Source organism: Hyphomicrobiales bacterium, from assembly GCA_039989895.1.
In the GTDB taxonomy this organism is placed as follows: domain Bacteria; phylum Pseudomonadota; class Alphaproteobacteria; order Rhizobiales; family JACESI01; genus JACESI01.
The window spans coordinates 230,685-288,355 of record JBDXGY010000004.1 but is presented as its reverse complement, the minus strand read 5'-3'; the positions used below and the strand labels follow the sequence as shown (position 1 = coordinate 288,355).

At 47.1% G+C, this 57,671-nt stretch carries 55 protein-coding genes and 1 other RNA gene (2 of these 56 cut by a window edge); 27 read left to right on the top strand and 29 right to left on the bottom strand.

All coding sequences use genetic code 11. From position 1 onward, the window contains the following. Window positions 1-517, top strand: partial view of a diguanylate cyclase gene (locus tag ABJ081_04700; protein MEP6355962.1) — the 3' end only. Its footprint begins 1,049 nt before the window's first position; the window shows 517 of its 1,566 coding nt (coding positions 1,050-1,566); the start codon falls outside the window, past its left edge; its stop codon occupies window positions 515-517. A gap of 30 nt (window positions 518-547) precedes the next feature. Here the strand turns inward: ABJ081_04700 and ABJ081_04695 are convergent, their stop codons facing one another. The 4 genes from ABJ081_04695 to ABJ081_04680 all read right to left on the bottom strand — a co-directional run bounded on the left by ABJ081_04695 (window position 548) and on the right by ABJ081_04680 (window position 3,500). After that, window positions 548-2,008, bottom strand: a complete 1,461-nt coding sequence (locus tag ABJ081_04695; GenBank protein MEP6355961.1) for a radical SAM protein — start codon at window positions 2,006-2,008, stop codon at window positions 548-550. Between the two features lies 1 nt (window position 2,009). Continuing rightward, window positions 2,010-2,639 (bottom strand): cytochrome b/b6 domain-containing protein, encoded by a 630-nt coding sequence (locus ABJ081_04690; GenBank protein MEP6355960.1) that lies wholly within the window; start codon window positions 2,637-2,639, stop codon window positions 2,010-2,012. Window positions 2,640-2,644: 5 nt separating this feature from the next. Next, window positions 2,645-3,115: a cytochrome c gene (locus ABJ081_04685; GenBank protein MEP6355959.1), complete on the bottom strand. Its 471-nt coding sequence runs from the start codon at window positions 3,113-3,115 to the stop codon at window positions 2,645-2,647. Between the two features lie 178 nt (window positions 3,116-3,293). After that, window positions 3,294-3,500, bottom strand: coding sequence for a cold-shock protein (locus tag ABJ081_04680; GenBank protein MEP6355958.1), 207 nt, complete (start codon window positions 3,498-3,500; stop codon window positions 3,294-3,296). A 264-nt stretch (window positions 3,501-3,764) separates the two neighbouring features. On the opposite strand from ABJ081_04680, the gene ABJ081_04675 reads away from it, so the two are divergent. After that, the gene (locus tag ABJ081_04675; GenBank protein MEP6355957.1) at window positions 3,765-4,877 is read left to right on the top strand and encodes an AAA family ATPase; all 1,113 of its coding nucleotides are present in this window, start codon (window positions 3,765-3,767) and stop codon (window positions 4,875-4,877) included. 52 nt (window positions 4,878-4,929) lie between these two features. On the opposite strand, the gene ABJ081_04670 is transcribed toward ABJ081_04675, so the two are convergent. Genes ABJ081_04670 through ABJ081_04660 form a run of 3 tightly spaced genes read right to left on the bottom strand, consistent with a single transcriptional unit; the run spans window position 4,930 to window position 6,345 of the window. Continuing rightward, window positions 4,930-5,625, bottom strand: coding sequence for a hypothetical protein (locus ABJ081_04670; protein ID MEP6355956.1), 696 nt, complete (start codon window positions 5,623-5,625; stop codon window positions 4,930-4,932). Window positions 5,626-5,658: 33 nt separating this feature from the next. After that, window positions 5,659-6,021 (bottom strand): hypothetical protein, encoded by a 363-nt coding sequence (locus ABJ081_04665; protein ID MEP6355955.1) that lies wholly within the window; start codon window positions 6,019-6,021, stop codon window positions 5,659-5,661. 33 nt (window positions 6,022-6,054) lie between these two features. After that, entirely contained in the window at window positions 6,055-6,345 is a 291-nt protein-coding gene (locus tag ABJ081_04660; GenBank protein ID MEP6355954.1) for an STAS domain-containing protein, read from the bottom strand. Window positions 6,346-6,823: 478 nt separating this feature from the next. On the opposite strand from ABJ081_04660, the gene ABJ081_04655 reads away from it, so the two are divergent. From ABJ081_04655 to ABJ081_04640, 4 genes are all read left to right on the top strand, one after another. Next, window positions 6,824-7,897, top strand: coding sequence for a glycosyltransferase (locus ABJ081_04655; protein ID MEP6355953.1), 1,074 nt, complete (start codon window positions 6,824-6,826; stop codon window positions 7,895-7,897). Between the two features lie 5 nt (window positions 7,898-7,902). Continuing rightward, the gene (locus tag ABJ081_04650; GenBank protein MEP6355952.1) at window positions 7,903-9,732 is read left to right on the top strand and encodes a sugar transferase; all 1,830 of its coding nucleotides are present in this window, start codon (window positions 7,903-7,905) and stop codon (window positions 9,730-9,732) included. A gap of 244 nt (window positions 9,733-9,976) precedes the next feature. Then, complete coding sequence (locus ABJ081_04645; protein MEP6355951.1) at window positions 9,977-12,355, top strand: response regulator; 2,379 nt, start codon at window positions 9,977-9,979, stop codon at window positions 12,353-12,355. A gap of 61 nt (window positions 12,356-12,416) precedes the next feature. After that, window positions 12,417-14,174 (top strand): sigma-54 dependent transcriptional regulator, encoded by a 1,758-nt coding sequence (locus ABJ081_04640; protein ID MEP6355950.1) that lies wholly within the window; start codon window positions 12,417-12,419, stop codon window positions 14,172-14,174. Window positions 14,175-14,263: 89 nt separating this feature from the next. On the opposite strand, the gene ABJ081_04635 is transcribed toward ABJ081_04640, so the two are convergent. Genes ABJ081_04635 through ABJ081_04620 form a run of 4 tightly spaced genes read right to left on the bottom strand, consistent with a single transcriptional unit; the run spans window position 14,264 to window position 18,850 of the window. Continuing rightward, window positions 14,264-15,400, bottom strand: a complete 1,137-nt coding sequence (locus ABJ081_04635) for a glycosyltransferase (GenBank protein MEP6355949.1) — start codon at window positions 15,398-15,400, stop codon at window positions 14,264-14,266. Further along, window positions 15,397-16,152 (bottom strand): hypothetical protein, encoded by a 756-nt coding sequence (locus ABJ081_04630; GenBank protein ID MEP6355948.1) that lies wholly within the window; start codon window positions 16,150-16,152, stop codon window positions 15,397-15,399. The genes ABJ081_04635 and ABJ081_04630 overlap by 4 nt, the downstream gene beginning before the upstream one ends. Next, window positions 16,149-17,603 (bottom strand): lipopolysaccharide biosynthesis protein, encoded by a 1,455-nt coding sequence (locus tag ABJ081_04625; protein ID MEP6355947.1) that lies wholly within the window; start codon window positions 17,601-17,603, stop codon window positions 16,149-16,151. Before ABJ081_04625 ends, ABJ081_04630 begins: the two co-directional genes overlap by 4 nt. 41 nt (window positions 17,604-17,644) lie before the next feature. Continuing rightward, complete coding sequence (locus ABJ081_04620; protein MEP6355946.1) at window positions 17,645-18,850, bottom strand: glycosyltransferase family 4 protein; 1,206 nt, start codon at window positions 18,848-18,850, stop codon at window positions 17,645-17,647. Window positions 18,851-19,009: 159 nt separating this feature from the next. Between ABJ081_04620 and ABJ081_04615 the strand changes: the two genes are divergently transcribed. Beyond that, the gene (locus tag ABJ081_04615) at window positions 19,010-19,957 is read left to right on the top strand and encodes a glycosyltransferase family A protein (protein MEP6355945.1); all 948 of its coding nucleotides are present in this window, start codon (window positions 19,010-19,012) and stop codon (window positions 19,955-19,957) included. Window positions 19,958-19,966: 9 nt separating this feature from the next. Continuing rightward, window positions 19,967-21,493, top strand: a complete 1,527-nt coding sequence (locus tag ABJ081_04610) for a SpoIIE family protein phosphatase (GenBank protein ID MEP6355944.1) — start codon at window positions 19,967-19,969, stop codon at window positions 21,491-21,493. Here the strand turns inward: ABJ081_04610 and ABJ081_04605 are convergent. Further along, on the bottom strand, window positions 21,490-22,545 hold the full coding sequence (locus ABJ081_04605; GenBank protein MEP6355943.1) for a glycosyltransferase family 4 protein: 1,056 nt from the start codon (window positions 22,543-22,545) through the stop codon (window positions 21,490-21,492). The two genes, ABJ081_04610 and ABJ081_04605, sit on opposite strands and share 4 nt — an antisense overlap. Window positions 22,546-22,804: 259 nt before the next feature. On the opposite strand from ABJ081_04605, the gene ABJ081_04600 reads away from it, so the two are divergent. The 7 genes from ABJ081_04600 (at window position 22,805) to ABJ081_04570 (ending at window position 29,491) form a co-directional block, all read left to right on the top strand. Next, window positions 22,805-24,049, top strand: coding sequence for a glycosyltransferase (locus tag ABJ081_04600; protein ID MEP6355942.1), 1,245 nt, complete (start codon window positions 22,805-22,807; stop codon window positions 24,047-24,049). Window positions 24,050-24,092: 43 nt separating this feature from the next. Next, the gene (locus tag ABJ081_04595; protein ID MEP6355941.1) at window positions 24,093-24,881 is read left to right on the top strand and encodes a FadR/GntR family transcriptional regulator; all 789 of its coding nucleotides are present in this window, start codon (window positions 24,093-24,095) and stop codon (window positions 24,879-24,881) included. A gap of 239 nt (window positions 24,882-25,120) precedes the next feature. Continuing rightward, the gene (locus ABJ081_04590) at window positions 25,121-26,023 is read left to right on the top strand and encodes a zinc ABC transporter substrate-binding protein (GenBank protein MEP6355940.1); all 903 of its coding nucleotides are present in this window, start codon (window positions 25,121-25,123) and stop codon (window positions 26,021-26,023) included. Window positions 26,024-26,044: 21 nt separating this feature from the next. Next, a complete protein-coding gene (locus ABJ081_04585) occupies window positions 26,045-26,857 on the top strand; it encodes a metal ABC transporter ATP-binding protein (GenBank protein ID MEP6355939.1) in 813 nt (270 codons plus the stop codon). A gap of 18 nt (window positions 26,858-26,875) precedes the next feature. After that, window positions 26,876-28,105 carry a metal ABC transporter permease gene (locus tag ABJ081_04580; protein ID MEP6355938.1) on the top strand — a complete coding sequence of 410 codons (1,230 nt, stop codon included), beginning with the start codon at window positions 26,876-26,878 and terminating at the stop codon, window positions 28,103-28,105. Continuing rightward, window positions 28,102-29,043, top strand: coding sequence for a metal ABC transporter permease (locus ABJ081_04575; GenBank protein MEP6355937.1), 942 nt, complete (start codon window positions 28,102-28,104; stop codon window positions 29,041-29,043). The genes ABJ081_04580 and ABJ081_04575 overlap by 4 nt, the downstream gene beginning before the upstream one ends. Window positions 29,044-29,089: 46 nt before the next feature. Continuing rightward, complete coding sequence (locus ABJ081_04570) at window positions 29,090-29,491, top strand: WYL domain-containing protein (protein MEP6355936.1); 402 nt, start codon at window positions 29,090-29,092, stop codon at window positions 29,489-29,491. A gap of 231 nt (window positions 29,492-29,722) precedes the next feature. Here ABJ081_04570 and ABJ081_04565 read toward each other — a convergent pair whose 3' ends face one another. The 11 genes from ABJ081_04565 to tkt all read right to left on the bottom strand — a co-directional run bounded on the left by ABJ081_04565 (window position 29,723) and on the right by tkt (window position 42,121). Beyond that, window positions 29,723-30,466, bottom strand: a complete 744-nt coding sequence (locus ABJ081_04565; GenBank protein MEP6355935.1) for a hypothetical protein — start codon at window positions 30,464-30,466, stop codon at window positions 29,723-29,725. A 485-nt stretch (window positions 30,467-30,951) separates the two neighbouring features. Then, window positions 30,952-31,983 carry a peptidoglycan -binding protein gene (locus tag ABJ081_04560; protein ID MEP6355934.1) on the bottom strand — a complete coding sequence of 344 codons (1,032 nt, stop codon included), beginning with the start codon at window positions 31,981-31,983 and terminating at the stop codon, window positions 30,952-30,954. A 12-nt stretch (window positions 31,984-31,995) separates the two neighbouring features. Next, window positions 31,996-32,985, bottom strand: a complete 990-nt coding sequence (locus ABJ081_04555) for a flagellar motor protein MotA (protein MEP6355933.1) — start codon at window positions 32,983-32,985, stop codon at window positions 31,996-31,998. Window positions 32,986-33,159: 174 nt separating this feature from the next. Beyond that, window positions 33,160-33,960 carry an inositol monophosphatase family protein gene (locus ABJ081_04550; protein ID MEP6355932.1) on the bottom strand — a complete coding sequence of 267 codons (801 nt, stop codon included), beginning with the start codon at window positions 33,958-33,960 and terminating at the stop codon, window positions 33,160-33,162. Between the two features lie 45 nt (window positions 33,961-34,005). Continuing rightward, window positions 34,006-34,569 carry an elongation factor P gene (gene efp, locus ABJ081_04545; protein MEP6355931.1) on the bottom strand — a complete coding sequence of 188 codons (564 nt, stop codon included), beginning with the start codon at window positions 34,567-34,569 and terminating at the stop codon, window positions 34,006-34,008. Window positions 34,570-34,659: 90 nt separating this feature from the next. Next, on the bottom strand, window positions 34,660-35,691 hold the full coding sequence (locus tag ABJ081_04540; GenBank protein ID MEP6355930.1) for an SEL1-like repeat protein: 1,032 nt from the start codon (window positions 35,689-35,691) through the stop codon (window positions 34,660-34,662). After that, on the bottom strand, window positions 35,681-36,352 hold the full coding sequence (locus tag ABJ081_04535; protein ID MEP6355929.1) for a thiamine phosphate synthase: 672 nt from the start codon (window positions 36,350-36,352) through the stop codon (window positions 35,681-35,683). The genes ABJ081_04540 and ABJ081_04535 overlap by 11 nt, the downstream gene beginning before the upstream one ends. 70 nt (window positions 36,353-36,422) lie before the next feature. Further along, complete coding sequence (gene fbaA / locus ABJ081_04530; protein ID MEP6355928.1) at window positions 36,423-37,490, bottom strand: class II fructose-bisphosphate aldolase; 1,068 nt, start codon at window positions 37,488-37,490, stop codon at window positions 36,423-36,425. 143 nt (window positions 37,491-37,633) lie between these two features. Continuing rightward, window positions 37,634-38,827: a phosphoglycerate kinase gene (locus tag ABJ081_04525; protein MEP6355927.1), complete on the bottom strand. Its 1,194-nt coding sequence runs from the start codon at window positions 38,825-38,827 to the stop codon at window positions 37,634-37,636. 283 nt (window positions 38,828-39,110) lie between these two features. Continuing rightward, the gene (gap, locus tag ABJ081_04520; GenBank protein ID MEP6355926.1) at window positions 39,111-40,112 is read right to left on the bottom strand and encodes a type I glyceraldehyde-3-phosphate dehydrogenase; all 1,002 of its coding nucleotides are present in this window, start codon (window positions 40,110-40,112) and stop codon (window positions 39,111-39,113) included. Between the two features lie 23 nt (window positions 40,113-40,135). Beyond that, window positions 40,136-42,121, bottom strand: a complete 1,986-nt coding sequence (tkt, locus tag ABJ081_04515; protein ID MEP6355925.1) for a transketolase — start codon at window positions 42,119-42,121, stop codon at window positions 40,136-40,138. 514 nt (window positions 42,122-42,635) lie between these two features. On the opposite strand from tkt, the gene ABJ081_04510 reads away from it, so the two are divergent. From ABJ081_04510 to ABJ081_04470, 9 genes are all read left to right on the top strand, one after another. Further along, window positions 42,636-42,935, top strand: a complete 300-nt coding sequence (locus ABJ081_04510; protein ID MEP6355924.1) for a DUF4164 domain-containing protein — start codon at window positions 42,636-42,638, stop codon at window positions 42,933-42,935. 20 nt (window positions 42,936-42,955) lie between these two features. Further along, window positions 42,956-43,351 carry a cell division protein ZapA gene (locus ABJ081_04505; protein ID MEP6355923.1) on the top strand — a complete coding sequence of 132 codons (396 nt, stop codon included), beginning with the start codon at window positions 42,956-42,958 and terminating at the stop codon, window positions 43,349-43,351. A gap of 47 nt (window positions 43,352-43,398) precedes the next feature. Next, a non-coding RNA gene (ssrS, locus tag ABJ081_04500) (6S RNA) lies at window positions 43,399-43,559 on the top strand. A gap of 81 nt (window positions 43,560-43,640) precedes the next feature. Then, window positions 43,641-44,255, top strand: coding sequence for a 5-formyltetrahydrofolate cyclo-ligase (locus ABJ081_04495; protein MEP6355922.1), 615 nt, complete (start codon window positions 43,641-43,643; stop codon window positions 44,253-44,255). A 3-nt stretch (window positions 44,256-44,258) separates the two neighbouring features. Continuing rightward, on the top strand, window positions 44,259-45,080 hold the full coding sequence (locus tag ABJ081_04490; GenBank protein ID MEP6355921.1) for a TIGR00282 family metallophosphoesterase: 822 nt from the start codon (window positions 44,259-44,261) through the stop codon (window positions 45,078-45,080). Window positions 45,081-45,134: 54 nt separating this feature from the next. Further along, window positions 45,135-46,751, top strand: a complete 1,617-nt coding sequence (locus tag ABJ081_04485; protein MEP6355920.1) for a GMC family oxidoreductase N-terminal domain-containing protein — start codon at window positions 45,135-45,137, stop codon at window positions 46,749-46,751. Window positions 46,752-46,936: 185 nt separating this feature from the next. Continuing rightward, a complete protein-coding gene (locus tag ABJ081_04480; GenBank protein ID MEP6355919.1) occupies window positions 46,937-47,452 on the top strand; it encodes a hypothetical protein in 516 nt (171 codons plus the stop codon). A 34-nt stretch (window positions 47,453-47,486) separates the two neighbouring features. Continuing rightward, a complete protein-coding gene (locus ABJ081_04475) occupies window positions 47,487-48,458 on the top strand; it encodes a leucine-rich repeat domain-containing protein (protein MEP6355918.1) in 972 nt (323 codons plus the stop codon). Between the two features lie 153 nt (window positions 48,459-48,611). Beyond that, window positions 48,612-48,962 (top strand): hypothetical protein, encoded by a 351-nt coding sequence (locus tag ABJ081_04470; protein MEP6355917.1) that lies wholly within the window; start codon window positions 48,612-48,614, stop codon window positions 48,960-48,962. A gap of 242 nt (window positions 48,963-49,204) precedes the next feature. On the opposite strand, the gene ABJ081_04465 is transcribed toward ABJ081_04470, so the two are convergent. Then, window positions 49,205-50,257 carry a GTP-binding protein gene (locus ABJ081_04465; protein MEP6355916.1) on the bottom strand — a complete coding sequence of 351 codons (1,053 nt, stop codon included), beginning with the start codon at window positions 50,255-50,257 and terminating at the stop codon, window positions 49,205-49,207. Between the two features lie 288 nt (window positions 50,258-50,545). On the opposite strand from ABJ081_04465, the gene ABJ081_04460 reads away from it, so the two are divergent. Then, window positions 50,546-51,259 carry a hypothetical protein gene (locus ABJ081_04460; protein ID MEP6355915.1) on the top strand — a complete coding sequence of 238 codons (714 nt, stop codon included), beginning with the start codon at window positions 50,546-50,548 and terminating at the stop codon, window positions 51,257-51,259. Window positions 51,260-51,268: 9 nt separating this feature from the next. Here the strand turns inward: ABJ081_04460 and ABJ081_04455 are convergent, their stop codons facing one another. Then, complete coding sequence (locus ABJ081_04455) at window positions 51,269-52,153, bottom strand: metallophosphoesterase (protein ID MEP6355914.1); 885 nt, start codon at window positions 52,151-52,153, stop codon at window positions 51,269-51,271. 71 nt (window positions 52,154-52,224) lie between these two features. Here ABJ081_04455 and ABJ081_04450 point away from each other — a divergent pair, with 71 nt between their 5' ends. Continuing rightward, entirely contained in the window at window positions 52,225-52,683 is a 459-nt protein-coding gene (locus tag ABJ081_04450) for an NUDIX domain-containing protein (protein ID MEP6355913.1), read from the top strand. A gap of 1 nt (window position 52,684) precedes the next feature. Here the strand turns inward: ABJ081_04450 and ABJ081_04445 are convergent, their stop codons facing one another. From ABJ081_04445 to ABJ081_04435, 3 genes are all read right to left on the bottom strand, one after another. Further along, the gene (locus ABJ081_04445) at window positions 52,685-53,368 is read right to left on the bottom strand and encodes a tetratricopeptide repeat protein (protein ID MEP6355912.1); all 684 of its coding nucleotides are present in this window, start codon (window positions 53,366-53,368) and stop codon (window positions 52,685-52,687) included. Between the two features lie 63 nt (window positions 53,369-53,431). Then, window positions 53,432-54,418, bottom strand: a complete 987-nt coding sequence (locus tag ABJ081_04440) for a glutathione S-transferase family protein (GenBank protein MEP6355911.1) — start codon at window positions 54,416-54,418, stop codon at window positions 53,432-53,434. Window positions 54,419-54,483: 65 nt separating this feature from the next. After that, window positions 54,484-55,227 (bottom strand): sulfite exporter TauE/SafE family protein, encoded by a 744-nt coding sequence (locus ABJ081_04435; GenBank protein MEP6355910.1) that lies wholly within the window; start codon window positions 55,225-55,227, stop codon window positions 54,484-54,486. A gap of 296 nt (window positions 55,228-55,523) precedes the next feature. Between ABJ081_04435 and ABJ081_04430 the strand changes: the two genes are divergently transcribed. Continuing rightward, window positions 55,524-56,078 (top strand): N-acetyltransferase, encoded by a 555-nt coding sequence (locus ABJ081_04430; protein MEP6355909.1) that lies wholly within the window; start codon window positions 55,524-55,526, stop codon window positions 56,076-56,078. Here the strand turns inward: ABJ081_04430 and ABJ081_04425 are convergent. After that, window positions 56,025-57,671, bottom strand: the 3' portion of a protein-coding gene (locus ABJ081_04425) for a hypothetical protein (GenBank protein ID MEP6355908.1). Its footprint extends 438 nt past the window's final position; only the last 1,647 of its 2,085 coding nucleotides appear in the window; the start codon falls outside the window, past its right edge — the gene reads right to left on this strand; it ends in the stop codon at window positions 56,025-56,027. The genes ABJ081_04430 and ABJ081_04425 overlap by 54 nt on opposite strands.

Here is a 57,671-nt window from a genome sequence, read left to right as displayed (position 1 = left end):
TGTGATTAATCTGGAAACTGGCCTTGCAAATCAGAAGGCCTTTGAACGAAAAATTTATAAACTTCTCGCGGCTAATTTGAAAAAGCGGGTTCATTTTTCCTGTATGGTCGTTGAATTTGTGAACTTCAATAAGATGCTGGATGAGATTGGTGTTGACAGAACGAGTGAGCTGTTAAAAGCCATCGGCGAACGGCTCAATAAAGGCGTGGCTGGGCGTGGGTTTTTAGCGCATTTTGGTGAAACTGGATTTGGTGTTTTATGTCCGATAAAAAACGACCCTGAAAAAGTTTTACAAAGCTTGTCATTGCTGTTGAGGCAAGAGCTAGTGATTGATTCCAAACGGCTGATGCCTGAAGTGCGCTTTGGCTGTTCGTTGGTTCCCCATCATGGCAAAACAGTCCCGGCACTTATCGGGAATGCACAAAAGGCCAGCAATATGGTGAATGCTAAGGATTCTAAAAATTGGTGTATTTTACCAAAGCCTGGGATCGACAAACAAACGCAGCTAAGAGCTTAATTGCCACTATAAAGCTGGCCCATAAGGGTTTTATTCAGCGGGTGTGAGTTTCGCTTTTTGCCGTCTTTTTGTTTCTATTTCACCAATACGGCCCTTGATGTTAGCAGGGGTATTCCGTGCTTTTTTATGATCCTGTTTTATCGCTCTTGCGCGCCCTTTTAGTTTTTTCAATGGTAAATCTTGAGCTTCATCAATGGATACGTTCAACGGTTGCCAATGGGTGCCGTCGGAGCGGGTGACATCTTGTAAAATATAACTGTCGCGTTTTGCGTTATGAACACACATGGAAACAGGACCATCACGTGTCATGGTCATGAAAACGCAGGCTTCGCAGCGGTCATGATCCAGCGCATGGGCATGCATGAAGTTGTGAATATAAAAGGTGATCAGGTCTGGGCGCCGTTTTGTTTTCCAAAGCCCATGGCGAAGCGCATAAGCTTTGCGCACAGCATAAGAAAATCCAGAGCTGAGTATGCTTAAATGGCCGTTTAAAAGTTTGACCGCGAGCTTGAAGACGGAGCTCACAGGTTTGTGGCGGTTTAAAAAAAGTCGCCTTGTGAAAGGAAACAGCTTTTCATAAAAGGCACGGTCACGTTCTTCAAAAGCGCACACACGTTGATCGCCTGCCACAAGACATTTGGTATAGCGATTACACTCTAGATGCCCGATTTGAGGAAACTCAAAATTTAAGGGCGTGCCGGCACCTTTGCTAATCAAAGCCATGACACGCTCTTGTGTTATGGGTTGGGTGCGTTCGCGTATCGTGCCGCGCCCTGTGTCGGCGATCATTTGAAAAGAAGCCAGATGGACGTCCCTCGCATGTTTTGTGAAAAATCGGCTTAGCATGTCTATATCGTTGATATTGCCGTCAAAAACGGTGGTATTAAAGAGGATTTGTAGTCCAAGGCCACGCGCACGGTCGATATAGTCTTCACGCAGTGTATTGAGAGCCTCTTCGCTGTCATAGCCTTTGCGTTCTTGGGTCATGTCAACGTGAAAAGCCACATCTTTCAGGCCTGCTGCTTTAAGGTCACGCAGCAAGGGGCGGGTGGCTTTTATGCCATTTGTGAACAAGGCTCCTCTGAGGCCACGCTTTGCCAGATATGCAACAATGGCAATCAGTTCGTCACGCTTTCGCAAGGTCGGATCACCGCCCGTGATCTGCACATTTGTATTGGCGCCATAATGCTCTGCTATTTGATCGATGCGCCGAAATACTTCATCCAAAGGCAAGTCATGCACTGCTTCGGATAGATCAGATAAATAGCATGCTGTGCAGTCGAGATTGCAGCGCTGTGTTATTTCAAGCGCGACACAGCCAATAGCAAAATGGTGACCAGCCACCTGCATCGGATTATCTAGATTGGTCGACGTTATGGCTTCGCGTAGCGGTCTTTTAAGGTCGGCGTGAGGCGCAGGTTTTGGGCTAACGGGCCAAGATTTGATTTGTTCAGGTGTGAGCGTTGGTCGGTCTTCAGTATTGTTATTCAACTCATTTTCTCCGCACCCATTTCCATCCGGTTATCATTGGCCAGAATAGATTTTCCCGTTTCCATAGATGATAAAAGGTAATGGCGGCAAAATGCAAAACAATCAGTATCAATATAATGCGAGATGATTGGTAATGAATTTTATTGGCAAAGAGAACCCAACTGCTATCGATGTATTTTGACATGGGGCCTGAGGCGAACAGGCCGTCATCTTCAGCAAAAAATCCGGTTGTGACTTGAATGGACAAGACAATAAGAAGGGCAACAACCGACAACCCACCAATCGGGTTATGGCCTTGGATGCCGCTTGGGGTGCGGCGTTTTATGCGCTTGATATAAGCAACTAATTCTGTGCGATGTGGGACTATATTCTTGAATTGTGCCGATGGCGGACCATAAAACCCCCAATAGAGCCGAAAAGCCAAGAGCCAGCCGGTCGCTTGTCCAAGATACATATGCCAATCAATATTACTGAACGTGCGATATTCACCCAAATACCAACCGATCATGACTGATACGGCCAATAGCCAGTGAAACAGGCGACTTGGAAGATCCCAAATTTTAGCAAGCTTAAGCTTGCCATCAAGGCTGGTTGGCGCGGGTGTTTGTTGTCGTTGCTTGTTGGGCGCCATAGGTCTTAGAAGTCTTTGGCGCGGTATTTCTCATGACAGGCTTTACATTGTGCACCAAGGGCGCCAACGGCCGGTGCGAGAGCGTCTTTGCCATTGCTTGCAACAGTTTGTAGGTCGCCTATCGCTGTGCGCCATTTCCCGCCTATTTCACTTACACCGGCAAAATCACTCCAAATATTTGGTTGCGCGCGGGTTTTTCCCTTTTTTGCAACATTGTCAGAGCCTTTTGGGTAAAGCGGACCAATGTGAAGGGTTGAAATTGCTTTGAGATTATCGGCTGCATTTTGCGCGGCCTCAGCATTATACTCAACCTCTCCTTTGACTATGGCAACAAGCTGGCCGAAGTTGAATTTGATCAATTGATAATAGGATTGGCGGGCTTTGATTGTGTCATCAATGGCATCGGCAAAAACGGGTGTTACTATACTTGCCGAGAGAACAGCTAAGGTTAGCATTTTTACTAAATAATGTTTCATTGTTCTAAATCCCTTTGAAAATTCGGATCATAAAATATGAGGCATAGTAATTATGGGCCAGCGTCAATATTTGGTCTGGCAAAGAGTGTTTATGGCGCAACCAAGAAGACGTGATGGGCTAAATAAGGCAAAAAAAAGGCACCTTGAAGATGCCTCATTTAAAAATATTTTGGGAAGTTTAGTCTACCGATTTAAGGTCGCTTGCGTTTGTTTTGCCGTTACGCTCTTCCAGTTCATATTCTACTTTTTGGCCTTCATTGAGCGTGGACATACCTGCTCGTTCAACTGCTGAAATATGTACAAATATATCAGATCCGCCGTCATCTGGTTGTATGAAACCATAGCCTTTTGTGGCGTTAAACCACTTTACTGTGCCGCTAGCCATTATAATCTCCTTCAATCATGGCGCGTCCCTCTAGCAAATGAGAGACATTTAAACCGTGTCTTGGGAGTGAGTATTCAAGTCAGGCGATGCGAAGTTTAGTCTTAGTCGTCAGTCTTGTTGTCAGTCATTCAAAACAGGTCTTATGATCAATTATAAGGTAATTTCAGCTAATTGGCGAGTGGGTAATTAAAAAACATTAATAACTTACATAAGTACTTGTTATTCTGTGTTGCTGGAATCACTTGAAATAGGCACAAGGGACTAATGAAATGGTCTTCTCAACAAGATGATGCTTTGCGCGATGTTGCGCGCTGGTTATCCAATCGTGATTCCCAGGTTTTCCGGCTTTTTGGCTTTGCGGGAACAGGAAAAACCACGCTTGCGCGTCATTTGGCTGAAGGCGTGGATGGCGAAGTTGTTTTTGGTGCTTTTACCGGAAAAGCGGCCCATGTGCTGCGCCAAAAGGGTTGCGCGGGGGCATCGACGCTGCATTCGCTGATTTATCGGCCTGCGGGCACCAGCGAGGATGAAGAGGACGAGGGGGCTGAACAGCCGCTTTTTGCTATTCGTCGAGATGCGCCGGCGTCAGAGGCCGATCTTATCATCATTGATGAATGCTCTATGGTTGATGAGGAGCTGGGGCGCGATCTGTTGTCTTTTGGGGTGCCGGTATTGGTACTCGGTGATCCGGCGCAATTGCCACCAGTTAAAGGTGGTGGGTTTTTTACCGAACATGAGCCAGACATCATGCTGACAGAGGTGCACCGTCAGGCGGCTGATAATCCGATTATTCGCATGTCTATGGATGTGCGCGAGGGGCGTGATCTGGATTATGGCACCTATGGCGATAGCCGGATGATCAGGCGAGGGGATATTACTTCCGAGGTTATCTTAGAGGCAGATCAGGTTCTTGTTGGCATGAACCGCACAAGGCGACTTTATAATAATCGCATCAGAGAACTCTTGGGTTATCGTGACTGGCGGCCGGCGGCGGGTGAAAAACTGGTTTGCTTGCGTAATGACAAGAAAAAAGGCCTCTTGAATGGTGGCACGTGGAGTGTTGCTGCATCCCGTTCACCGCGCAAAGGTATGTTGCGACTTGATGTCGAGCCGGATGACGAGGTGCTTGCTAAAAAGGTGGCGGTTTCAGTGGCGCCCGAGTTTTTTCAAGGCACTTATGAAAAACTGCCCTATCCCAAACGTCGCCGTTCCGATGAATTTGACTATGGCTACGCTTTGACAGTGCATAAAAGCCAAGGCTCTCAATGGGATCATCTGGTGTTGTTTGATGAGAGCGGAGCATTCCGCGAACATCGCGATCGCTGGCTTTATACAGGCATCACAAGGGCTGCGGAAACGCTCACTCTTGTGCGATAAAGCTGATTAATTTCAATATTTTATGAGTTTCACTCTGTGAAGTGAAATTTTATCAATGGTGCGATCGATGAGGTGAGGACTTCTTCTCAAGATAGCGCCTTATGCTCTTGGGTAAAAACCATTTTTTGCGGCTGAATTCTTTGAGCATTTCTTGTTGCAAAGTAGGCGCATTTTGATCGTTCATGACGAGACCGGCAATTTTGGCGTCGTTTTTAGTCAGGTTTTTTACCGCTGTTTCAATGGCTGCACGGGTTACAGCATAGGTGCGACAAACCAAGACCACAGCATCACAAGCAGCCGCATCAACACCACCGGCAACGTTTCCAGAAACTGGTGCTTTATCTGTATTTTCTACTTGGGGTAAATCAACAACAATCTGCTGATAACCTTCAAGCTCGCTTTTCAGCATTTCTTGCAATTCACGCGCATCGCGAAAGCCGTGTTGATCGCCTTTGGCAGGGTTGAGAGCAAGGATGTCGTAGCCTTCGGATGTCCGCCAGATTTCCTGTCCGTTGCTTGTTTTACCGATAAGATCGGCCTCATTTGGCATAAAGGGATCATCCGCTTCGCGCGAGATATCCATCAGCAGGGCTTTTTGGCCTGAGGAAGCGCAACGTTTGGCCAATGATTTGGCAAGTGTGCTGACACCGCTTTGGGTTTGTGGACTGGTCACACCAATGGTTCGCGCACCTTGGCCAAAAGTGCGCGTATGAATGTCTTCTACTTCCTTCAATAAATTGGCATTCATTTTCCCAACCTCTTTTTTACTCGATACATTTTTTCAACTCTCTCTCAAGGCGACAATCGGTGATGTGCCTGATATGGGGCCTTGTACTTTGCCCCATGCGAATTGTGATCTGTCTGTCATATAAACCGTGCCGTCTGGTCGAACGACGGGCATTAATGTGGCTAATTTCTGCTGATTTTGAATTGTTGTCGCAATTGGCTTATTGAGGGCATTAACAAAGCTTATTTCTTTGTTTTTTAACGTTTTATCGTCTGTTCTGACTGGAGAAATGGTTGCTAAATTATCCGTAGCCAACGCTTGTCCCTGTGATAAGACATCAAGCATCATCACCAAGCTTGTCATAAAGACAGCCAGCGCTAGTAAAGCAGGTGAGGTGATGGTGTGGCGTGGTTTCATATCAAATAGAGCGTAGGCGCACCGGAAGGAGGCTTAGGCCGCAACACCTTCTTGATTTGATGCAATCAATCCTTGCATCCGCAGATGCGTTAGAAGCCGTAAAGGCTGTCCGCTGATATTATGAATTGTCAATTTGAAGCCTGAAGAAAGTAGACGTTTATAAAGAAAGACAAGGCCGCCTACCCCGGAGCTATCAATAAACTCGACGCCTTTCATATCTAATTCTACGTTTTCTTGCGTATCGGCTAGTTTATCAAATATCTCACGCATGTCGGCCATTGTTGCCGCATCCATATCATCTTCAATTTTTAAAACTCTGGACATTTCCATTTCCCCAAACATTTTTCGATCAGATGGTTTTTCCCATCAAGTTCTTTATCAGCAAGGGCCGTGCCTAATTTTACGGAGGTATTTGGGCTGGAAATGCGCATTTTCGAATGATTGATGGCGGTAAAATGATGAAAATGCGAATTTTTTTGCAATTTGCGAATAGAAAAGAGTCTTTTGCAAATCGTGCTTTGCAAATTGCAAAAAATCTTATCTGTGAATTCTAATTAGCATTTGCATTTAGCAATTATAAAAACAGATTGGCGTGAAACATTTTCATTTGAACGGCCGAATAGTGCGGTTTTAGGTTATTTATTTTTGAAATAAAATTGTTCCAAGTTCCAAAGTTGGCACGAGCATTGCTCATATGTTAGCGCGGGCATTACTCCATGTATCGGAAAATACCTGCACCAAAGGAGCCGCTTCAATTCAGATGAAGAGGTATCTGAAATGAGCTATTTGGAGTTTGAAGGATATGAGTATTAGAAAAGGCACGATCCATGTTGTGCAGCGCATGACGCCAGGCGGGATCGAATTGATGGTACGTGATCTGGCCAGTCAGTTGCCAGGCGATAATCGGATATTCAGTCTGGAAGGCACACGCAAACAGATTTTGCACACATGGCCGGAAATGGAACCCTATGCGAAACAAATTCGCGGATTTTCCAAAGGCGCAGGCATTAATCCATCCTTATTGCTAAGTTTGCGCAGTACTTTCAAACAACTTAAGCCACATGCGGTCGTCACCCATCATGTTGGTCCTCTTATATATGGTGGCCTGGCGGCACGATTGGCCCAAGTTCCTGTTATAGCTCATGTCGAGCATGATGTATGGCATTATGCTCATCCACGTAGACGGATGTTGACGCAGGCTGTGTGTTCTCTGGTGCGTCCACGCATTGTTGGTGTGTCTATGACTGCGGCTGATACGATATCTGCCATCACCGGCTCTAAAGATGTTCGCGTGATTAACAATGGTGTTGATACAAAAAAATTTACGCCAGAAGATAAAGCCGAAGTGCGCCAGCGCTGGAATATTCCGGTGAATGCGCCGGTTATTGGTGCGGTTGGCCGTTTGGAATTGGTGAAAGGCCATGATGTTCTTTTAGATGCCATGATAGGCCTGCCGGAGGGTGTTGTTTGTGTGATTGTCGGCGCAGGCACCCAGTTGAATAAACTTAAAGAGAAGGCCAAAGCGCTTGGCATTGAACATCAAGTGATATTTGTTGGAAATGTTGCTGAAACATCAGAAATTTACTCTGCCTTTGACGTTTTATGTTTGCCATCCCGTGCGGAAGGCTTGCCTTTGACCATTTTGGAAGCTCAATCATGCGGTGTGCCTGTGGTTGCAACGGATGTTGGGTCTGTTCGCGATGCTGTTTGTCCTGATATTGGACGGGTTGTTACTCCTGAAGATCCGGAAGAACTGGCTGTGGTGTTGCTGGATATGTTGCGTGATCAAGAACTGCCGTCGCCGCGTGCATTTGTGGCTGAAAACTTCAGTTGGACTAAGACGCTCTCGTCTTATGCGAAATTGGTGAAGGCCTAATACTAATGATAAGTAGCACTATCCCGGCTTTAGTCTTTTGGGCGGCTTTAGTCTTTGTGGTTTATAACCACATTGTTTTTCCTTTGTTGACCAGATATGGCGCGCGCCTTGTCCGTGCGGTGCGCACACCTGTGCCGGTTATACCGATGATACCTGCAGATAAAGATTTGCCAAGCATCGCGATAGTTGTGCCAGCTTACAATGAAGAGAAATATATTGCTGGTAAGATAAAAAACTTGAGCCAGCTCGATTATCCAGCAGATAAGCTTAGCATCATTATAGCTTCCGATGGTTCAACAGATCTAACACTGGCCAATGCCAAGGCCGCTATAGCGGATGTATCTACGATTGATATCGACATTAGGGAATATACCCAAAATACTGGTAAAACGGCGGTTTTGAATAGAGTCATGCGCCATATTGACGCTGACATCGTGGTCTTTAGCGATGTTTCGTCTGTTGTTGAACCAAATATTTTGAAACGCTTTGCAGGCCATTTCGTCGATGAGAAAATAGGCGTTGTCAGCGGTGCTTATCGGCTTGATGCGCCGGCCTCAAATGGGGAGCGTGCCTATTGGGATTTTCAAATTGCTTTGAAGCGTGATGAAAACACAATTGCAGCGATGATGGGTGCGCATGGTGCTTTTTATGCTATACGCGGCCGCCTATACGAACCGTTGGAAGCTGACACCATCAATGATGATTTTGTCATACCCATGCGGATCGTAGCTCAAGGCTACCGAACTGTTTATGATACGGCGGTTGTGGTGCGTGAACTTGAGCCAACAAATTCAAGTCAAGATTTTCAGCGCCGGTTGCGTATTTCACAAGGCGCAATGCAGCAGATGATGCGCTTGACCGCTCTTTTTAACTGGAAAAGACCTCATGTCGCAGCTGTTTTTGCATCTGGCAAAGTCTTAAGAGCTTTGGTTCCCTTTTTATTAGTGCTGATGGCTGTGACAAGCTTTGTTTTGACAATGCAAGGTGTGGCTTTTTATGGATTGCCTTTAACGGGAATGGCTCTTTTAGTGGCAATGGGGCTACTACAACTGCAAGACAATCTTGAATGCCTGCCTAAGCCTATGCATCCTATCGCATATTTGGCTGCAGGGCATATGGCTGGTCTTATTGGTGGGGCGCGATATCTCTTTCATATGGGGGGATATAACAAAGCTGAGGTTCGTGAAGAGGCTGAGTTGGAAATGGGGTTCATCAGTTCTGAAACCCGTGCCTGCAAGCGTCTTTTTGATATCTTGATTGCAAGCATTTGTTTGATTGGTTTTGTGGTTTTGTTTCCTTTCATTGCTTTTGCTATCAAAATGGACTCAGCTGGACCTATATTTTATCGCCAGCTGCGTGTTGGTGCACGCACCGAAACCCAATCAAAATTGTTCAGACTGTTTAAATTTCGCACCATGTCCATTGATGCTGAAAAGTCGACTGGCGCGATATGGGCCAAGAAAAATGATAACCGAATCACGCGTGTTGGGAATTTTTTGAGAAAAACGAGACTAGATGAGATTCCGCAGTGTCTAAATGTATTACAAGGCGACATGTCCATCGTCGGTCCACGCCCTGAAAGACCGATCTTTTTTGGCCGCCTTGAAAGAGAAATTCCCTTTTATTCAGAACGTACTTACGGCATTCGCCCTGGTATCACTGGTCTAGCCCAAGTTATGGTGGGATATGACGAATGTGTGGAAGACGTAAGACAAAAGGTGCTTCACGATCATGTGTATGCTACAAGATTAGGCAGGCTCATGGAATGGATGAAGACTGATATTTCTATCTGTTTTAGAACTTTTGCGGTCGTGATCCTCGGCAAAGGACAATAAACCGAAAGTTCATTGCAGCCTTAATGGTAGCGTAGAAGTGCTTTGAGAAAATGTTGGGGCTAGTTTTCTTATTAGAAGGCTAATTTGTGCCACCGAGTTTATGCATCTACCCTCCCAATGATGCTTTTGCGGCTTCGGTGACACTTCCCTAACCATTTTCATTAAAGATTGGCGTCCGGTATTCCTTCCTGCCGGACGTCTTTCATAATTCATTGGCGTTCGGTTTATATGCCTGGAGCGCAAGATGAACGAAAAAGACCAGATTTCAAAAGACAGCAAATCACAAAATAACCCGTCTGAAGACGCCATGTCACAGGAGATTGTCGAAACGCGGCATTCTAAACCTTGGCGCGTTGTTGGGCTTTGTGCCTTGGCATTGTTGTTAGGCGCTTTGCTCGCTGTTCCCATGTTCATTCCGCTTGAAAGTGAGATAATGAAAGTGGCGCAAAGCTATTCGTTTATTCAGCCATTTGCGGCACTTCTTCTTGTTGCGATGACATTGGTCGCGGTGGTTACATCATCTGCTCAACCTGCGGTGAAAGATAAAGAAGGCGCATCTGACACGAGCGAAGACGATAAAACAGCTGATTTTCTGGCAGATGCTCTTGAAAGTGTGACTGAAGGTTATGCGCGGTTTGATACGCGTGAAGATCTTGTTTTCTTCAATACGCCTTTCATAAACTTATTCCCTGATCTGATTGATGACTTTAACGAAGGTGTTTCTTTTGGCAGTTTGATGCGCAAGGCACGGCGCAAAAAGTCATTTCTTGATGTGGAAGAATACGATGTTTTTGATGAGATTATGGAAGGTTGGCAGAAAGCAAATGCCGAGCCGATTGCCATGCCTATGGCGGATGGGCGTTGGCTGACCATCACAATATCTGAGCGTGTTGATGGTACCCGCATTATTCTTGTTAGTGATGTGACCGAACTTAAAGATCGCGAGATGGCTCTCATCGAGGCGCAAAAAGATCTTGAAAATAAAGCATCTGAAATGTGGAACTTGGCGGTTAAGGCGCAACAGGCAAGCCGTGCAAAATCAGATTTTTTGGCGGTGATATCCCATGAAATTCGTACGCCTATGAATGCAATTGTAGGTATGTCAGACCTTATTTCAGATACGAAGCTTGATAAAATACAAAAGAAATATGCCGCAGGCATTGGTGAGTCAGCGGACCATTTGTTGACCTTGATCAACGATATTTTGGATTTTGCGCGCCTTGATTCAAGTCATTACAAATTAGATGAAGCACCGTTTGATTTGCCTCAAATGATTAATTCTACAGTAGAAATGTCAAGGAATTTGCCGCGTGCTAAGGGTGTTGAAATTGTTTCATCCTTGCCAAAGAATTTGCCAAGAGCGGTCGTAGGTGACTTTAGCCGTGTCTCGCAGGTGCTCCTCAATCTTTTGTCCAATGCGTCGAAATTTACGGAAGAGGGCACGATTGAAGTCGGTGTCGAAATGATTGAGCGGGTGAAGGGGCGGGTACATATGCGCTTCTTCGTTGCGGATACGGGGCCAGGCATTCCTGAGGTATTGCGTAATTCACTGTTTGAGCCTTTTGAAAAAGACCGCACTTGGGCTGTGCCCCACCGTGAAGGACTATCAAATAACGGCACTGGCCTTGGCCTTGCTATCTGTCGCAAGCTTGTTGAATTAATGGAAGGTTCGATTGATTTCGACCATACCCGCACGCAAGGTACGAAAGTCAGTTTCGAACTTGTGTTTGATGAAACAAGCGTGAAAAAAATTGCGCCGCTCAAATCTGAAAAACCTGATTTTAGCGAAGACATGCCATCTCTACGCATTTTGGTTGCAGAAGATACGCCAGCAAGTCAGCTGGTTATTAAAACCATGTTGGAAAATCTAGGTCATAAGGTGCAAACGGCAGTCAATGGACAAGAGGCCGTTAAAGCGATGGATGATGGCGTTTTTGATGTCGTTTTGATGGATCTGGAAATGCCGATTATGAACGGTATTGAGGCGACTGAGGCGATCCGCGAAATTAAGGGTGCGGTTGGTGAAACACCAATCATAGCGCTCACTGCTCAAGCCCTTGAAAGCCGGCGCAAAGTGGCGCTCGAAGCGGGTATGAGTGATTATCTTATTAAGCCATTGCGGATGAGTGATCTGAAGAAGGTTTTGTCCGGTGTGGCCTCCGATGTGGCTGTGGCCGATGCTGTGCGCGCGCTTGAAAAAGCAAAGCCCAATAAAAAACGAACCGTTAAACCCAAGAAGGAAAAGGTAAAGGCCTTTGAGCCAGAGCATTTCGACGCTGTTCTCTTGGCTGATATGGCCGAATCTCTAGGCTATGATGATTTCATGATGTTGTTTGATAAATTTCAAAAGAATGCCGTTGAACAGCTTGAAAAACTGGATGGAGCGATCTTGGATAAAGATGATGAACAGATTGCCTCTGTCGCGCACCGCCTTGTCGGCTTGTTCTCTCAGTTCGGTGTGCAGCAGGTGGCAGAAATTGCGGTTCAAGCAGAAACAGCTAAGAGTGCCGCAAAGCGGATCAAAATTGCCCGCTCCTTGCAAGAAGGAGGTGTAGCCTCCTTGTCGCATGTTGAGCATATGCTCAATGAAAACGTGTTTTTCCCAGACAGGAAGGCGGGGTGAAGCCCTCCACATATTTTCACCTCCTCTTAACCCTGTTCGTTTACTTTTAACGTGAGTGAAAGTGCAATATGGGAAGGGGTGCGATGACACCCCACTGAGTGAACGCGTGCTGGAAGACAATAATAATCATTCAATAGACGCAAATCAAAAGTGCTCTCACGTCTTACTCGTTGAAGATTCCTTCGCACTATCCGAAACCTATAAAGCTTATTTGAAGTCTGAAGGCCATGAGATTACCTGTGTAGAAACAGGGCAGGCGGCGATGGATATCATTGCGCAAAACCCGCCTGATGTTGCTGTTCTTGATGTTCATCTGCCGGATATGAATGGCATTGAGATGCTGAAAGAATTGCGCGAGCGCGATGTGCCAACAGATATCATCATCATCACAGGGCAGGCTTCGGTGAATCTTGCCGTTGATGCCATGCGTGAGGGCGCGGCTGATTTCATTATGAAGCCGTTTACTGCTGAGCGACTACGTGTCACGGTTCGCAACGCTACAGAGCGGCGCACGTTGACTGCAAAAATCGAGAAAATACAGGAAGAATTACACCGCGATAAATTTGTGAGCTTCGTTGGTCGTTCGCCTGCTATGCAGACGGTCTATCAAACATTACAAAATGCAGCCGGTTCTGATGCCACAGCTTTTGTGCGTGGTGAAAGCGGAACGGGTAAAGAGCTTTGTGCCGAGGCACTGCATAAGTTATCAGGCCGCAAAAATGGTCCACTGGTGACCCTTAATTGCGCCGCCATCCCACGCGATCTTTTAGAAAGTGAAATTTTTGGTCATGTGAAAGGCGCTTTTACGGGTGCGACGCGTGACCGCAAGGGTGCGGCTCAGCGGGCCCATGGTGGCACATTATTTTTGGACGAGATTTGCGAGATGGACCTCTCGCTGCAATCGAAACTATTGCGCTTTTTGCAAGAGCGTACCGTGCAACGGGTTGGTGATGATGTTGTTCTATCCACGGATGTGCGTATCGTTTGTGCGACCAATCGCGACCCTATGGCTGAAGTGCAGGCAGGCCGTTTTAGGGAAGACCTGTTTTATCGTTTGCATGTAGTGCCAATTATCTTGCCGCCTCTGCGTGATCGCGGTGATGATGTGCTGCTGATAGCCAATCATTTTCTCGAACTATTCTCTGCTGAAGATGGGAAATCATTCGCAGGGTTTGCTCATGATGCTGAAATGGCGCTTATGGCCTATCACTGGCCGGGCAATGTGCGCCAACTGCAAAATTTGGTGCGCAATACGGTGGTGATGAACGCGGGTGGATTGATCGATCGGACCATGCTGCCAGTGGAGCTTGCGACCATCGGTCAAACGGCTGGACCATCAGCTCTTCATTTAGAAAACCCAACACTCGCCACAATGCCTATGCCAATCTATGCTGCGCCCGCTTTGCCGGTTGATGCGCACCTTGAGCCAATGATGTCGAGAGAGGCATCTCAACAATCGCCTCCTATTGCTTATCAAGCAGAAACAGGAAATCCAGTTACAGATCAATTGATTGGTGGTGCTTATCCTGTTGCTAAAAAAGTACACGAACCCTATGGGCAGGATGAAATACACAATGCTCAGCCAGTGCTTGGCGGCGAGGAAGAGCATCTTTTGCGTACGAAAACCCGTGCTGATATTACAGCACTTGATCATGTCATTCGTGAGACTATTGAAGAAGCAATCCGCATTTGCGATGGCTCTATTCCAAAAGCAGCGCGTGCTCTTGATGTTAGTCCATCGACAATTTATCGGCGCGTACAATCATGGGCGGCGGCTGATGTTAAGCTCCGCGCAGGTGAAGATGAAGAGGCTGCTTAAAAGCAGCGCTGACCAATTTCAAATTTGAACAGCAACATCGCGAGTTTCACAAGCACTACTAAAAATCCGAGTAAGGATATTTTAGACAGTCATAGTGTCTCGATCACGCTTTCAATTTTATTTGCCTGTGCATCCCAGCTTTCGTGGGCAACAAAATCGCGGCGCAGTTGGTTGTATTGTTTGTCGTGCAGTGCTTTTTCAATCGCTCGTGTGAAGTCGTTTTCATCTTCTGTAACACGCACCAATTGCTCATAGCGTTTTAGGGCCTTGAAGCGAGTGGCGACGACTGGTGTGCCTGCTGCAAAATACTCGCGCATTTTTAGCGGGTTGCTTGCATCCATGTCTGGTCCTTGACGGAATGGCAGCAGAGAGACATCCCAGTTTTGTACATAACCAGCGAGCTCTTCGTGGCTGCGCTCACCTAAAAAATGCACATTTTTACAGGCTTGAAGACGCGAGCAATCTGTTTGGATTGGGCCGATCATCACAAAATGCCAATGGCTTAGTTTCTCGGCGGCTTGTGCGATCAGATCAACATGAATTCGGTCGCCAATGGAGCCGAAGAAACCAGCTATTGGTCCGTCGAATTGCATATCTTTTGGGCGCGGTGCAGGGGTCGAAAAAATGTCATGGTCGACGCCGTGTTCAATGAGCATAGTTTTCTCACGAGGAAAGCGATCTGCTAAATGTTCAGAAGAGGCAATCACAAGGTCAGCGCGTTCAACAAGGCGTCTTTCTGCTTCCATGACAGGCCCATGATCCACACCTTGCCAAGAATTGAAGTCATCCCCGCAATAATAAATGACGCTGCGCTCATCGAGCGTATCACAGGCTACAACTGCTGTTGGTAATGAGCACCAAAGAATTGGTTTTGATATTTTTGCACTCTTCATCTCTTTTCGGATTTGCGAAGACAGTGCTTTTTTATTGAAACGTGCTGCAAGTGGATTGCCGGGTAATGGAATGGCAACAGGTGAGAGAACGCGCATGTTTTCAGGAACAATATTGCTGTTTTCACGCTGCGGCTGAACAAGATGTTTTACGGTCATCGAATGGGCTTTTTGAAATAAGCGATGCATGTCTTCGCGGTTGAAACGCGGACGGCGCATGCCAATAGAATTGACCCAAAGCATGTTGCGATCGCCTGCGAGACGCTTTACCAGATGTTGCGTTGAACTTGGATGCCGTCCCCAGTCTTCGCCAAAAATGACCATATCGTGTTTCATCGTATTGAAGCCTCTTCAGCTGTGAGAGTGTTTTTATTTTCATCTGGATTGATGGGGCGGATAACGCGGGCGGGCACACCACCCGCAAGCACCATGGGCGGCAGGTCTTTTGTGACGACGCTGCCTGCAGCAACGATGGTGCCGTGTCCGATGGTGACGCCTGCGTTCACTACAGTGCCACTACACAACCACACGTCATCTTCCAAAATGATGTCGCCGATCTGATCTTGTGTATCCGCATCACCGCGTGCACGGGCAACAGGGTCTATCGGGTGGCCGGGATAGCCGGCAAGAAAGCATTTTTTTGATAAGCGCACATTGTTGCCGAATACGACTTTCGTGCCTGAAGCAATGGTAACCTGCCAACCAATACCGCATTTATTACCAAGGATGAGTTCCGGCTGGATGTCGCCGTTGCTGCGTCCGTTAAACGTGGTGGCGCCAAAAATGTCACAATCATCGCCGATGGTGATTTTTAAAGGACCAAGAACCAAGGGCATGGCTTTTTCCAAAAACAATCTTTTTGCGGGCTGTTCAAGTTGTGTTTGAAACATTGGCGTATAATAAACAACGCGCAAAAAATTGCGCCATAGATCGCGGGTGCCGCAGTGCAGGCGATAGAGTGTTTTATGCAGACCGGGAATGACGGGCATTGATGCCTTCTTCGCGGTGTAAGCGCATTTGTAGATCAATCTAGCAAGAGGATGTTCGCGCTGTTTGACCCAGCTGCGTAATGTAAAACCTTTGGTCATGATATTTTTCCTCTCAAGGAAATATTATCATCTAAAGGGTTCCACAAAATATCTTTTGCAGCTTCCTGTGTTTGCTGTTTTGTATTTTTCAAAATGGATATGTCAAAATGGATAAGCCGTGTCAGGAAGGCACTTGCAGCAATGGCGCAAAGACCGACAGTTGTCCAAAGGATAAGCGCTATTTTATCCGTCGCTGGAGGAGCGGTTGAAATGATCAAAGCTGTGAGCAGCCCTATTGCTGAGATGCGGCCCAGCGCATAGGGAATGGCAATCTCTTTTTGGCCAAGTAATAAGAACAGACATAGTCGAACGCTTTGTGCGAGCAATGTTGCGGCGATGGCACCTGCAATCCCATAGGTTGGAATCGCTATCCAATATCCAACAAGGGCGACTATGGCGGCGACCGAGTTTATTGTCATAACCAGATAACCGTGGTCTTTGCGGTAAACACCTAAATTGAGCAGACCATTGCTTTCATTGAGCACGGTGATAGCCACAAGCCACGGTAGATAGACGACAGCCTTCATATATTCTGCTGGCATTGTGATGTGAATGAACAGCGGCGCTGCAAGGCTGATGATGGCGGCACTTAAGAACAAGATGACAAATCCAACACTGATAATGCTTGCAACGCGTTCACGCCCTTGCGGTTGTGCGAGAATTTCATAACGCTGCGCAAACCACCACAGACTAAAGGGTTGCATCAAGAGAGGGGCTGCAAGCGCGAGTTTTGTTGCAACAGCATAGTGGGCAAGCGAAATATTGGATACAGTTCCCACTAAAAACCAGCGGTCTAATGCACCAAGCGCGAACATGGCAAGTGAGCCGCCTACAAGAGGCAAACCATAATTGAATGTGCGTTTGAAAGCTGCCAGGTGGAAAGAAACGCCTGTGCTGCGGATCATGGAGCTTAAAATGATTGTGGCGATTAAGATGTCGACCACTGCATTGGTGTAGAGGATGGTTTCAATATCATATCCAGCCCATGCCACGCTGACCGTGGAAAGGGCGAGAAGAAACCCTCGCATCGCTGTGAAGATGAAGAATAAGAAAGGTTGGTTCTTAAGGCGAACCCACGCGAGTGGCAAAGCGATTAAACCGGAGAGTGTTGCAGCAAAAAAGCCCGCGCGGATAGCGCCTTCACCAAATTCAATCGGTAAGCTTGCCAAAAATACAGGGACGAATAACTGAACGGTGATGCCCAACAGAACAGCGAGTATGATGCCAGTACCAATGATTTCAGCAGCTATTTGAGATTGCTTGGATGCATTTTTTTGATTGGATGCGAAGCGAAAGAGGGTGTCTGCAAGGCCTAAGGCAAAGATGAGGCCTAGGAATTCCATAAAGCTGACGACCACATCGAGATGTCCATAGTCAGCAGGGCTGACGAAATTGGTCATCAAGGGAATTGTTAGCAGACTGAAGCCCTTGGTGAGCACAATGCTCGCCATATAATAGCCTGCAGCTGGGATTTTGTTAAAAAAACCTCGCATCAAGAAGCTTCACGGACTTTGTCGCGGGGTTTTGATGGCTCTATCATTTCAAATAAACCGGAAAGCGCGCGGGCTTGTGTGTCGAGTGAGTAATGCGTTTTTACGCGTGTATGTGCGTTTGCGTTCAGTGCTTCGCGTTCCATATTATCAAGCGACATGAGTTTAACGATTGCCTGTGAGAGCTGATGTGGATTGCCCGGCTCAATTAGAAGGCCGGTATTATCAGTGATGATTTCACAAATTTCTTTAAGAGAGGTTGTGATGATTGGCAGACCCATGGCCATTGCTTCTTTGATGACCAAATATCTGGTGTCGTGCATACCATCACGTGATGCTTTGAATGGGAGGATAATGCCTTTGTAATGAGGGACATTCGATGCAATCCATGATGTGGGACGAAATCCAAGAAAGGTAATTTTTGTTTTTAGAAGGCCATTTTCATTGGCGCGCTTTTCAAGTGTGTCACGCAAAGGTCCATCACCAACGATATCGATTTTGGGACATTGATCACCAAGACGCGTTGCCGCTTCAAGGATATCTTCAACCCCTTTACGGTGACGCAGCCGGCCGACAAATATGAGTTTGTCATTATCAGCTTTATTTTTGGCTGCTGGATAAAAGCGCTGTGTGTTGACGCCGCAAGGCACCATGGCAACTTGTGCCTTCGCATTGTAGGCGGCGAATGCTTTACTCATCTCGTCACAAAGACTGATGACAATGTCAGCGGATTTAAGCTTGAGCTTTAAATCTTCCGGCTCTTTGTAAACATCAAGACCATGGCCAACGAAAGAGACAGTTGCTCCAATCCAGCGGGCAGCAACTATGGCGTGCGCTGCAACCCCATTAGCGGAGTGGGCGTGCAGATGATCGCATCCATTTTCGCGGGCAACCGCGGCAATTTTAAGCGCGTTGCCAAACAGCGAATAACGCGGCAACGTTTTTTGTGCAAAAATAAATGACAGCGCTTTGGACGCATTTTTTGAAGGATACTTAATCTCATTGGTTGCTCGACTGTTTGGAACATGATTGAGATATGTTGCTGTGGCCGCTAGTAGAAAGTCTTCTGGTTGGGCTGGGCCATCCTCTTGTTTAAAAGCAATCAGCACGACCTTGTGTCCGCGAGCTTGCATAGCGCGGATTTCATTACCGATGAATGTCTCCGATAAAACGGGGAAACTTGGCACTATGTATCCAATTGTCTTCATTTGATATTAGTCCATTTTGCTCATTGTGGTGCGAATAGGCACTCATGCTCTCGCGCATAAGACGCAAGGTTGGTGCCAAGACGCGATAATTCGCCATATTTTCTCATATGTGATGGGTGAGATTTTTGGCGGAATTTGAAGATGAAAAAAGGATGTGTGATGGAACAGCCGATTTGTAGCGTGGTGATGCCAACCCGCGATTGCTTAGAGTATTTGAAACGTTCTATCCCGACGATTTACGAGCAGGATGTTGAAGGAATTGAGATTATCGTTGTTGATGACGGTTCAACTGATGGCAGCGATAAATTTCTTGCGCAATGTGCGCAAAAAGATAAAAATTTTATTGTATTACAATCAGATAGCATAGGCCCGGGTCGGGCGCGTAATCTCGCGATTGAGCAGGCAAAGGCCCGTTATATAGCTTTTCTTGATGCCGATGACCTTTGGCCAAAAGGCAAGCTTGCCCGTCAGCTTCACTTCCATAAGTGCTACCCTGATGCGGGCCTCTCTTTTTCAGATTACAGTTTCTTTACACCGGATGAGAGTATTCCTGTGACCTGTTTTGAGTATTGGGGATTAGATTATTTGTCACGTCGGCAGAAGGGTTATGAAACCATGCCGCAAGCCGAATCACTCTTGTTGTGTCATAATATTGTTGGCACCTCAGCTGTTGTTGCAAAACGCGAATATTTGCAAAATGCAAACGGTTTTGCGACAAATTTGCAATCTGCAACAGACTGGGACATGTGGCTAAAGCTGGCAAAAATGGCACCGGTTGGTGTTTCTCCTGAAGTAGGTATGCACTATTTAATGCGACCAGGATCGATCACAAAAAACCGCCAAGATCGCATTGATGCGATGGTTGAAATCGTTGATCGTTATCGTACGCGCGATGAATTGGAAATTAAAAAAGCGGTGCGCATGGCGGATGCTAATATTGCTGTAGCGCGCGCTGAGTTCGATCATGAATGTGGACGCAATTGGTATGCGATACGTCATTACCTTGATGCAATAATTAAAAAACCCAGCAAGCGCTCTTTATGGGCTGCGGGTCATAGTGTGGCTGATGGCGTCAAAAATAGTCTTGGTCTGAATAAAGCGGCTTGAGGGTCAACAATGCAACTATTTCAAGAAACATGTCCGGCAACACTAAAAGATGTCTCTTTGGTACGGCGTGCTTTGCGCCATGCGCTGACGGAAATTCGCTTGTCTGATGAGGTGGTTGCCGACTTGCAGGTTTTGCTCAGTGAAATTGCAGTCAATTCGATTGAGCATAGCGAGCAAAAACCTACACAGTTTGAGATCAAAGTGCGCATTCGCGGGGCACAGGTAGGGCTTGAAATCATAGATGATGCATCACCGTTTACTGGCTTTGATGAAAAATATGCCAGTTCACTGCCTAAGATGACAGAAATTAAGGGGCTGAATTCTGCGCTGACGGCCTCTGGACGAGGCATAGGACTGGTGCGTGATTTTGCTGATAGCGTCAACTATCAGGCAGGCCCGCCAAATCATTTCATTATCTGGCGTGATCTAAACAAACGACAACCAGCTGTTTTAATCGTTGAAGATGAGCGCGTGCTGGCCGAGACATATGCGCTTGGCCTTTATCCTACCTATAAGACAATCATTGCGGATAGTGTCGAAGAGGCGCTTGCAACCCTTGATCACACGCCAGTTGATCTGGTGGTGGCTGATTATCATTTGGCTGACGGCACAGGGCGCACGCTTGCGGAAACAATGGAGCTTTATCCTGACCGTTTGCCCGTTCCTGTGATTTTGATTACAGGTGACCGTAATCCAGATGTACAGCGCGAGATGCTGGAGATTGGCGTTGAAGCTTGTTTGCAAAAGCCTGTTTCAAAACAAGAGCTTCACGATAATATTAGGCTATCAATGGGGCGCGCTGAGCGGCGACGTGCATCGCACTTCAGGCATTTTGCGGCAGCAGCGTCCAAGCTTTTGACGCCGGTTATGCCCTCGAATTTACGACATTTTCATCTTGGCCATCATAGCAAGGTTGCCGATCTTGGCAGTGGGGATGCGGTGTTACATTTGAATGGTGAAAACCGTGACCGTGTGATTTTGATGGATGTGATGGGTCATGGTCTTGGGGCGCATTCTGGTGCGATTGCCTTGGCTGCGATTGCACGCGCGATCCATGCACAAAACCCCGATTGTGCGCCCGACGTGTTTTTGACGCAAATTTCAAAAGCTCTCTATGCTGATGTGACATTGGGCCAGCTCATTGCAACGATGCTTGTGATTGATTTACTTGAAGAAGGCGGCATTGAAATTTCTTCTGCCGGTCATCCGCCCCCTGTTCGCGTCGGCAAAAAAGCTACACAACAAATAGATGTTCATGGACCGCTGCCCGGCTTTGCGGTTGATGCGGATTATGAATGCCAGTCATTGAGGTTATGCGCTGGTGAGCGCTTGGTTTGTTTCACCGATGGACTTGACCCTATTGGACTTTCAGCTGGAGAAAAACTGCCTGATTGGCTCTCTTCCGCCTTTACTACGGCAGCTGATTTATCCATGGATGAGGGTATGGCGGCTTATGTTAAGGCGATTCAAAATGTTGTTGGGCCGGAACCGGAAGATGACTGGACTTTGATTGCGTTGGAAATGTCTCAGAATTAAGCCGCTGCTTTAAAGCCTGATTTTTTATAGATTTGAAATAGTTTTTCTAATCTGGATTCAACAAGAAAATTGTTGCGAATTGTTTCACGGCATGCCGTGAACATGGCGGTCTTTTGTGTCGTGCTCTTATCGACCCATTGCGTGATATGGCGTGTGGCTGTTTCCATGTCGCCAGCCTTGAACAGCCAGCCAGTGTCACCATGTTTTATAACATCAGGTAGTGCGCCAAGTTTGGCTGCGACTACGGGGATGCCATGGGAAAAGGCTTCAAGGGCTGCAAGAGGCAGTCCTTCTGCACGTGATGGAATAACAAGTAGATCAAGGGTCGGCCAGATATCGGTCATATCGGTTTGCATGCCATGGAAGGTGACGTGATCGCTTGAAGATTTTTTGAGGTCAGCCAACATAGGGCCATCGCCGTAGGCATGCCATGAAACGCGCTCAAATTCGGGCATATCACAAAGGCCTTTCGCCAGAGCACAAAAATGATCCGGCCCCTTTTCAGGGCTGAAACGCCCGACAAATCCAATCCGGCTATTAGGGCTAGTCACATCAGAGGCGCATGCCGGCATGGTGACAAAATTATGCATTAAGTCACTGCCAAGTGGTAATTTTTTAAGGATGGGTTTGCTGACAGCAATGGCAGGTGCGAGGAAGGCGCTCATCTCATCAAGATATTGATACATTGAAACAGGAAACGCGCCTCGTTCGCCAGAGTGAAAAGTAGAGACCACAGGTGTCTTTGATAGCCGCGCCGCCGCGCGACCCAAAATACCGGCTTTATACCCATGTGTATGAATGAGATCAGGTTTTTTAGATTTGATGGCCTTGTAGAGATCGCGCGTTGTGCCTCCAAGAACATGATACGGAATGTGCGCTGCTTCCAACTGTTTAAACCACGGGTTTTTACCGTGATCATCATAAAGCATCACTACACAATTGTAGCCAGTATACTGCAAGCCACCGGCTAACATTTCAATATGACGTTCAATGCCGCCAATGGTGCTTGAATCTATAAGTTGCCATATCGTTGGTTGGTTGATGGTTGTCATAGCGCGCTCTAGAAATTTTCTTTGATAAGTATTTCAACACTCAAGCTCTAATAAAATATAAGCAATAATCATTAATGTGCATTTTTTTATCGATTAGGACGAATTAACTTTTTAGGTTAATTAATTGTAAATAATAAAACTTAGTATTTAGGGTGATTTAATTAACCATAGATAGTATTTATCGGTTTTTTAAGCGCTTTCTGATCGATTGTTAATTGCCATATGCTAATTTAATCATCAAATTATTTGGTTTTGAGTAATGATGAAAAAATTAAATTCTGATAAAAAACGGCCGAGCGGGGACAAGTCCCTGGTGATTGTGCACTGTGTGCGCTCGACTGTTGGCGGTATTTTTCGGCATATTGCAGATCTTATTCGTCATCAAAGTGAGAATGGTCATCAGGTTGGTTTGATATGTGATTCACTGACTGGTGGACAGTTTGAAGCTGATAAGCTTGAGGCCTTAAAACCTTATATGGCGCTTGGTTTCGCGCAGTTACCTATGAGCCGTAGCGTGAGTTTATCAGACATAACAATGACCAAGACGATTTTTAATTTGTTGAAAGATGTTGATGTCGACGTGGTGCATTGCCATGGCGCTAAAGGTGGGGCTTATGGTCGCCTAGCCGCCTATTTTCTGTCCAAACAAAGACAGCGCGAAGGCGGTTCAAAAGTTGTGTCAGTCTATTCACCTCATGGGGGTAGCTTGCATTACAGCCCAAAATCACCGCAAGGCCGCGTTTATTTCGCTCTTGAACGGTTTTTGGAACATTTCACATCTGAGTTTGTTTTTGTTGCAGGTTTTGAAGTTGCTGCTTTTACCCGCAAAATTGGTCAATTAAGACGACCTTGGTCCATCGCTTACAATGGTTTGACGCAGCCTGAGTTTGAACCGATAAGGCATGATGCGGATTGTGTCGATTTTATTTATGCAGGCCACATGCGCGATTTGAAAGGGTCTGACCTTTTCATAGATGCGGTGCAAATTGCGAGTGCCCGATTGGGGCGTCCTGTTACGGCTGAAATGATTGGCGATGGAGAAGACCTTGAGCGCTATAAGGCTGAAGTAAGCCGTCGTGGACTGGAAAAAGCGATTTCATTTCGAGATCCAATGCCTATTCGCGAAGCTTTTGCGCGGGGCCGTAATCTTGTGGTGCCATCACGTGCGGAGGCTATGCCCTATATTGTTTTGGAAGCAATCGGCGCGGGTCTGCCAACCTTGGTGACAAGCGTTGGCGGTGTTCCGGAAATCTATGGTTCACATTCTCATCATTTAATCCCGCCAGGGGATGCCAATATGATTGCAACATCAATGATTGTGAACTTGCAACACCCAAAAGATGCACAAAAACTTGCTGATACTTTACGAGACCAGATTCTTGAGCAGTTTACGGTGCAAAGAATGTATGAAACCGTCGATGCTGTCTATGCACGCCACCTAACAGGCAGCCCCGTTGCAGTTGGCCTGCAAAATGAAGTGGCGGATCTTAAACTTGCAAGCTAGGATCAGAAAATAGTTTTTCTGATGATGCCAGAGGTTTTAGATCATGTCATTCGATCGGTTACTGATGCTGGAAGATGAGGCGGAGCACCCCATCCGCAAGAATAAAAAGCGTCACCGTGAGCCGGTGGTTAGCGAATTGGTTGAGCGGATTGCCTGTGGCACGTTTTTCTTAGATGGATATTTGCCTACAGAACAAGAGCTTGTCGAAGAATTTGGTGTGAGCCGAACGGTTATTCGAGAAGTTATTCAAGACCTTGTCAATTTGGGATTGATCGCGACTGGCCCACGCGTGGGTGCACGGGTGCAACCGCGTGACAAATGGGATCAGTTTAATCCAATTGTGCTGAAGGTGCTGCTCGTGCATGGACTTGATGCGGAATTTTATGAATCATTGACAGAAGCGCGTGGGCTGATTGAGCCGGAAGTGACGGCGATGACTGCAGCGCGCGCGAGCCCATCTGATATTGCCCATATAGAAGCTTGTTACGAGCAACTAGCAAGCCTAGTTTCTCGAGAGAGCGGCGTGACACCGAATGAGCGAATGAGCGCAGATATTGCTTTTCATCGCAGTATTCTTTCAGCCAGCGGCAATTGGGTGTTTGAACGTTTTGGGTTGCTTTTTGATGCTGCGATCATGGCGCGCATGTCGCTTGCCGAGCAGGCTAGTGATGAGGACCCGCCTTTTGCTCTCCAAAAACATCGCCGCATTGTCGATGCCATTAAAGCACGCAATCCCGGTGAAGCCCGCCGTGCAGCCCTTAGTGTTTTGGCTTTATCTAAGCCTGCCTATGCGGATTATTTTGAAGGCGAAGAGAAAGATAATAGAGAATGAATGCACTCCAATTCTGGTTTGATTTCTCTTCACCCTATTCTTGCCTTTCAGTAATGCGAATTGAGCATTAAGCTCTCTCATTAGCTCAGCCAATGAAATTATTTAATTTGTTGCAATTGCGAATTATTCGCAATATAGTTGAGAACTATTCGCAACAAAGTGGGTTATTTGGTTTCGTGCGTCAGTCGGTATATCAGAATATATATAGATTTTTCATAGGTTTAGTAGCTTTGTTGGCGGTGTCTTCAGCATCGGCAGCGCCCTTAAAGGCTGTTGTCACTGTGGGCATGGTGGCTGATGTTGTGCGAGCGGTTGGCGGGGATGATGTCGATGTCACGACGCTGATGGGATCAGGTGTTGACCCGCATTCTTATCGTCAAACCCGCTCCGATGTCAGTCTTTTAAGCCGTGCTGATGTGATCTTTGCAAGTGGATTGCACCTTGAAGCACAGCTTGATGACTTGTTGCATAAGCTTGGCACACGCAAGCAGGTTGTCATGGTGGCAGACCAGCTTGATAAAGCGACGCTGATTGAGGCGAAAGGTTTTTCAGGCCGTTATGATCCGCATGTGTGGATGGACCCATCTTTGTGGGCGGACACGATTGGCATTGTGCGCGATGCTTTGATTAAAGCAGCACCTGAAAAGAAAAGTGATTTTATCAAGAACGCGCAATCCTATGAAATGATCATTCGTGATCTCAATGATAAAGTGGAAGCGACGCTTAAATCTGTGCCAGCAGAAAAACGTGTGCTGATTACCGCTCACGATGCCTTTGGTTATTTCGGTCGCGCCTTTGATGTTGATGTGATTGGCATCCAAGGACTTTCGACGGAAAGCGAAGCGGGATTACAGCGTATTGAGACAATGGTGTCTCTGCTTGTTGCGCGCAATATCAATGCGGTCTTCGTTGAAAGTTCTGTTTCAAAGCAAAATGTCAAAGCCTTGATCGAAGGGGCACAGGCGCGTGGACATAGTGTGAGCATCGGTGGCACGCTTTTTTCAGACGCGATGGGCAAAGAAGGCACTTTTGAGGGCACTTATATTGGTATGATTGATCATAATGCGACGACAATTGCACGTGGTCTCGGGGGTAATGCCTTGGCAAAGGGTGTGACGGGGCAATTATCACCTCACAGTTGAGCGTAGAGTTAGGTCTAGGTAATGGTTGAGCAGGTATTGAAGACAGTTGAAATTGACGCCGCATCGCATCAAGCGGTTGCTTTTGATGTGGCAGGGCTAACTGTTGCTTATGACCGCAAGCCTGTGTTGTGGGATGTTTCTTTTTCTGCTCGTGCAGGTGTTATCACGGCGATTGTCGGGCCCAATGGTGCTGGCAAATCGACACTCTTAAAAGCTGCTCTCAATCTTATTCCTTCAATCACCGGCCAAACACTTGTGTTGGGTGAGGCGTTGGCACACAAGCGCGCTAAAGTCGCTTATATGCCGCAGCGGGCAGCCGTTGATTGGGACTTTCCTGCCACCGCGCTCGATGTGGTGATGATGGGACTTTATAAGGATATAGGCTGGCTGCGCTGGCCGGGGAAAAAACACCGTCAAAAGGCGCTTGAGTGTCTTGAAATGGTGGATATGAAAGATTTTTCCAATCGCCAAATTGGCCAGCTTTCCGGTGGGCAGCAGCAGCGTGTGTTCATGGCAAGAGCCTTGGCCCAAGGTGCCGATGTTTATTTGATGGATGAGCCATTTGCCGGCGTTGATGCGGCTACAGAAGCGGTGATTTTAAAGACGCTTAAAAGACTGGCTAATGAGGGTAAATGCGTGGTCGTGGTGCACCATGATCTTGATACCGTTCGCACGATGTTTGATGATGTACTGCTTCTCAACAAGCAGGTTGTGGCCAATGGGTCGATTGATCAGGTGATGAGCGATGAGGCTGTTCGCAGGACATATTCTGGTCGCCTCGGTGCGCGTCAGGCGGAGCCTGTTGGTGGCGCGGCTGTTGCACGCCATGTTTGACCTTCGTGTCTGATCGTCATGTTTGATTTTCTCACTGCTTTATGGACTGCGCTAACATTTCAGGCGGGCTATAATACGTCTCTTGTGCTCACGGGTGCGGGGCTATTGGGTGCTGGTGCGGGGGCAATTGGTGTCTTTGTCTTGTTGCGAAAGCGTTCGCTTGTCAGCGATGCCATCAGCCATGCGACCTTACCGGGTATTGCGCTTGCCTTCATGCTGGGCAGTTGGCTCTTGGGCGATGGGCGTTCTTTGTGGCTGTTGTTGCTGGGAGCGGCGATGAGCGCGGGTGTCGGTGTTCTGGCGGTGGAATGGATGACCCGCTACACACGGCTTAGCGAAGATGCAGCGATCGGCACGGTGCTCTCAACTTTCTTTGCGCTTGGCATTGTTTTGCTCACCCTTATCCAGTCGATGAATACGGGCGGACAGGCGGGGCTTTCTGATTTTATTTTGGGATCAACGGCGGGGCTTGTGCGCTTTGATGCGATCATGATTGCGGTGGCCTCTGTGCTTGTCGGCCTTGCTTTGATGGTGAAGCTAAAAGATTTCACGCTGCTTTGTTTCGATCCGTCTTTTGCAAAAGCGCGGGGCATGAATGTTGCGGGGCTTGATCGCCTTTTGCTGCTGCTGCTTTTGGCGATTGTTGTCATTGGGCTAAAAACCGTCGGCCTTGTGCTCGTCATTGCGCTCACGATCATTCCGCCGGTTGCGGCGCGTTTTTGGACAGACCGCGTTGGCCCGATGGTTTTGATCTCTGCCGCTATTGGTGGCATTGGGTCTTATGTGGGGGCGGCGCTTTCTTCTCTTGCTGCAGACCTTCCAACAGGCGGCTTGATTGTGCTCACCTTGTTTTCGGTCTTTTTATTGTCGCTGTTGTGCGCGCCGCATCGCGGTGTTCTGGCCTATGCGTTTCGTCATATGTTGTTTCAGAAAGTTATCCACCAGCGTCAGGGGCTTTTGGCTGTGGCGCGCGCGGAGCCGATTTTTGATCCCTTAACGCGGCGCATGTTGTTGAGTGAGGGATATTTGCGAGCTGATGGTGAGCCAACGCCTAAAGGAATTGAAGCGGCACAGAAGATGGCCCGTGACCAAGCGCTTTGGAATGCCTATCGGCGCACTTATCCGACAGAAGCCATGACGCTTGATGATTGGTCGTTGCGCCCGATTGAAGAGGTTCTGCCAGCTGATTTGATCGCCTCTCTGCAAAGCGAGCTTGCGCCGATTGTGGTATCGGGGGCGCGCCGATGATCGAATTTCTGCAACTTGATTTTCCCTCGATTTTGCTGGGCACATTGGCCGCGCTTTCTTGTGGGCTTTTGGGTAATTTTCTGGTGCTTCGCAAACAAGCTTTGATGGGCGACACGATCAGCCATGTTGTGCTGCCGGGCATCGTGGCGGGGTTTTTAATCACCGGTGTGGCCTCGACATGGCCGATGATGTTGGGCGCGCTTGTGGCGGCGCTTGTGGCGGTGAGTTTGATTGAAATGATTAGACGGGCAGGGCGCGTAGAGACAGGCGCTGCGATGGGTGTTGTCTTCACGACCATGTTTGCGGCAGGCGTTGTGATGTTAGAGCAAAGCGGCGCGCGCGGTGTGCACTTCGATGTTGAACATGCGCTTTATGGCAATCTTGAAAGCGCTATCTGGCTTGATGCTTTTAGCGTCTCTGATTTGTGGAATGTGAGCGCTTTAATGGGCCTACCCGATGCGGTGTGGCGGCTGCTTGGTGTGACGGCCTTGGTGATTTTATTCGTGCTTGCTTTTTATAAGGAGCTGATGATCACGAGCTTCGATGCGGCCCATGCCGACAGCATTGGCATTTCATCCCGAGCGATGGGCTTTGGCCTTGTTTTCATGACAGCGCTTGCAGCGGTTGCGGCTTTTGCGGCGGTGGGGTCTATTTTGGTGATCGCGATGTTTATCTGTCCGGCAGCGACCGCGCGCATGTTGACCGATCGGCTTTCAACGCAGCTGTGGTTGAGTGCTGGCGTGTCGGTGATAAGCGGCATCGCGGGCTATGTGCTGGCAGCCTTCGGCCCGATATGGCTGGGCGGAGAAGACAGCGTTTCGGCTGCTGGAATGATCGCGCTGGTTGCAGGATTATTGCAGGTTATCGCCATGATCTTCGCGCCGAAATATGGCGCGTTGTTTAATCGGGCGAAACGTCTTAAAAATATTAAAATATAAATGTGGCTGAGATTAAGCGGCTAGAGATCATTTGAGGAGCTGCGTCATGAAAGCAAGATATATCGGGATTGCATTGGTTTTAAGTTTGTCGACATCGGCGCAAGCCCAATCGACACATAAAGCCCCGCTCTGTGAGGCGGCAAAAACCAATCAAGTTGCCGAGATTGTCTATGACAAAGACGCCAGCAAAGGATGTCTCCCCCGCCTTGTCGATGTGCACCAAGTCGCCGTCGGCCATAACGGCAAATTATACATGCATGGCTGGCAAAGTCGTGGCTGCACAAAGGGCCGAGACTACGCCTCCAAACGGATTTTCAGATTTGATAAAATTAAGTCAGTGAAGATTATTGACGGTGAATTCAATGAAAAATCGCAATCAATCAAAGCCGAAGGCTGGAAAGGCTGCATCGGCACAAACTGCTTTATCAAAGAGAATATTTGCGAGTAGGGTGGGGCAGGCGCTGAACTTCAGCTAAGGGGACGAAACTGCCCAATGAAATTTACTTCAATGTCTTTTAAGGGTGGATTGCGGACATTGGCGGCAGTGCACAAGTTTACATTGTAATGTTCCCAAGCTGACATTCAAAGTTCTCGTCTGCAAGGTGCCTACAATTTCTGCTTTGAGCCCATAGGCGCTGACGTCAGACATCAAAGCCCAAAGGTCACTTGCGCGTAAATTCTAAATAAGACGGTGTCGTAATTTCCCTTTGGTAAAAACAAGATTTTCAGGCCAAAAATTTGGGAAGGTCTTGATTTGATCGTGAATGTTATTAGCAAGGCTATCAATTAATTCATTCATATGACTACCTAAACTTTCCCGAGACAAGCTTAAAAACCAATAACTGTCTTTCCTATCCCAGACATAGTTAGGATGTTTGATATAAAAAACGGCGTGTACATTTGGTGCAATTTCGTCGCTTTTCTGCAAGCCGCCCATTCGTCGACCAATATAATATTCAGTCGAATCTGTATTGCCCTCAATCTCTGAATGATCAGATACAATGAGGATGTTGATGGACTGCGGTTCAATTTGATGTTTGGCATAATCCTCGAATTTTTTGTCAGTTTCCCTTAACCTTTCTTCCAATCTACGGTGACCGTAGTCGGTCAACTCACGGTTTGCTTGTGCGGGATCGGGCAGCTGTTGAACAATCTTGCGAACATTAAACTGGCCAAAAGCGACAAATTCCTTCCCTTGTTTTTCCGCAATTTTTAAAACTTTTTCTCCAATCCGAGTATCGGTTTTTGGATTGAGAGATTTCCTTTCAATTAAAATTTTTCCACTCCAGCAAGAATGATCTGGGGCTTTGTATTGTTTGCCCTTTGAAATGAAGTTGTTTTCGTCTGGTACAGTCATATCAGGAAAGGTGTTCTTAATTGCCTTTATGACAATTTCATCTATCGAAAATTTGCGGTTGTTCATTAGGATAGAAATGCCTTATTGAGCGAAAATTGTAATTTAAAAATACTTATACAATGTTGGTCCGCATATTTAAAATAACCGATTGGTTGATATTTCAACATTAAATTGTAGCGCGTTTGATCGGCATGCCTAAAACCATCACAGGTTTGGTAAAGACATGAAATATATTCTCAACTAATAACTGCTTATGGCAAAACTTGGCCTAACTCGTTTCATAAATCAACTTTGAATGGCAGTTACGCCCGCACTGTCAAAGTTTGGTGCAGCTACGTATTCAGGAAAACGAATGGCAGTTTTTAGGAAGCCCCACGGCAACAACTGATTTAAGTCCAAACGGCAGCAATGGACCGTAAGAAGCATCAATAACTAATGTGAATTCGAAGCTAAATTATTCCCCCCACCTCACTGCGTGCAGGCGGTGAAGCTTTCTTTTAGTATGATCTCGTTCAGATTGCGGCCAATGAAGACGAGGCGGCTTTCGCTGCTTATCTCTCGGTTAGCTTCAACTCGATGCGGCGGTTGCGGTTTCTTGCGTCATCGGTGTCGGCTGTATCCAAGGGCTGAAATTCGCCAAAACCTGCGGCCACCAGTCGCTCTGGTGATACCCCTTTTGAGGCGAGATATTGGACCACGGAAATGGCGCGAGCGGCAGATAGATCCCAGTTATCGCGCAGGCGACCAACGCCGGTAAGAGGGATATTGTCGGTGTGGCCGTCAATTCGCAGCACCCAGTTAATTTCTGATGGAATTTCACCCTCAAGCTCAATAATAGCGCTTGCGAGTTTATCGAGTTCTGTTTCGCCCAAGGCACCGATTTGGTCGGAGCCGGAGCCAAAGAGAACTTCTGATTGGAAAACAAAGCGGTCGCCGACCACTCGGATATCGGAGCGCTGGCTCAATATTTCGCGCAGACGTCCAAAGAAATCAGAACGGAAGCGTGATAATTCTTGCACCTTTTGCGCTAAGGCGACATTCAGCCGTTTGCCAAGATCTGCAATTTTCGTTTGGCTTTCACGATCGCGGTTTTCTGAGGCATCAAGCGCATCTTCCAGTGCTGCGATTTGACGACGAAGGGCCGATATTTGTTTGTTTAAAAGCTCAACTTGGCTAAGGGCACGGGCTGAGACGGCTTTTTCGGAGTCTAATGTTTCATTGAGTTTATTGATGCGGTCTTCCGCTGTGACCTGATTGCCGCTGCCGGTTGAAAGAAGCGCTTCAAGGCGTTGGTTGTCGGCCTCAAGGCTTGTTAAGCCTGCGCGCAAGTCGACCACCGTATCGTTTAAATTTGCAGCGCTGGAGCGTTCTAAAGCCAAAAGTTCGGTCAATTCAGCGATTTGATTGTTGAGCCGATTTAAAACTGTGTCTTTGCCGCTGATTTCTTGGCTGAGAAAGAATTGCGCCAACATGAAAACAGACAACAAAAAGATCATGACGAGCAACAGGGTTGCCATGGCATCAACGAAGCCTGGCCAATAGTCAGCCCGTTGTTCTGTGCGTCTGTATCGTCCAAGCGCCATGCTAATATGATCCTATGGCTTTTTGTTGAGGTGCTCGAGCAGGTCTTTGATCTTGCTTTGCTGTTCGCTTTGCGCTTCCATCCAATTGCGGACCAACTGTTGTTCTGATCGCATATTTTGAACAAGGCCTTGGATGCCTTCCGCCAGATTAGATGTTGCTTCGGTGTTTTGGTTTTGGGCATCCTCTTGCGAGCGGTTGCCTGCAGCGAGGATGCGCGTCAAACGGTCCATGGCCGGTGTAAGTTGCTGCGTTGCAGGTGTGCTGCTCCCATCATCCGTATCGGTTTGAACATCTGTGAAGGTTGAAAGCCAATCTTCCAAGTTGTTGTAAAAGCGGTTTTGAGCATGACCGGATTGCAAGTCTAGAAAACCGAGTACCAGCGATCCTGAAAGACCGAATAGAGATGATGAGAATGCAGTGCCCATACCCGATAGAGGGGCTTCAAGGCCTGTTTTTAAGTCTTCAAATATAAGCGATGAGTCGCCGGAGGTCACATCAAGCGATTGTATTGTTGCACCGACCGCGCCCACCGTTTGAAGTAGGCCCCAAAAGGTGCCTAGAAGGCCCAGAAAAACCAACAGGCCAATTAGATAGCGGGATGTATCACGGCCTTCGTCCAGACGTTGTCCAATGGAATCCAGTATAGAGCGCATGGTCTGTGTGGAAATATTCGATTGATTTGACTGATCACCAAAAAGCGTTGCCATAGGTGCCAACAATCTAGGTCCTCGTTGCACTGCTATGGCAGCGCGATCAATACGATATGTGTTAACCCAAGTGATTTCAGGATAAAGGCGAACGATTTGGGCAAAGGATAAAATGATGCCAAACAGTAATGTCAGCCCGATAATTGTGTTTAAGCCAACGTTCGCATTATAAGCGGTGATAATCTCGCGATAGAGTATCAAAGCAACAAAGGCTACGATAATCAGAAAAATAACCATTATAATCAAATAGCTATTTGGACGTTCTATATTGTATGGATCATAGTCACTTGCCATCGTCTTTGGCTCTCCCCTGCCGGCGTTTTCGCTAAGGTGCTACTTACATTACCTCAAGTACCGCATATTTGAGGGGCAGTTGTCACTATTTCTTCGCGATTTTAACATGTAAGAAACGCGAGTTTTTGGTTAGATAATGGCGATGGAGTGATTTTTACCGATTTTGAAACATAATTATTTTGTTTTTGCTTTTTTCAAAGCACTTATCAGTTTCTTTTGAATACTCTCATTACCGGCTAGAATGCTACCTGTTTCGAAGATTTTATTGCCGCCATCCACATCACTGACATATCCTCCTGCTTCTGCGATGAGCAACATGCCGGCTGCCATATCCCACTGGCCTAGTCCGCGCTGACAAAATGCATCGAAGCGGCCAGCGGCGATATAGGCAAGATCAAGAGAGGCAGCACCCATGCTGCGTATGCCAGCAGTTTCTCCCATGAGATGCGCTAATTCGAGTAAAAACTTACCATGTTCAGGACGACCAATATGTGGAATGCCGGTTGCGATCACACAGCTTGAAAGATTGCGGCGGCCTGCAACGCGTAAGCGGCGGTCATTGAGATAAGCACCTTGGCCGCGTTCGGCTGTAAAAAGTTCTTCTGTTATAGGGTTATAAACAACAGCTGCTTGAAGGATACCCTGACTTTCAGCGGCAATGGAGATGGCAAAGTTTGGGATGCCATGTAAAAAATTTGTTGTGCCATCTAGAGGGTCTATGATCCAGCGGTGCTGTTTGTCATAGCCTTCAATCTCGCCACCTTCTTCAAACAGAAAACCCCATTTTGGGCGTGCTTTTTTAAGTTCTTCGTGCAGTGTTTTTTCTGCTTCTTTGTCGGCAGACGAAACAAAATCGGCTGGTCCTTTGACGGAGACCTGCAGGTTTTCAACTTCGCCGAAGTCACGTTTTAACTTGCGACCGGCCTTCAAAGAGGCCTGAACCATGACATTCAAGAGCGCGGAGAGTTGCGCCATAAGGAGTAGCCTTTCGTGAAAAAGCGGAACTGCGGAACTAATATCTTATTCGGCACGCTTCACATAAGTAATTTCATTGGTATCGACGATAATTTTGTCACCGACCCCGACAAAAGGCGGCACATTTGTGCGCACGCCGTTTTCAAGCAGGGCAGGCTTATAAGATGAAGAAACAGTTTGGCCTTTGATATGAGGTTCAGTGTCTGTTATTTCCAGCGTTACTTGATCAGGTAATTGAATGCCGATAGGGCGGCCCTCATGGCTTTCGACCGTTACTTCCATGCCGTCTTGCAGGAAGGCTGCGCGTTCGCCAATGAATTCTTTTTGCAATTCAAGCTGTTCATAACTTGTTGTGTCCATAAAAACCAGCGCATCGCCTTGTTCATATAAAAACTGGTAATCGTTTTGTTCAAGGCGGATACGCTCAACGGTTTCGGTTGCGCGGAAGCGTTCATTTAGCTTGCGGCCATCGATCAGATTTTTCATCTCGATTTGTGCAAATGCGCCACCCTTGCCGGGTTTTACGTGTTGTGTTTTCACTGCAACCCAGATGGTGTCTTGATGTTGAATAACATTGCCGGGGCGAATTTCGTTGCCGTTGATTTTCATGATTTTATACCTGAAGAATAAGCGCTTTTGCGCTTGAACCATTATTGGCACTTTTATGCAAGCCCATAGACGTTTTGAGGGGCAGCGATATTAATTCAGTGAAGGCTTCCAATCACGCGCTTTACGTTTAGCCATTTCAAGCGCTTCTGCGTCCAATTCTTGCACAAAACTATCGAGTTTAGCGTCCTCGAAACCTTGTTTTTTAGAAATTAAATGCCAGCTTGCTGCATTAACCGGATCGCGGGGCACACCTTTTCCTTCACGATACAGATGTGCAAGCCGATTTTGGGCAATAGCATTACCCCTATGCGCCGTGCCTACATACCATAAAGCGGCATCATCTTCATTTTTACCGATGCCGTTACCTGTGAGAAGGCGGCTTGCATATTCAAGCTGAGCCGTGTCATGGCCACCACGCGCAGCTTTTCCGTAATAGAGTGTGGCCAGAATTTCATCTTTCGAAACGCCTTTACCTTGGCGGTATAGCTCGGCAATGGCGAATTGAGCATCGTGATTACCCTCTTTTGCTGCTTGCAATAAGAGGGGGGCTGCTTTGTCAAAATTCCTTTCAAGCGTATCACCTGAAAGATGCATTAAACCAACATTATAAAGACCTAGAACGTGGCCCTTGTCTGCGGCAATCATGAAATATTTGGCGGCTTTGGCGCTGTCTTTTTCCGTGCCAATGCCGTCGAGATACATAAAGCCTAATTGGAAGGCCGCTTCGCGATTGCCGTTCTCAGCGCCCAAAGTATACCATGATAAAGCGGTTTCCAGATTTTGACTCACGCCAAGGCCGCCGCGATAAAGTTCGCCTAGAAGCGTTTGCGCTGCAGCGTCATTTTTTTCCGCCAGATCGATTGCGGCGTCTAGAGCTGATAGATAAAGCCCACGTTGGTAAAAGCCATAAGCGATATCTGCGTTCTCATCTGCTTTTGATATGGCCTTGCGTGTTTCTTCGAGGCGTTTTTTTTCAGTGTCAGTTGCTGGCTCAATTGTTGGCGTGACGATTGGTTTTTTATCAGCACTGGTTGCGGCATCTTGTGCGACGGCTGCATTGAATGCGAGCGTTGAACAAGCCAAAACCATGAAAATTATTTTTTTGACAGAGTTAGCTACCATATTGTGATTTACGGTTTTCAAAGGCCTGATCAAGCAGTTTATCCACTTCACTTAGGGTTTTTGAAGGGGTAGAAGACTTCCATATGATATCGCGCAAAGCAAGAAAATCAATGCCGGCATTGCCCGCTTGTGTAACGCTATCAAGTGCGTTACCGCCCATCACAACAGCCGGCACAGACATGACCGCAGCCCACCATTCAGCTAGTTTGAATGCTTTGGGAAAAATGTCAGGACCGTTGTCACCATCAAGACGGCCGAAGAAGAGATAATCAACGGGGCCTTCACCAAGAACCATCGCCTCATGACGATTTTTGATATTGGCAACGCCCATGATGTTGCGGCCTGCATGTGCTTTGACTGTTGCAACGATCTCATCAAGCGAGCCATCTAGATGTAGACCATCTGCATTGGTTCGCCCCATCAGTTGGCTGTCATTGTGCAAAAGCACTGCCACATCGTGTTTTTGTGCAATGGGGACTAGGTGTTCTGCAGCTAGCTGATAGTTGCCGCTGGTTGGTGGTAAAATGAGAAGTGATGCCACATCCCCTGCACTGAGCACCGTGTCGAGAAGGGGGGCAAATGAGACAGGTTCATAATCCGCAGGTGTGATTAAAAACACCCGCGTGCGGTATATTTCTGGTTCTGGGGATGATTTTGCCAAACGTTCTCTGCTTTTGTCTTGCGGGCCTATCCCTGAGATTTAGTTATCAGGGATAAGCTCTTAATCGCACTCAATTGCAGATTGATCTACCATGGCTTTGCAGGTCATGGAAAGCTTCCTCTAGGCGAGTGACCATGCTTTTTTGAATGTCACGGTTCCATTTGCGCGGGTCATAGAATTTCTTCTGTGGTGCGCCGGTTTCCGGGCTAATTTGATGTTTGAAGGCGGTTGGATGTGCATCTACATAATCGCCGATACCTTTTGCGCAGGCAAATTGTGTATCTGTATCGATGTTCATTTTGAACACACCATAAGTGAGCGCTTCTGCGATTTGCGCTTTCTCAGAACCTGAGCCGCCATGGAAAACCAGATGTAGAGGTCTTGAGTCTGTGTTGCGTTCTTTTGCGACCATATTCTGCGAGTTGACCAAAATTTCGGGACGCAGTTTCACATTGCCGGGTTTATAGACCCCGTGCACATTACCAAAAGAGGCTGCGACTGAGAAATGTCCGATGTCTTTTAAGGCATCATAAGCTTGGAGAACGTCTTCGGGCTGTGTGTAAAGGTGAGCATTATCAGCGCCTTCTTCTAGATCAGCACCAACGCCGTCTTCTTCGCCGCCGGTTACACCAAGTTCGATTTCGAGGCTGATGTCACAAGGCGCCATGCGCTTGAGATATTCAGCGCATGTGCCGATGTTATCTTCCAATGGCTCTTCTGACAGATCAATCATATGAGATGAATATAGTGGCTTGCCGGTTTCCTTCTTGGCAATTTCATTATAGTCCATCATGCCATCAACCCATGGCAGTAGTTTGCGGTTGGCATGGTCTGTGTGGAGCACAACTGCCACGCCGTAATCTTCGGCCATCATATGAACGTGACGGGCGGCAGAAACGGCGCCTTTTACTTTCATTTCCATGGTTCCGATGGATGGGCCACCAAAGAAACCAGCGCCGCCATTCGACATTTGAACGATTATGTCTGATTTGGTTTGAGCTGCGGCTTCTAAAGCTGCATTCAATGTGTTGACGTCGGAAATATTAACGCCAGGCAATGCATAACCACCACTTTTACAGGCCTCTACAAGTGCCACATATTCTTCGCCTGTTACCACACCGGGTTTTATCTTGCTCATCTAATTTCCTCATAACTTATTGGCTTTTTATTACTTGGTATCAGCTTATTTTATTTTAGTCCTGAATAAAATGATTTTTTTCATGGCTACGCCAGTTGTGCCATTCCTATCAAATCATGCCTGTAATTATTTAGCTGGGAGATCTAATTGCGGAGAATCTCGACGCCTGGCAAAGCTTTGCCTTCTAGCCATTCAAGGAAGGCACCACCTGCGGTGGATACATAAGAAAAATCTTGTGCGACGCCTGCGTGATTAAGCGCTGCAACTGTATCACCACCGCCTGCAACCGACATGATGTCACCTGATTTTGTGCGTTTTGCGGCATGTTTTGCTGCTGCTACTGTTGCCGTGTCAAATGGTGTCATCTCAAAGGCGCCAAGAGGGCCATTCCAGACAAGCGTTTTAGCGCTGTCAATCACTTCATTCACGCGCTTCACAGCTTTGGGGCCAGCATCCAGAATCATTGTGTCAGCGGGAACATTTTGTGCATCAACGGTCTCATTCGCAGCATTGGCCGCGAATTCTTTAGCAACCACCACATCGTCGGGTAGAATAATTTGGCAGTTTGCCTTGTCGGCAGCTGCTAATATTTTCAGGGCAGTGGGGGCTAGATCGTGTTCGCAAAGTGATTTGCTGACGTCGATGCCTTGCGCTGCAAGAAATGTGTTTGCCATGCCGCCACCAATGATGAGGCTATCAACACGCGATACAAGGTTTTCGAGTAGGTCGATTTTGGAGGACACTTTTGCACCTCCAACAAGGGCGACCACCGGGCGTTGTGGATTGGCAAGCGCTGCTTCAAGCGCCTCTACCTCTGCCTGCATGGTGCGACCGGCGACCGTTGGCAAATGATCGGCAATTCCAACTGTGGATGCATGGGCACGATGGGATGCGGAAAAGGCATCAGCCACGAAAATATCGCCTAGATTTGCGAGTTCTTTAGCAAATGCGGGGTTGTTTTTTTCTTCACCTTCATGGAAACGGGTGTTTTCTAGAAGGAGGATATCGCCGTCTGCCATCTTTGAAATGGCGTCAACCGCGCAATCACCGGCGCAGTTTGACGCGAAGGCGACGGTTTTGCCAAATACCTGGGCACATGCATGTGCCACCGGTTCAAGGGTCATTTCAGTAACAATTGTACCTTTAGGGCGACCAAAATGGGCAAGCAAAATAACTTTGCCACCATTCTTAGAAATATAGTCAATCGTTGGTTTAACGCGCTCGATGCGGGTTTTGTCTGTCACCTTGCCATCTGCCATGGGCACATTGATATCCACGCGAACAAGGCAACGTTTGTTGACGACATTGATGTCGTCAAGAGTCTTAAAGGTCGTCATTGAGAGTCCTGAATTTATTAATCTAGTAAACAAGCCGCACTAAGTTGTGAAAAGCTTCATCAATGAATGTTTTATCTACTACTAGTTGCCACATTTTACCTTGATTCAGAGTTAAATCAAAAACAAAAAGTGGCCCAAATAAGATAAAAAATACAAAAAACAGAGTTTCTATACCGTCTCGCATAGTCATTCTCCCAACGAATGATCCCACCGATGACGCTTATACCATAAAAAGACCGCCACTGCTGGCGATCTTTTGTTTATGGTTACTTTCCAAATTAGCTTATACGTTTTTAGCCATGGCAATTGCCGTGTCAGACATGCGGTTGGAGAAGCCCCATTCGTTGTCATACCAAGTCAAGATACGCACAAAATTGCCGTCTAGCACTTTTGTTTGATCCAGCGCTAAGATTGATGAACGTGGGTCATGATTGAAGTCTTGGCTGACGAGCGGCTCATCAGTGTAACCTAAAATGCCATTCAGTTCATTGTCGGCGGCTTTGATGATCGCGTTATTGATGTCATCAGCGGTCACGTTTTTCGATGGAATGAATTTCAGATCAACCACGGAAACATTCGGTGTTGGGACGCGGATGGAGGAGCCATCGAGCTTGCCAGCAAGGGCAGGAAGAACAAGACCAACAGCTTTTGCTGCGCCGGTTGATGTGGGGATCATCGACATGGCTGCTGCACGGGCGCGATAAAGATCGCTGTGTATCGTGTCGAGTGTAGGCTGATCACCAGTATATGAGTGGATTGTTGTCATATAGCCGCGCTCAATGCCGAAGTTATTCTGAATGACATGAGCGACAGGAGACAAGCAGTTGGTTGTGCATGATGCGTTTGAGACAATTTTGTCATCGCTGTTCAATGTATCATGGTTGACGCCATAAACGATTGTTTTTACATCGCTGCCACCGGGCGCTGAAATCAGAACTTTTTTTGAACCATTTTCAAGATGGATGGCTGCTTTGTCTTTTGACGCAAAAATGCCGGTACATTCCATGGCGATATCAACATCACCCCAAGGCAATTCGCGCGGGTCACGAATGGATGTGACGCGGATCGGGCCACGGCCAACATCGATCGTGTTTCCGTCAACGGTGACCGTACCAGGAAATTTACCGTGCACAGAATCGTAACGCACAAGGTGTGCATTTGTTTCAACAGGGCCAAGATCATTGATGGCAACAACTTCGATGTCTGTACGGCCTGATTCAACAACCGCACGCAAAATATTACGTCCAATGCGACCAAAGCCATTAATTGCAACTTTAACTGTCATGTTTTTTCTCCACTTAGTAAAACTTATTTAGCTTTTTCTTCGATTGCTGAAATAATTGCAACTGTTGTTATGCTAAAATGTTCATAAACTTCTTTATAAGGGGCGCTCGCGCCAAAAGATGACATGCCGATGAAGGTGCCATCGTGACCAATAAAGCGGTCCCAACCCATTCGAACGGCAGCTTCCACGCCAACGCGAATTGTCTCTCTACCCATTAATGCCGATTTGTAGTCTTGGTCCTGCTCTTCAAAAAGTTCAAAACAGGGAACAGACACAACACGGGTGGGAATGCCTTTTTCATCAAGTGCAGCTTTGGCTTCAAGTGCTATTTCGACTTCAGAGCCTGAAGCAAAAATTACGGCTTGCGATTCTGTTTCAGAGCCAGCCAGTGTATAAGCCCCATGAGCGCAGAGATTTTCTTGGCTAAATTCAGGGCGCACACTTGGTAAACCTTGACGTGAAAGGGCTATCGCACTTGGGGCGTCCTTTGCTGTAAGAGCCAGTTGCCAGCATTCAGCAGTTTCCGTCACATCTGCCGGGCGGTACATATAAAGATTGGGCATAGCGCGAAGGGACGCCAGATGCTCGACCGGCTGGTGGGTCGGGCCATCTTCGCCAAGACCAATGGAATCATGCGTTAGCACATGAATTGCACGAATACCCATAAGAGCTGCAAGACGGATCGAGGCACGGCAATAATCTGAGAAGATTAAGAACCCACCGGAATAGGGGATAAGACCGCCGTGTAAGGCCATGCCATTCATGGCGGCTGCCATGCCGTGCTCACGAATGCCCCAGCGCATATAGCGTCCACCATAAGCTTCAGCGGTAATGTCCTGCATATCTTTTGTTAGCGTGTTATTTGAGCCGGTTAGATCAGCAGAGCCACCAATTGTTTCTGGTAGTATATCGTTGATAACCTCTAACGCCATTTGAGAGGCGACACGGGTCGCGACTTTTGGCTGGTCGGCGGCAAGTTGCTTTTTGTAATCCGATATTGCTGATGCGAAATTAGTCGGTAATTCACCTGAGATGCGGCGATCAAATTCTGAGCGAATTTCCAGATCAAGCGCACTATGTCGCTTTTCCCAATCAACGCGGGATTGACCGGATCTGAGGCCTGCAATACGCCATGAATCAAGAAGATCTTCAGGTATTTCAAAGGGGCGGTGTTTCCATCCCAATGCTTTTCTGGTTCCTGCAATTTCTTCTGCACCCAAAGGAGCGCCATGCGATGATGATTGTCCAGCTTTTGTTGGCGCACCATAGCCAATGGTTGTTTTGCAGGCGATTAGGCTAGGCTTGTCAGATTTTTTTGCCTGTTCGATGGCGCGAATGATGGCTTCCGGATCATGGCCGTCAATGCTGATCACATCCCAGCCAGCAGCTTCAAAGCGCTTTTGTTGATCACCAGATTCAGCAAGGCTAATTGGACCATCAATAGAGATGCCATTGTCATCGAACAAAACAATAAGCTTGTTGAGTTTATAGTGACCGGCAAGGGAAATTGCCTCGTGTGAAATGCCTTCCATCAGATCGCCATCTGATGCGATGACATATGTCATGTGATCGACGATTTCGTCGCCATAATTTGCATTCATGATCCGTTCGGCAAGTGCCATGCCGACCGCTGTTGAAATACCTTGTCCCAGTGGGCCAGTGGTTGTTTCAATGCCGCTGGCATGGCCGTATTCAGGATGGCCGGCTGTTTTCGCGCCAATTTGACGGAAATTTTTCAGTTCATCAATCGTCATATCCTCATACCCTGTGAGGTAGAGGAGTGAGTAAATCAGCATGGAACCATGACCGGCTGACAAGACAAAGCGGTCGCGGTCAGGCCATTTGGGCGCTCTTGGATCAAATTTAAGAAATTGAGTAAAAAGAACAGTAGCTACATCGGCCATACCCATTGGCATGCCTGGGTGTCCGGAGTTAGCAGCTTGAACAGCATCCATAGACAGGGCGCGTATTGCGTTTGCCATAGGTGGAATTTTATTGATGTCGGTCATTATTACCGCCTGGAATGTTATTTGCTGCACCTCCAGAATATTGAAGAACGGATAGTGCTGGAAATGGAATTATTTGTTTTTTCCTACTGGGATCAGTCTAATTTTTAGTACTGTCTTCATGAAGGGGTGCGGCGCATACATAGCAGCTACCTTATGCGAGTCAATTACCTTGGCTCAGGACCTCTATATTAATGCACACTGATCGCCGATATGGGGGGTGCAAGGGCGTCAAAATTTTAAAACGGGGATAAACCATGCATTTCATGGATTACTTTATGTCTCTTGCCATATTCTAATTGGTAACATTTGATAAAAAACAGCTTTGCTAATTGACGTATAGCAGAGCAAATGAATAATGCTACTTTATCGAGGTGACTGCGGATCATGATCTGATTTTGGTCTAAATCTTATGCTTTTGAGCGAAGTTACGATATGGCGTTTAAAGGAATACGTTCTTTAATTCACCATTATGCGACTATAGTGATATTTATTGAGTTGATATTTGGAAGACGGTATGAAGTCTGAAACAATACCACAGGAAAAAGACGTCTTAAAAGATGCGCTGCGCTCCCTCGTTTTGGCTATAGATGGCTTGGATGATGCGGTTGATCGGCAGGTTGAAGATAAACAACGACTGAATTCCTTGGACCATGAGATGTCTGACATTATGTTAGACCGTTCACGGTTGGCGCAATCGCTTGATACAGCAGTGGCGCGAGCGGCACGTCTTGAGGATGCAAATAAAGAAGTATCCAAGCGTCTGGTTGGTGCAATGGAAACAATACGCTCTGTATTGGATGCGAATAAAAAATAAGGTTAAGCGAGTAGATCTCCATGGTTCATGTTAGTGTTACGATAGATGGTAAGACATACCGCATGGCCTGTGATGAAGGTCAGGAGGAACATCTTCTCAAACTTGGTAAGAAGCTTGATACCTCAATCGAGAAGCTGAAAGACGGTTTTGGTGAGGTGGGAGAACAACGCCTGGCCATTATGGCAGGCATCATGATGGCTGATGAATTAACGGAAAGTCAGAGGCTTTTGGTAGGACTTCAAGCCGAAGTCGACTCACTCAAAGAAAGCCGTCGTGCGCTGATTGATCGTTATCAGGCATCGGAAGAAACGCTTAGTCGTGCTTTGGTTGAAGTTGGCGAGCGCGTAAAAGGCCTTACGGATAAAATAAATGGCCTACAAAAAAGCGACAAAGAGCTTAAATCGGCTGCCGAATAAACTCGTTTCCTCATAGCCCCCGCGATAAAAACCCCCTATATGATGATTTAGAGCTGCGCTTCGCGTTAGGACAACTCATGCCAGGGCCTTACTGATCCGAACGGGAGCTGTCCCTGCCTTGACCCGTGGGTTTCGGCATTCACGGCGCCCACCTACTATGTAGGTTTCTCGGCATCGATATAAATCCGACGGTTGTCGCGGCTCACTTTATTTTCACCAGCTTCTTTGGTTTTCCCAAAGAAGTAATGACGATAATGATGATTTATAAAACGGCAAAGGGTCTTAATGAATGCAAGAAGATCAATCATTGAAAGCCGCCAAACAGGATTTGCGCACCCGCGCCCTTGTTGCTCGCGATCAGTTGCGCGCGCCCTATCGAGCTTCATGTGCGAAAAAACTGTTGGACTATCAAGATGTTTTTGGTGACGTGAATGGCAAAGTAGTCTCAGGATTTTTGCCAATCCGAAGCGAAATTGATGCGCAACCTTTAATGAATGCGTTAAGAGCCAAAGGGGCTGAGCTGTGTCTGCCGGCAGTGACAGACAAAACCACCATCGAATTTCGCGCTTATGAAGATGAGCAAGCTTTAGTCGAAGCGGGCTTTGGTACATTGGCCCCGCCTGCTCATGCGCGGGTGCTTCATCCTGAGATGATGATTGTACCGCTTTCTGTATTTGATACCTATGGCGGGCGGATTGGTTATGGCGCGGGGTATTATGACCGGGCGATAGCGCGGCTTGTGGCTGCGGGCCGTCCACCTTTGACGGTCGGTCTTGCCTTCGCATTACAAGAGGTGCCTCTTGTCCCGCAAGATGCGCATGACATTCGGCTCGATTATATTTTAACCCATGAAGGCGTGATTGCCCCTGAAGTTTATCCGGCTCTAAGCGTCCAAGGAGATTAATGAATGCGGCTTCTTTTTATTGGTGATGTTGTTGGGCGTTGTGGCCGCTCCATTGTTGACGATGTTTTGCCAGGCCTGATACGCGATCACTCGATCGACTTTGTTGTTCTAAATGGTGAAAATGCCGCAGGTGGTTTTGGCGTGACTGAAGACATACATCAAGGCTTTTTAAATGCGGGCGTTGATGTGGTGACGACGGGCAATCATGTGTGGGATCAGCGCGAGGCGCTTGAATTTTGCACCCGTCACGACACTTTTTTGCGACCGGCGAATTATGCTCATGGTGCGCCGGGAAAAGGCAGCGGCGTTTTTATGGCACGCAACGGGGCGCGGGTGATGGTGATGAATGTGATGGGCCAGGTTTTCATGCACCCAACGCTGGAAGACCCTTTTGCCTGTGTTGAGCGTGAGCTTTCAGCCTGTGTCTTGGGCGAACATGTGGACGCGGTGGTGATTGATATGCACGCAGAAGCCACAAGCGAGAAAATCTGTCTTGGCCATCATGTGGATAGCCGCGCCTCATTAGTAGTGGGGACACACACCCACGTACCAACGAGTGATTATCAAATTCTCGATGGCGGTACGGGCTATATGAGTGATGCGGGCATGACGGGGGATTACGGTGGCTCGCTTGGCATGATGAAGGAAGCGCCCTTGCAGAAATTTATCACGAAACTACCCGGCGAGCGCATGGAAGTAGGTCCGGGCCCTGCAACCCTTTGCGGCGTGGCAGTGGATACCGACGACACCACTGGCCTTGCCGTGGCGATTGAACCCGTGCGGATTGGGCCTAGATTAAAGGGGCATCTGCCTAGCTTTTGGTAGAGGTTTCATGCCTCACAATTGTTGATGTGACCAAATGCATCGGGAGGATTTTGGATGAGTGATAAAGCGATACGCAATGACCTTGGTCATTGGGATTATATTATCGTTGGAGCTGGTTCCGCAGGGTGTGTGCTGGCCAACCGTTTAAGCGCGGATCCCAAAAACAAAGTGTTGGTTTTGGAGGCTGGCGGTGATGATAATTATCACTGGATCAAAATTCCTGTCGGTTATCTTTATTGTATAGGCAATCCACGCACTGACTGGCTTTATACAACATCCAATGAGGCGGGTCTGAATGGCCGGTCACTTGGGTATCCACGCGGTAAAGTTCTGGGTGGTTGTTCGTCTATTAACGGCATGATTTATATGCGCGGTCAGGCGCGAGATTATGATCAGTGGCGCCAACTCGGCAATGTGGGCTGGGGCTGGGATGATGTCTTACCTTCATTCCTTAAATCTGAGGACCATCATACGAAATCGAATGAACTGCACGGGCAGGGTGGTGAGGTGCGCGTGGAAAAACAGCGCCTGCATTGGGACATTCTTGACGCTGTGCGTGAGGCAGCCACAGAACTTGATTTGCCGCTCAGCGATGATTTCAATGATGGCGACAATCTTGGGTCTGGCTATTTCGAGGTGACACAAAAAAGTGGACGGCGCTGGAGTGCGGCGGATGGCTTTTTAAAACCGGTGATGAAGCGGGCAAATCTGAAGATCATCACCCATGCTGATGTAGAACGACTGACATTTGATGGCTTGAAGGCAAACGGTCTTAAACTCACCGTGAAGGGCGTGCCATCGGTCGTCCATTGTGATGGCGAGGTGCTTTTGTCTGCTGGCGCGATAGGCAGCCCGCGCATTTTGCAAAGTTCAGGCCTTGGTCCTGCTGATCTATTGCGGGCGCATGATATTCCCGTGGTGAAAGATATGGCGGGGGTTGGGCAAAATCTGCAAGACCATTTGCAAATTCGTACGGTTTTCAAAATCACTGGCGGCGACACATTGAATGAGCGACAGGCGAGCTTGTTTGGCAAGGCCAAAATCGCGCTTGAATATGCGTTCAAACGCTCAGGCCCTATGGCGATGGCGCCAAGTCAGCTTGGTATTTTTGCAAAATCCGACAAGAGTTATGAGACGGCGAATATCGAATATCATGTGCAGCCGTTGTCGCTTGAAAAATTCGGCGACCCCTTGCATGACTTCCCCGCAATCACGGTGTCTGTGTGTAATTTGAGGCCAGAAAGCCGCGGGTCGGTATCGATTACCTCAAATGATCCAAGTGTCGCACCCGATATTGCGCCAAACTATTTATCAACCGAGACCGACAAACGCGTCGCCGCCGATAGCATCCGCCACGCCCGAGCCTTGATGTCGACAAAACGGATGGCGGAATTTACCCCGCAAGAATTCAAACCCGGCACACATATCGCATCAGACGAAGACCTCGCCAAAGCCGCAGGCGACATCGCCACCACAATTTTTCACCCCGTGGGGACCGCGAAAATGGGGTCGGATTCAATGGCTGTGGTGGATGATCAATTGCGGGTGCACGGCGTTCAAGGCCTGCGCGTGGTCGATGCCTCCATCATGCCGACAATAACATCAGGCAACACCCATGCCCCCGTGATGATGATCGCAGAAAAAGCGAGCGAGATGATTCTGGCGAAGTGAGGGGCTTGATCAATGGCAGCTTTGAGCCCAAGTTGGACATTCAATTGTCGCCGTTAAAAGCAAATGTTTCTGACATTTACTCTCCAGATCAGCCAAAGTGCCACATCTTCACTTCACCAAGTTTGTAAAAAATTAAAGCAATTAAGATTTACTTCTTAAAAATTAATTGAGGGCTTGGAAAGCAGATGGCAAAATCGATTCTAACCATGATTGGATTGATGTTCCTGCTTGCATCTTGTGTTCCAGAAACATCGCAGAACAGTGACGTGGGAAATGCGACTGAAAAAATCGATAGTGGTGAAATAATTTATGAAAACAAGGAACCATTATCCAGCGAGGAAACAATTAAATTGCATGAGGTAAAAGTCGTTGGCAATTTTCATGACGCACTTACAGTTGATTTCACCTACACCTATGAACACGATAATCCGCCTGAAGCAGTAAGATTGTTTGTAACACCCAACCACGAATATTGGCGTGCAAACTACGTGACTATTGATAAAGGAACCCATACGGCTCGCGCCATTATAAATTTAAGCGACAGAAAGATGCACGCACACGGAAAAGCTGAGGCACACAGCACAGAATTATTTTTTAGATTTGGTCTATATGTTGTCAGCCAGTTGACGGGAAAAACAAGATTTGAAGGCAATTTCTGGGACCAGAATGTAAACTTCAGGAAAACTTGGAGCCTAAAATAATCTTTGGATTTTAATTTAATTTGAAAGTGGAACGATGCATAATTTTACAAAAATTATTGGCATGATACTGGTTATCGTTACCTTTTTCTTTAGCTACGATTGGTACAAACGACAGCCAGCAATCGAGGCGGCCTATGCGATTGCACAAAAGCGCATAAAGGAAACCATTGCATGGGGTGATCACACGCAATTGGATTTGTCGGATTTGCTAAAGCTAAACGCTCTACCATCGCAAATTTCAACAATGGACAAGCTTGAAACGCTCATTTTGTCCGATACGAATGTCAGTGATTTAGGCCCAATAGCCACGCTACCGGTTTTAAAAAACCTACATATTAAAAATACTCCTGTTTCTGATTTGTCAGCGCTTTCGAAAAGTCCACGATTGGAAAAACTGATTGCGACAAAAAGCAGGGTTTTCGATTTAGAGCCTTTGGCAAGTATTCTTACTTTGAGACATCTGGTGCTAAACGGCACTACAATAAAGTCACTAGAACCGACACAAAATATGACAAGCCTACGACACCTTAATTTGTATCAAAGCTACGCAAATGATGGTTCTCAACAATACTATCAAGCATTGTCTGCAAAAGGTGTGAAAGTTGTTAGTGGCAGCGCGTACAGGCAAAACTACAAGCCTGGCATATTATACAAAACTCAGGTTTTCCTAGCACGTCTCGCATCAGATTTTTCAGACAGATATGATGCTGCGAGAAAGATGGTCGTGTTTCTGCAACCGCCGAAAAAATACAGTCGCGGTGAAAATTCGATATGCGTAAACAATCATACCGGTAGTGCATTAAGTTTCTATCTTGAGACGACGGAGGGAACCAGTAATTTCCGTTTAGCGCATAATTCGTGGCACTGCCAGAATAACGGCGAAGGCGCAAAACTTACAATTAGCCATAGTAACCGTGAACCCAAAATTTGCACGCGCGAGGTTGAGGCAGGGCAAACAATTGTTATCAAAGAATTTGATGCAAGCGACGTTTGTAAACTTGCATAATTGGGCCGTTTACTAAACGCTCTCCGGGCTTTTAATGACTAACTTATTTGGGTGTCTGCTTTGATAGGAACTTCTAGCAAAACACCCCACTAAAAATGGGAAGATTACCAAATCATCTGTGTGAGTTACTTCAATTGCGATAAGGGGCAGCAAATGAGAAGCATTTATTTTCCTATATTGGGCGTTTTGTTTTTAGTCGCCTGTTCTGGACAAGAAACATCGAATACCAAGACCGCAAAGAAGTATGAAGCGAAAGAAGGTAAAATCTGTTTTGCTAACGATACAGATAACGAGATTTATTTTGTGTTGTCAGAAAGTGGCCAAGGCAAGATGCGCGGTAATTCGAGGCCTGGTTCAAAAACTTGTACGGGTAGCTTTTCCAATGCAAGCTTGACTGTAAGCGTTGAAAAGCGCGGTACGGAATACTGCAATATACAAGCGGTATCAGGGAAAGTTTATGTCCTAAAAGAGTTGAATATTGATAGTGATTGTAAGTGGCAATAAAGCTTAAGTGACTGTGCTTATAACCAGCTGAGGTCACGGACATTCTTCTTTCAATCACATTCGCCCATATGGTCACATTGTCCGCTTTGCTGAAGTCTAGTGTCGCTACTTATTCAGGAAATCGATTGGCCGCTTTCGGGAAACTGCAATCAAATTTGTACAATTGTCTGTACGGCAGCAATGGGCCTTAAGCATCAAAACTAATGTGAGTTCTAAGCTGAATTTAATTGCCCCCCTCCTCACTACGTGCAGGCGGTGAAGCCTTCTTTTAATATGGTCTCGTTCAGATTGCGGCCAATGAAAACGAGGCGGCTTTCGCGCTTTTCGTGTGTTTCCCATGCGCGTTGGTGGCTGCCTTCAACTGTCGTTTGTATGCCTTGCAGCACATAGCGGTCTTCATCATCATTAAAAGCCAAAATGCCTTTGATGCGCAGAAGGTCGGGTCCGATTGTTTCCAAAAGGCAATTGATCCATGGGAAGAAAATATCCGGATTAAGATCGCGCGCACTTTGTAAGGAGACACTCGTAATCTCATCGCCATGATTATGCGCGTGGTTATGGTGTGTGTGATGATCGTGGTCGTGGTCGTGGTGATGATGGCTGTGATCATGGTGGTCGTGGTTATGATCGTTAGCGTCAGTCAGAAAATCTGGCTCCAATGTTAAAATACGCGCAAGCTCAAAGGCCCCTTTGTCTAAAATTTTATCAAGCGGGATATCGCTTTTAATGGTGCGGTGTAGCTCGGCATAGGGATTGATTGCGCGAATTCGGTTTTCGATCTCGCGCAATCCTTGATCGGATAAAAGATCAGATTTATTGATCAGCACAACATCACTAAAGGCTATTTGTTCTTTGGCTTCAGGGGTGTCTTGAAGGCGGTCCAAAAGGTGTTTTGCATCGGCCAAAGTGACCACACAATCGAGCGTTGTTTGAGCGTTGATGGTGTCATCCATGAAAAAGCTTTGAGCGACAGGGGCAGGGTCAGCAAGCCCCGTGGTTTCAATCAAGATACCGTCAAGTTTATCAGCGCGTTTCAACAAATCGTTGACGATACGAATGAGATCGCCGCGCACGGAGCAGCAAACACAGCCGTTGTTCATCTCGAAAATTTCTTCATCGGTGCTGGCAACCAGATCATTGTCGATGCCGATTGCGCCGAACTCATTAATTATGACAGCGTATTTTTTGCCGTGATCTTCGCTCAAAATACGATTGAGCAGAGTGGTTTTTCCGGCACCCAGAAAACCCGTTATAACGGTGACGGGTATTTTGTGTTCTTGGCTGATTTCACTCATAGATGGAACCTTGAAAATGTGATCCCGGCTAGTATTGGGCCGGTTAGTATTAGATCGGCTGGTGTTGGTATGGCGTTGCTCATATAAAAAGGCAACCGAGATATGTCAAAATGCAGTGAAAGCTTCCAATTTTGGTCTAAATTTGGTTATCATCAAAAATAATAGGATTTTAGAGGGATTTAAAGCGCTTATCTTTATGTATTTTGAGCGGTTTGATCATGCCTTTATATTACCTTGTTTGGTGGAAAAAATATCCATCAATTGTATTGAAAAATAAGGTGTCATGACATGGATATACCTATTGAAGATGGCTCTGATGAGCGTGTTTCAACCTCTAATACGCATGAGACGGAGACAGATAAATCGAGTAAAAATACGCGCAGTTTGACCGAAACAATGCAGCTTATTCGAAAGAAAGAACATGCGAGGCGGTTTGCCACGGCTAATGTTCATGGTCAAAATCGCAATCAATTGTCACTTCTCTTAGATGATCTTGAGGATGTCATTGCTGATATTGGAGATGAAAGAAAATATTTCGATTTTCATTTGTCGCACGGTGAACAACCCCAACTTTGGATTGATGAAACGACATTTGTTATGATGTCGAAGGGTGGAGCTGGGTTTCGCTTGTTAAAACAGACCCGAGCTGGCCGCATTTTGTTGCGTGAAAGTCGTGACCGAGCTGAGATGGGTGAGGCTGTAGTGCATTATATCGCTGAGCGATTATCGCATATTGAAAATGAACAAATTCATGCGCAGCACGTTGCTTCTTCACATGACAATAAATACGCAATGCCAGAAAACAAGATACCAGAAAACAGCGCTCCAGATAACAGAATGCCTGATCCAGCCGTGATGGAATTGGAACCAACAATTATTGTCCGCCACAGCAGATTGCGCAGTTTTTTCTGGTTTTTAACGGGTTTTCTAACCGGCGCCTTAACGCTCTTGGCGCTTGCGTGGTTTCGCGATGATATCAGTGCTTATCTATCGACGCTTTAAAGGTCACACCTAAAGTACCTTTCGGCTCAATTCTTCAAAGGTGCCCTTTGGTGTGACGCCACGTTCAATATGCAGGCATTTCCATTGTTCGTTTTGTTTTTCGATGTTGAACAAATTATAGCGTGATGGTTCGTGTTTGCCGTTAAGTCCGCTTGACGCTGAAGGAACGCCAACCACAGGAATAGAGCCTTTCGGGCCTTTCAATGATGTTACATTACGTCGGTGCGTGTGGCCGTGTAAAACCAGTTCCCCACCTTCTTTCTCTATCATTTTTACAAAGGCGCGATGGTCTGTAAGGCGCTTCATCCAGCGGCCTTTTTCTACGAAGGGGGGATGATGGATCAAGACCGCACGGTAAATGTCAGGGCTTGCTGTTTGTCGCAAGAGCTGACCAGCTTTTTCAATCTGTTGTCTGCCCAATGTTCCTGTTGCCATAAAAGGAGCGGTGGCGACGCCGGTTGAAAGCGCAATAATGGCAATAGGTCCGCGCCGTCTTAAATAGGGAAATTCTACCTCGTCCCTTGCATCATCGCCTAACCAGAAAGGCGACCATGCGCCTTTTGCCTTGTTTAGGGAGCCTCGCACATAGGCATCATGATTGCCTGGGATCAAGGATATATCGCGGGGCTGGCCGACGCTTTCAAGCCATTGTCGAGCGGCTAGAATTTCTGCATCAAGCGCGATGTTCACAATGTCACCCGTTAGGGCGATATGATCGGGCGCTTGTTTTTTTAGGTCGCTTAACAATGTGCCGAGCACATCGCCTGTGAGGGCACGAGAGCGGTTGCGCTTATAGTTGAGATAACCGGTGATGCGCTTGGATAGAAGCTCACGCATACTCGGGCGTGGCAGAGGACCGATATGCGGGTCAGAGAAATGGGCGAGTTTGAACATGGACCTTCTTATCAGATACTGTCGGCTTATCGGTTCTGGATTTTATTAGTCGACTCTGCCTTACTGTGTCTATGGCTTCAATCATTACACGTTTTTTACATTTTATCCATTTGATCCGTCGCAGTCACACGCTGGGGGTACGGGCGATTGTGCGTGATGATGAGGGGCGCGTTTATCTTGTGAAGCATACCTATGTGGCAGGTTGGTATCTACCGGGTGGGGGCGTGGAAGTGGGCGAGACATTTGCGCAGGCGCTCGAAAAAGAACTGCGTGAGGAAGGCAACATTCATATGAAGGGTGAGGGGCGGCTTATTGCAATTTATAAAAACCGTAGGATTTCTAGGCGCGATCATGTGGCACTTTATGAATGTCCCAATTGGCATCAGCCCGAACCGCCCAAAATACCCAACGGCGAGATTCTCGATGCGGGATTTTTCAAACTTGATGATTTGCCCAAAGGAGTGACAGACGCCACGTTAAGGCGCTTAGACGAAGTCGCAAATGGGGGACCTTTTGCCCCCTATTGGTGAATTATAGTTCAGTGCCAGTTCGGTTTTCCGCTGGTTCTTGCCCAGGCTTTTTGGGGCTTGTCAGTAGATAGCGCTCATAGATCCAAGGGTGAATTTCAACGGCACTTTGCAAAGCCTGCTGTGCTAGCTCAGCGCGGCCTTGATGGAATAGAATACGTGCTTTGCCTGACAGGGCGGCGAAGTGGCGAGGCTCTAATGCCAGCGCCTTTTCAATGTCATCAAGCGCCGCATCAAATTTTTCCTGTAAGAATAAGATATAAGCGCGCTGGTTCCATCCTTCGGAATAATTGGGTGCGGCTTCTACGATCTTATTCAAAATAACACGAGCGCCCTCATAATCATACCAGCGGCGACGTTCCATGGCTTGGGAAACAAGATCAGCGACTTCAGGTGTTGGGGCCGATGCGATCCAATTTTTCCAAAGTGCGTCTGCAACATATTTGCCACCAGGTTCGCTTTTTGCGGTTTTCAAAATGGCGTAGAGTTTTTCACGCTCAATCAGCTTGTCTTCGTGATGGGCAAGCGCAATTTCATTTCTCAAAGCTTCCAGTTCTGCAACCAGCTTCTTTTGAATGTCATTGGTGTTGGGTGCTTCCACGGGTGGAGATGTTTCTTGCGCATGAGCACCAAGGGGCAATGCTAACGCGAGAGCGAAAGAAAGAAGGGTTCCCAAAATATATTGCATGTTGCTCTCCTATATCTTTTGAGCAGGATAACAGGATGGATCATTTCTGCATTTAACAGATAATCACGTGAACGTGAGTGTCGGCCGGTTGTGGGGTGCTTCAAAATCAATATGAGGGCCAACTGGCACGATGCCTGTTGGGTTTATCGTGTCATGGCTTTCGTAATAATGGCGTTTGATGTGGTCCATATTAACGGTGTCTGCGATACTTGGTGCTTGATAGAGTGCGCGTAAATAATTGGAAATATTTGGATAATCTTCAATGCGCCTGATGTTGCATTTGAAATGGCCGACATAAACTGCATCAAAACGGATAAGCGTTGTGAAAAGGCGCCAGTCAGCTTCTGTGATCTTATTGCCAACAAGATAGGGCGTTTGAGCCAAGATACCTTCAAGCTGATCTAATGTGTGGAAAAGGGCTGTGACGGCCTCTTCATAGGCTTCTTTCGTCGTGGCAAAGCCTGATTTGTAAACACCGTTATTGACCGTATGGTAGATTGTTTCATTGATCGCATCGATGCTTGCTCGCAATTCTTCAGGGTAAAAATCAAGCCTATTGCTCGTGATATTGTTGAATGCTGAATTAAACATGCGGATGATTTCAGACGATTCATTGGATACTATTGTATGTTTTTTCTTGTCCCATAATACTGGAACAGTGACACGGCCGGTGAAGTGCGGATCAGCTTTTAAATAGATTTCAGCCATGGTTTTTGCGCCAAAAAGATCATCTGGTATGGCGCCTGGGTTGGTTGAAAACTCCCACCCTTTTGACACCATCAAATGGTCGACCACGGAGATGGAAATGATCTCTTCCAGCCCTTTGATCGCTCTAAAAATCATGGCGCGATGTGCCCATGGGCAAGCGTGAGAGACATAAAGGTGATAGCGGTTTGCTTCGGCTTTAAATCCTGCATCACCTGAAGGGCCAGCAGCTCCGTCAAAAGTTATCCAATGGCGAAATGTTGATTTTTTGCGGACAAATTTGCCGTCTGTCTTTTTGGTGTCATACCACTCGTCATGCCAAATTCCATCGACCAATAGACCCATGTTGCCCTCCTGCTTATGTGGTGGAATACATATGAGGAGTGATAGGAGGCAAAACAAGATCCATATTAGAAAAGGGCACCACGGATGAGATTAAGACCGAGTACGAAAAAAATGAAAAGCAATAGTTTTCTGAATTGTTCGCCGCTCAAATAACTGCGTCCTTTTTCCCCGATCAAGAGTCCAAATATCGTTGGCACTACCATAATCAGTGAATATCCTAACTTGGTAGGGTCTGTGAGCCCTGCATGCCAATACCCTATGAACAGTGGAATGGAGCCTGCCAAAAGTAAAAACCCGAGCGCCCCTACGAATTCATCTTTATTGAGCTCTTTGGACATTAAATAAACAGCCATAGGTGGCGCCCAAAGTGATGTTAATCCACCCATTACTCCGGCAATTGAACCGAAAAAAAACTGTGCAAGTTTATCTCTTTTCTTGCTGATTATGAGAGGTTTTGTGAAAACGTTGGACAGCACGAAAACAATGATCATGATGCCGACCAGAATTTTTAATCCGTCAGCGGAAAAATCGGCAGCGAATTGTGTGAAAATCAAAATGCCAATGAACATGAAGAGTGCAAACGGCCAGAAAAGTTTGAGTGCCTTTAGTGTCATACCGTTTTTATAGGTTTGGACTGCATTGGATGCGAGCATTGGGAGTAGCAATAGCGCGATGGCTTGGCGTGGATCAGTGAACTGCGATAAAAGTCCGATGACCGCCGTTGGTAATCCAAGCCCGATAAGCCCTTTGATTGTCCCCGCAAATATAAAAATGCCAGCGGCAATCAGTAATAAAATCTCGATTTCCATTAAAATAAATACCGTATAAGCAGGCCATTATTGCGCCTCTATAAAGCATATCAGCCCTTTAGCCTATTTACCTAATTGGAATTTGCCTTCTTTACGGCTTTTGAAAAGCGTGATAGTGAGCGGCTTCTTGAATGAAGGCGATATCAATGACTTCTTTGCGACGACACATGCGAAGCCGACGTCGATGCACAATTTGTGTATCCGTTTTTGCCTGCTTTCGTGTCTGCGCTTAGATCAAGAGCCATTTCAAGACAGTTACCGGAAGCCACTCTATTTAAGATATCCTGCGAGCTTCCATGACAATTTCTTCTGAATTTACCATTATTCCTGAAACCGAAAATAATGCTGCCGCCATTGAAGCGTTGCATGAAGATGTATTTGGTCCGGGGCGTTTTGCTCGTACTGCTTTTCGTGTGCGTGAGGGATGCGCGCCAGACGCGCGGTTTAGTTTTGTCGCGCTCAAGGGAGATGAGCTTGTCGGGTCTGTGCGGTTAACAGCGGTTCGCATCGCGCACGCAGAGGCGTTTTTGCTTGGCCCTTTGTGTGTCGCGCGCGCCTTACAAAATTTTGGCATTGGCAGGGCGTTGGTGCAACAGGGTCTTTCGATGGTTCGGGAAAAAGTACAGCTTCCAGTGCTATTAGTCGGTGATGCGCCCTATTATGCGCCACTTGGTTTTGAGCGCACACCAAAGGGAATTTCAATGCCTGGGCCGGTTGATTATTCACGTCTGTTGATCGCATGGCCTGAAGAATATGATGATCACAAGCGTGAAGACTATCAAGGCGTTATCAAAGGCCTATCGCCCCTCGCGGTACCACATGGTTGCGAAGGCGCCGAGGAGCAAGGCTAGCCCTAAAAGGCCTGCGAAGAGAGAGAGGCGATCGACGCCTTTCAAGATCGAGGCATCTGTCATCTTCAGGCCGAACCAGTCGCGCCCGCCTAGTGTGCGGTTGCTGTCGCTAATACCTTTAAGCGCTACAATGCGTGGGCTGACTTTGCTTGCGCGCAAGATTCGTCCACCAGTGGCTTTTGTTAGGGCATCAAGCTTTGCATCCGTAGAGACGACATTTTGAAATTCTTTTGGATTGGGTGGCCCTACATGTGCAAGGGTTGTGAGGTCGCCGTCCGATATCTGATAAAGTCCCGGTGAAGCCTTTTCAAGACGCGCAACAAGTAGGCCTGGATCGCGCTCACTGATGTCTAGATCAATGATATCACCGATGGGTGTTGTGATTTGTACTTTGCGCGGGGGGGCACCCTCAGCGCTCTCAGCCATAGTTTGACGTTCAATGATCAGATCATCGCCTTCACTAAAACCTCTCAGTGCTTCTTCTTCCAGATCAGGTTCTTTCATGAGCCAGTGCGACAAGCGGCGTAGTAGTTGTACATGGGGTCCGCCGCCTTCAAAACCACGAGCCCAAAGCCATGCATGGTCTGACAGCATCAAAGCAACACGACCTTCTTCTTCACGGTTTAAAATCAGCAACGGGCGTTCATCAGGACCATCCATGATAATATTGCCGCGTGGGTCTTCCACATCGATCAGACGGAACCATCTGCTCCATGCCGGTGGTTCAGATTTTGCGCCTTCCAGATTGCGAGTAACAGGATGACGAAAACCCGGCTTGGTGACGCGGGCATGGAATGGATCTTCATAAACGCTACCGACGGGTTGGGCGGGTAAAATCGGGGCTAAAGGAGTTTGGTAGATTGAGGTCGGGTCTGCATAATCAGGTCCGGCTGCAATCAAGATAGCGCCTCCTTCTTGCACGTAGCGTGCGATGTTATCGAAATAAAGTACTGGCAAGACACCGCGCCGTTGATATCGATCAAAGATGATGAGATCAAACTCATTGATTTTTACCGAGAAGAGCTCGCGGGTTGGAAAAGCGATGAGCGATAGTTGGTTGATGGGGGTGCCATCTTGTTTTTCTGGTGGACGTAAAATGGTGAAATGAACAAGGTCCACTGTTGCGTCTGATTTAAGTAAGTTGCGCCATGTGCGTTCGCCAGAATGCGGCTCGCCGGAAACCAGCAACACACGTAGGTTTTCGCGAATGCCTTCGATTGTTTGAACTGCCGTGTTATTAATAGCGGTCAATTCGCCGGGCACTTCTTCGACACTGATTTCGAGAATATTTTGGCCACCGCGATCAATCTCAATAGCGAGGGTGATTTCTTGTCCCACTGGCACGGATTCTGCGATGGTTGTCTCGTCGTTTAGATTGATAATAACGCGTGCGCTTTGCCTGCTGGCGTTATCGGTTGTTTCAACCTTGAATTTTATCTCTTTCTCTTCGCCCACGATGCCAAAACGCGGTGCTTCTGTGAGGACGAGACGCTGGTCAAACTCTTCTGCCTTACCGGTAAGCAATGTGTGTAAAGGCGCTTTAAACCCAAGCGCCTCACCATCACTAGGTACGTCATGCACCTGACCGTCGGT

Excerpts from the sequence above, each read along its gene's own strand:
- ABJ081_04690 (MEP6355960.1), bottom strand. The coding sequence starts at position 2,639 with ATGGCGCCCAACAAGCAACGACAACAAACACCCGCGCCAACCAGCCTT.
- ABJ081_04685 (MEP6355959.1), bottom strand. The coding sequence starts at position 3,115 with ATGAAACATTATTTAGTAAAAATGCTAACCTTAGCTGTTCTCTCGGCA.
- ABJ081_04680 (MEP6355958.1), bottom strand. The coding sequence starts at position 3,500 with ATGGCTAGCGGCACAGTAAAGTGGTTTAACGCCACAAAAGGCTATGGT.
- ABJ081_04675 (MEP6355957.1), top strand. The coding sequence starts at position 3,765 with ATGAAATGGTCTTCTCAACAAGATGATGCTTTGCGCGATGTTGCGCGC.
- ABJ081_04670 (MEP6355956.1), bottom strand. The coding sequence starts at position 5,625 with ATGAATGCCAATTTATTGAAGGAAGTAGAAGACATTCATACGCGCACT.
- ABJ081_04665 (MEP6355955.1), bottom strand. The coding sequence starts at position 6,021 with ATGAAACCACGCCACACCATCACCTCACCTGCTTTACTAGCGCTGGCT.
- ABJ081_04660 (MEP6355954.1), bottom strand. The coding sequence starts at position 6,345 with ATGTCCAGAGTTTTAAAAATTGAAGATGATATGGATGCGGCAACAATG.
- ABJ081_04655 (MEP6355953.1), top strand. The coding sequence starts at position 6,824 with ATGAGTATTAGAAAAGGCACGATCCATGTTGTGCAGCGCATGACGCCA.
- ABJ081_04650 (MEP6355952.1), top strand. The coding sequence starts at position 7,903 with ATGATAAGTAGCACTATCCCGGCTTTAGTCTTTTGGGCGGCTTTAGTC.
- ABJ081_04645 (MEP6355951.1), top strand. The coding sequence starts at position 9,977 with ATGAACGAAAAAGACCAGATTTCAAAAGACAGCAAATCACAAAATAAC.
- ABJ081_04635 (MEP6355949.1), bottom strand. The coding sequence starts at position 15,400 with ATGAAACACGATATGGTCATTTTTGGCGAAGACTGGGGACGGCATCCA.
- ABJ081_04630 (MEP6355948.1), bottom strand. The coding sequence starts at position 16,152 with ATGACCAAAGGTTTTACATTACGCAGCTGGGTCAAACAGCGCGAACAT.
- ABJ081_04625 (MEP6355947.1), bottom strand. The coding sequence starts at position 17,603 with ATGGCGAGCATTGTGCTCACCAAGGGCTTCAGTCTGCTAACAATTCCC.
- ABJ081_04620 (MEP6355946.1), bottom strand. The coding sequence starts at position 18,850 with ATGAAGACAATTGGATACATAGTGCCAAGTTTCCCCGTTTTATCGGAG.
- ABJ081_04615 (MEP6355945.1), top strand. The coding sequence starts at position 19,010 with ATGGAACAGCCGATTTGTAGCGTGGTGATGCCAACCCGCGATTGCTTA.
- ABJ081_04610 (MEP6355944.1), top strand. The coding sequence starts at position 19,967 with ATGCAACTATTTCAAGAAACATGTCCGGCAACACTAAAAGATGTCTCT.
- ABJ081_04605 (MEP6355943.1), bottom strand. The coding sequence starts at position 22,545 with ATGACAACCATCAACCAACCAACGATATGGCAACTTATAGATTCAAGC.
- ABJ081_04600 (MEP6355942.1), top strand. The coding sequence starts at position 22,805 with ATGATGAAAAAATTAAATTCTGATAAAAAACGGCCGAGCGGGGACAAG.
- ABJ081_04595 (MEP6355941.1), top strand. The coding sequence starts at position 24,093 with ATGTCATTCGATCGGTTACTGATGCTGGAAGATGAGGCGGAGCACCCC.
- ABJ081_04585 (MEP6355939.1), top strand. The coding sequence starts at position 26,045 with ATGGTTGAGCAGGTATTGAAGACAGTTGAAATTGACGCCGCATCGCAT.
- ABJ081_04580 (MEP6355938.1), top strand. The coding sequence starts at position 26,876 with ATGTTTGATTTTCTCACTGCTTTATGGACTGCGCTAACATTTCAGGCG.
- ABJ081_04575 (MEP6355937.1), top strand. The coding sequence starts at position 28,102 with ATGATCGAATTTCTGCAACTTGATTTTCCCTCGATTTTGCTGGGCACA.
- ABJ081_04570 (MEP6355936.1), top strand. The coding sequence starts at position 29,090 with ATGAAAGCAAGATATATCGGGATTGCATTGGTTTTAAGTTTGTCGACA.
- ABJ081_04565 (MEP6355935.1), bottom strand. The coding sequence starts at position 30,466 with ATGAACAACCGCAAATTTTCGATAGATGAAATTGTCATAAAGGCAATT.
- ABJ081_04560 (MEP6355934.1), bottom strand. The coding sequence starts at position 31,983 with ATGGCGCTTGGACGATACAGACGCACAGAACAACGGGCTGACTATTGG.
- ABJ081_04555 (MEP6355933.1), bottom strand. The coding sequence starts at position 32,985 with ATGGCAAGTGACTATGATCCATACAATATAGAACGTCCAAATAGCTAT.
- ABJ081_04550 (MEP6355932.1), bottom strand. The coding sequence starts at position 33,960 with ATGGCGCAACTCTCCGCGCTCTTGAATGTCATGGTTCAGGCCTCTTTG.
- efp (MEP6355931.1), bottom strand. The coding sequence starts at position 34,569 with ATGAAAATCAACGGCAACGAAATTCGCCCCGGCAATGTTATTCAACAT.
- ABJ081_04540 (MEP6355930.1), bottom strand. The coding sequence starts at position 35,691 with ATGGTAGCTAACTCTGTCAAAAAAATAATTTTCATGGTTTTGGCTTGT.
- fbaA (MEP6355928.1), bottom strand. The coding sequence starts at position 37,490 with ATGAGCAAGATAAAACCCGGTGTGGTAACAGGCGAAGAATATGTGGCA.
- ABJ081_04525 (MEP6355927.1), bottom strand. The coding sequence starts at position 38,827 with ATGACGACCTTTAAGACTCTTGACGACATCAATGTCGTCAACAAACGT.
- gap (MEP6355926.1), bottom strand. The coding sequence starts at position 40,112 with ATGACAGTTAAAGTTGCAATTAATGGCTTTGGTCGCATTGGACGTAAT.
- tkt (MEP6355925.1), bottom strand. The coding sequence starts at position 42,121 with ATGACCGACATCAATAAAATTCCACCTATGGCAAACGCAATACGCGCC.
- ABJ081_04510 (MEP6355924.1), top strand. The coding sequence starts at position 42,636 with ATGAAGTCTGAAACAATACCACAGGAAAAAGACGTCTTAAAAGATGCG.
- ABJ081_04505 (MEP6355923.1), top strand. The coding sequence starts at position 42,956 with ATGGTTCATGTTAGTGTTACGATAGATGGTAAGACATACCGCATGGCC.
- ABJ081_04495 (MEP6355922.1), top strand. The coding sequence starts at position 43,641 with ATGCAAGAAGATCAATCATTGAAAGCCGCCAAACAGGATTTGCGCACC.
- ABJ081_04490 (MEP6355921.1), top strand. The coding sequence starts at position 44,259 with ATGCGGCTTCTTTTTATTGGTGATGTTGTTGGGCGTTGTGGCCGCTCC.
- ABJ081_04485 (MEP6355920.1), top strand. The coding sequence starts at position 45,135 with ATGAGTGATAAAGCGATACGCAATGACCTTGGTCATTGGGATTATATT.
- ABJ081_04480 (MEP6355919.1), top strand. The coding sequence starts at position 46,937 with ATGGCAAAATCGATTCTAACCATGATTGGATTGATGTTCCTGCTTGCA.
- ABJ081_04475 (MEP6355918.1), top strand. The coding sequence starts at position 47,487 with ATGCATAATTTTACAAAAATTATTGGCATGATACTGGTTATCGTTACC.
- ABJ081_04470 (MEP6355917.1), top strand. The coding sequence starts at position 48,612 with ATGAGAAGCATTTATTTTCCTATATTGGGCGTTTTGTTTTTAGTCGCC.
- ABJ081_04465 (MEP6355916.1), bottom strand. The coding sequence starts at position 50,257 with ATGAGTGAAATCAGCCAAGAACACAAAATACCCGTCACCGTTATAACG.
- ABJ081_04460 (MEP6355915.1), top strand. The coding sequence starts at position 50,546 with ATGGATATACCTATTGAAGATGGCTCTGATGAGCGTGTTTCAACCTCT.
- ABJ081_04455 (MEP6355914.1), bottom strand. The coding sequence starts at position 52,153 with ATGTTCAAACTCGCCCATTTCTCTGACCCGCATATCGGTCCTCTGCCA.
- ABJ081_04450 (MEP6355913.1), top strand. The coding sequence starts at position 52,225 with ATGGCTTCAATCATTACACGTTTTTTACATTTTATCCATTTGATCCGT.
- ABJ081_04445 (MEP6355912.1), bottom strand. The coding sequence starts at position 53,368 with ATGCAATATATTTTGGGAACCCTTCTTTCTTTCGCTCTCGCGTTAGCA.
- ABJ081_04440 (MEP6355911.1), bottom strand. The coding sequence starts at position 54,418 with ATGGGTCTATTGGTCGATGGAATTTGGCATGACGAGTGGTATGACACC.
- ABJ081_04435 (MEP6355910.1), bottom strand. The coding sequence starts at position 55,227 with ATGGAAATCGAGATTTTATTACTGATTGCCGCTGGCATTTTTATATTT.
- ABJ081_04430 (MEP6355909.1), top strand. The coding sequence starts at position 55,524 with ATGACAATTTCTTCTGAATTTACCATTATTCCTGAAACCGAAAATAAT.